61 protein-coding genes, 2 tRNA genes and 3 rRNA genes (2 of these 66 only partly in view) are annotated in these 57,671 nt (G+C 31.2%); 47 read left to right on the forward strand and 19 right to left on the reverse strand.

What is annotated here, in order from left to right:
* The 21 genes from MOV42_RS02670 to MOV42_RS02770 form a co-directional block, all read left to right on the forward strand.
* Positions 1–693: the 3' portion of a metal ABC transporter solute-binding protein, Zn/Mn family gene (locus MOV42_RS02670; protein ID WP_324172275.1), read on the forward strand. Its footprint begins 168 nt before the window's first position; only the last 693 of its 861 coding nucleotides appear in the window; its start codon lies beyond the left edge, outside the window; its stop codon occupies positions 691–693.
* Between the two features lie 4 nt (positions 694–697).
* Positions 698–1,432, forward strand: coding sequence for an ABC transporter ATP-binding protein (locus MOV42_RS02675; RefSeq protein ID WP_324173047.1), 735 nt, complete (start codon positions 698–700; stop codon positions 1,430–1,432).
* A complete protein-coding gene (locus MOV42_RS02680) occupies positions 1,426–2,226 on the forward strand; it encodes a metal ABC transporter permease (RefSeq protein WP_324172276.1) in 801 nt (266 codons plus the stop codon). The genes MOV42_RS02675 and MOV42_RS02680 overlap by 7 nt, the downstream gene beginning before the upstream one ends.
* Entirely contained in the window at positions 2,223–3,644 is a 1,422-nt protein-coding gene (locus tag MOV42_RS02685; RefSeq protein ID WP_324172277.1) for a DUF1007 family protein, read from the forward strand. The genes MOV42_RS02680 and MOV42_RS02685 overlap by 4 nt, the downstream gene beginning before the upstream one ends.
* A gap of 153 nt (positions 3,645–3,797) precedes the next feature.
* Positions 3,798–4,112, forward strand: a complete 315-nt coding sequence (locus MOV42_RS02690) for a F0F1 ATP synthase subunit C (RefSeq protein ID WP_321779149.1) — start codon at positions 3,798–3,800, stop codon at positions 4,110–4,112.
* Between the two features lie 215 nt (positions 4,113–4,327).
* Positions 4,328–4,411: transfer RNA gene (locus tag MOV42_RS02695), tRNA-Leu, on the forward strand.
* A 187-nt stretch (positions 4,412–4,598) separates the two neighbouring features.
* Positions 4,599–5,240, forward strand: a complete 642-nt coding sequence (locus tag MOV42_RS02700) for a hypothetical protein (RefSeq protein WP_324172278.1) — start codon at positions 4,599–4,601, stop codon at positions 5,238–5,240.
* A gap of 193 nt (positions 5,241–5,433) precedes the next feature.
* Positions 5,434–5,808: a hypothetical protein gene (locus MOV42_RS02705; RefSeq protein ID WP_324172279.1), complete on the forward strand. Its 375-nt coding sequence runs from the start codon at positions 5,434–5,436 to the stop codon at positions 5,806–5,808.
* Position 5,809: 1 nt separating this feature from the next.
* Positions 5,810–6,430 (forward strand): hypothetical protein, encoded by a 621-nt coding sequence (locus MOV42_RS02710; RefSeq protein ID WP_324172280.1) that lies wholly within the window; start codon positions 5,810–5,812, stop codon positions 6,428–6,430.
* The gene (locus MOV42_RS02715; RefSeq protein WP_324172281.1) at positions 6,430–7,077 is read left to right on the forward strand and encodes a hypothetical protein; all 648 of its coding nucleotides are present in this window, start codon (positions 6,430–6,432) and stop codon (positions 7,075–7,077) included. The genes MOV42_RS02710 and MOV42_RS02715 overlap by 1 nt, the downstream gene beginning before the upstream one ends.
* 36 nt (positions 7,078–7,113) lie before the next feature.
* Positions 7,114–7,401: a hypothetical protein gene (locus tag MOV42_RS02720; protein ID WP_324172282.1), complete on the forward strand. Its 288-nt coding sequence runs from the start codon at positions 7,114–7,116 to the stop codon at positions 7,399–7,401.
* Positions 7,402–7,456: 55 nt separating this feature from the next.
* Positions 7,457–7,840: a hypothetical protein gene (locus MOV42_RS02725; RefSeq protein ID WP_324172283.1), complete on the forward strand. Its 384-nt coding sequence runs from the start codon at positions 7,457–7,459 to the stop codon at positions 7,838–7,840.
* Positions 7,840–8,232 carry a hypothetical protein gene (locus MOV42_RS02730; RefSeq protein WP_324172284.1) on the forward strand — a complete coding sequence of 131 codons (393 nt, stop codon included), beginning with the start codon at positions 7,840–7,842 and terminating at the stop codon, positions 8,230–8,232. Before MOV42_RS02725 ends, MOV42_RS02730 begins: the two co-directional genes overlap by 1 nt.
* 76 nt (positions 8,233–8,308) lie before the next feature.
* On the forward strand, positions 8,309–8,590 hold the full coding sequence (locus MOV42_RS02735) for a hypothetical protein (RefSeq protein WP_324172285.1): 282 nt from the start codon (positions 8,309–8,311) through the stop codon (positions 8,588–8,590).
* 154 nt (positions 8,591–8,744) lie between these two features.
* A complete protein-coding gene (locus MOV42_RS02740) occupies positions 8,745–9,335 on the forward strand; it encodes a site-specific integrase (protein ID WP_324172286.1) in 591 nt (196 codons plus the stop codon).
* A 372-nt stretch (positions 9,336–9,707) separates the two neighbouring features.
* Positions 9,708–10,172 (forward strand): hypothetical protein, encoded by a 465-nt coding sequence (locus MOV42_RS02745; protein WP_324172287.1) that lies wholly within the window; start codon positions 9,708–9,710, stop codon positions 10,170–10,172.
* 142 nt (positions 10,173–10,314) lie between these two features.
* A complete protein-coding gene (locus MOV42_RS02750) occupies positions 10,315–10,887 on the forward strand; it encodes a hypothetical protein (protein WP_324172288.1) in 573 nt (190 codons plus the stop codon).
* Between the two features lie 106 nt (positions 10,888–10,993).
* Positions 10,994–11,329: a hypothetical protein gene (locus MOV42_RS02755; protein ID WP_324172289.1), complete on the forward strand. Its 336-nt coding sequence runs from the start codon at positions 10,994–10,996 to the stop codon at positions 11,327–11,329.
* 186 nt (positions 11,330–11,515) lie between these two features.
* Positions 11,516–12,274 carry a hypothetical protein gene (locus tag MOV42_RS02760; RefSeq protein ID WP_324172290.1) on the forward strand — a complete coding sequence of 253 codons (759 nt, stop codon included), beginning with the start codon at positions 11,516–11,518 and terminating at the stop codon, positions 12,272–12,274.
* Between the two features lie 68 nt (positions 12,275–12,342).
* Positions 12,343–13,323: an IS5 family transposase gene (locus MOV42_RS02765; protein WP_324170753.1), complete on the forward strand. Its 981-nt coding sequence runs from the start codon at positions 12,343–12,345 to the stop codon at positions 13,321–13,323.
* A gap of 465 nt (positions 13,324–13,788) precedes the next feature.
* Positions 13,789–14,433, forward strand: a complete 645-nt coding sequence (locus MOV42_RS02770) for a hypothetical protein (RefSeq protein WP_324172291.1) — start codon at positions 13,789–13,791, stop codon at positions 14,431–14,433.
* Positions 14,434–14,756: 323 nt separating this feature from the next.
* Here the strand turns inward: MOV42_RS02770 and MOV42_RS02775 are convergent, their stop codons facing one another.
* From MOV42_RS02775 to MOV42_RS02835, 13 genes are all read right to left on the reverse strand, one after another.
* Complete coding sequence (locus tag MOV42_RS02775; RefSeq protein ID WP_324172292.1) at positions 14,757–15,890, reverse strand: hypothetical protein; 1,134 nt, start codon at positions 15,888–15,890, stop codon at positions 14,757–14,759.
* Between the two features lie 330 nt (positions 15,891–16,220).
* Positions 16,221–17,576, reverse strand: coding sequence for a signal recognition particle protein (gene ffh, locus MOV42_RS02780; protein ID WP_324172293.1), 1,356 nt, complete (start codon positions 17,574–17,576; stop codon positions 16,221–16,223).
* A gap of 51 nt (positions 17,577–17,627) precedes the next feature.
* Positions 17,628–18,362 carry an RNA pseudouridine synthase gene (locus tag MOV42_RS02785; RefSeq protein WP_324172294.1) on the reverse strand — a complete coding sequence of 245 codons (735 nt, stop codon included), beginning with the start codon at positions 18,360–18,362 and terminating at the stop codon, positions 17,628–17,630.
* Between the two features lies 1 nt (position 18,363).
* On the reverse strand, positions 18,364–19,530 hold the full coding sequence (gene waaA, locus MOV42_RS02790; RefSeq protein WP_324172295.1) for a lipid IV(A) 3-deoxy-D-manno-octulosonic acid transferase: 1,167 nt from the start codon (positions 19,528–19,530) through the stop codon (positions 18,364–18,366).
* A gap of 3 nt (positions 19,531–19,533) precedes the next feature.
* Entirely contained in the window at positions 19,534–20,247 is a 714-nt protein-coding gene (locus MOV42_RS02795; RefSeq protein ID WP_324172296.1) for a zinc ribbon domain-containing protein, read from the reverse strand.
* Positions 20,248–20,271: 24 nt separating this feature from the next.
* On the reverse strand, positions 20,272–21,003 hold the full coding sequence (locus MOV42_RS02800; protein ID WP_324172297.1) for a Nif3-like dinuclear metal center hexameric protein: 732 nt from the start codon (positions 21,001–21,003) through the stop codon (positions 20,272–20,274).
* Complete coding sequence (locus MOV42_RS02805; protein ID WP_324172298.1) at positions 21,000–21,590, reverse strand: tetratricopeptide repeat protein; 591 nt, start codon at positions 21,588–21,590, stop codon at positions 21,000–21,002. Before MOV42_RS02805 ends, MOV42_RS02800 begins: the two co-directional genes overlap by 4 nt.
* Before the next feature lie 14 nt (positions 21,591–21,604).
* Complete coding sequence (locus tag MOV42_RS02810; protein ID WP_324172299.1) at positions 21,605–22,459, reverse strand: M23 family metallopeptidase; 855 nt, start codon at positions 22,457–22,459, stop codon at positions 21,605–21,607.
* Positions 22,459–22,911, reverse strand: a complete 453-nt coding sequence (gene smpB / locus MOV42_RS02815; protein WP_324172300.1) for an SsrA-binding protein SmpB — start codon at positions 22,909–22,911, stop codon at positions 22,459–22,461. Before smpB ends, MOV42_RS02810 begins: the two co-directional genes overlap by 1 nt.
* Positions 22,912–22,959: 48 nt before the next feature.
* Entirely contained in the window at positions 22,960–23,730 is a 771-nt protein-coding gene (locus MOV42_RS02820) for a 4-(cytidine 5'-diphospho)-2-C-methyl-D-erythritol kinase (protein ID WP_324172301.1), read from the reverse strand.
* Positions 23,731–23,738: 8 nt separating this feature from the next.
* Positions 23,739–23,969, reverse strand: coding sequence for a carbon storage regulator CsrA (gene csrA / locus MOV42_RS02825; protein WP_324172302.1), 231 nt, complete (start codon positions 23,967–23,969; stop codon positions 23,739–23,741).
* Positions 23,963–24,787 (reverse strand): tRNA pseudouridine(55) synthase TruB, encoded by an 825-nt coding sequence (gene truB / locus MOV42_RS02830; RefSeq protein ID WP_324172303.1) that lies wholly within the window; start codon positions 24,785–24,787, stop codon positions 23,963–23,965. Before truB ends, csrA begins: the two co-directional genes overlap by 7 nt.
* Positions 24,784–26,832 (reverse strand): ATP-dependent helicase, encoded by a 2,049-nt coding sequence (locus MOV42_RS02835; RefSeq protein WP_324172304.1) that lies wholly within the window; start codon positions 26,830–26,832, stop codon positions 24,784–24,786. The genes truB and MOV42_RS02835 overlap by 4 nt, the downstream gene beginning before the upstream one ends.
* Positions 26,833–26,961: 129 nt before the next feature.
* On the opposite strand from MOV42_RS02835, the gene MOV42_RS02840 reads away from it, so the two are divergent.
* Entirely contained in the window at positions 26,962–27,864 is a 903-nt protein-coding gene (locus MOV42_RS02840) for a LysR family transcriptional regulator (RefSeq protein WP_324172305.1), read from the forward strand.
* A 5-nt stretch (positions 27,865–27,869) separates the two neighbouring features.
* On the opposite strand, the gene MOV42_RS02845 is transcribed toward MOV42_RS02840, so the two are convergent.
* Both MOV42_RS02845 and MOV42_RS02850 read right to left on the reverse strand, forming a co-directional pair.
* Positions 27,870–28,328 (reverse strand): hypothetical protein, encoded by a 459-nt coding sequence (locus MOV42_RS02845; RefSeq protein ID WP_324172306.1) that lies wholly within the window; start codon positions 28,326–28,328, stop codon positions 27,870–27,872.
* A complete protein-coding gene (locus MOV42_RS02850) occupies positions 28,322–28,864 on the reverse strand; it encodes an aminotransferase class IV (protein WP_324172307.1) in 543 nt (180 codons plus the stop codon). Before MOV42_RS02850 ends, MOV42_RS02845 begins: the two co-directional genes overlap by 7 nt.
* Before the next feature lie 115 nt (positions 28,865–28,979).
* Between MOV42_RS02850 and MOV42_RS02855 the strand changes: the two genes are divergently transcribed.
* From MOV42_RS02855 to rrf, 13 genes are all read left to right on the forward strand, one after another.
* Complete coding sequence (locus MOV42_RS02855; protein ID WP_324172308.1) at positions 28,980–29,237, forward strand: hypothetical protein; 258 nt, start codon at positions 28,980–28,982, stop codon at positions 29,235–29,237.
* 176 nt (positions 29,238–29,413) lie between these two features.
* On the forward strand, positions 29,414–29,635 hold the full coding sequence (gene rpsP, locus MOV42_RS02860) for a 30S ribosomal protein S16 (RefSeq protein WP_324172309.1): 222 nt from the start codon (positions 29,414–29,416) through the stop codon (positions 29,633–29,635).
* Positions 29,636–29,637: 2 nt separating this feature from the next.
* Positions 29,638–29,874 (forward strand): KH domain-containing protein, encoded by a 237-nt coding sequence (locus MOV42_RS02865; protein WP_324173048.1) that lies wholly within the window; start codon positions 29,638–29,640, stop codon positions 29,872–29,874.
* Entirely contained in the window at positions 29,858–30,400 is a 543-nt protein-coding gene (gene rimM, locus MOV42_RS02870; RefSeq protein ID WP_324172310.1) for a ribosome maturation factor RimM, read from the forward strand. Before MOV42_RS02865 ends, rimM begins: the two co-directional genes overlap by 17 nt.
* The gene (trmD, locus tag MOV42_RS02875) at positions 30,400–31,095 is read left to right on the forward strand and encodes a tRNA (guanosine(37)-N1)-methyltransferase TrmD (RefSeq protein ID WP_324172311.1); all 696 of its coding nucleotides are present in this window, start codon (positions 30,400–30,402) and stop codon (positions 31,093–31,095) included. Before rimM ends, trmD begins: the two co-directional genes overlap by 1 nt.
* A 38-nt stretch (positions 31,096–31,133) precedes the next feature.
* A complete protein-coding gene (rplS, locus tag MOV42_RS02880) occupies positions 31,134–31,493 on the forward strand; it encodes a 50S ribosomal protein L19 (protein WP_324172312.1) in 360 nt (119 codons plus the stop codon).
* An 80-nt stretch (positions 31,494–31,573) separates the two neighbouring features.
* Positions 31,574–32,692 carry a M20 family metallopeptidase gene (locus tag MOV42_RS02885; protein ID WP_324172313.1) on the forward strand — a complete coding sequence of 373 codons (1,119 nt, stop codon included), beginning with the start codon at positions 31,574–31,576 and terminating at the stop codon, positions 32,690–32,692.
* Positions 32,693–32,705: 13 nt separating this feature from the next.
* A complete protein-coding gene (locus MOV42_RS02890; RefSeq protein ID WP_324172314.1) occupies positions 32,706–33,611 on the forward strand; it encodes an ATP-grasp domain-containing protein in 906 nt (301 codons plus the stop codon).
* A 19-nt stretch (positions 33,612–33,630) separates the two neighbouring features.
* A complete protein-coding gene (locus tag MOV42_RS02895) occupies positions 33,631–36,228 on the forward strand; it encodes a M14 family zinc carboxypeptidase (protein WP_324172315.1) in 2,598 nt (865 codons plus the stop codon).
* A gap of 557 nt (positions 36,229–36,785) precedes the next feature.
* A 16S ribosomal RNA gene (locus tag MOV42_RS02900) occupies positions 36,786–38,307 on the forward strand.
* 129 nt (positions 38,308–38,436) lie between these two features.
* Positions 38,437–38,512 (forward strand) — tRNA-Ala (locus MOV42_RS02905).
* Between the two features lie 270 nt (positions 38,513–38,782).
* Positions 38,783–41,688, forward strand: a 23S ribosomal RNA gene (locus MOV42_RS02910).
* A gap of 218 nt (positions 41,689–41,906) precedes the next feature.
* Positions 41,907–42,022: ribosomal RNA gene (gene rrf / locus MOV42_RS02915) — 5S ribosomal RNA — on the forward strand.
* The 16S, 23S and 5S rRNA genes sit together here with 1 tRNA gene alongside, the layout of an rRNA operon.
* Positions 42,023–42,061: 39 nt before the next feature.
* Here the strand turns inward: rrf and aat are convergent.
* The 4 genes from aat to MOV42_RS02935 are packed head-to-tail and all read right to left on the reverse strand — an operon-like array spanning position 42,062 to position 46,465.
* On the reverse strand, positions 42,062–42,748 hold the full coding sequence (gene aat / locus MOV42_RS02920) for a leucyl/phenylalanyl-tRNA--protein transferase (protein ID WP_324172316.1): 687 nt from the start codon (positions 42,746–42,748) through the stop codon (positions 42,062–42,064).
* Positions 42,729–44,921, reverse strand: a complete 2,193-nt coding sequence (locus MOV42_RS02925; RefSeq protein WP_324172317.1) for an AAA family ATPase — start codon at positions 44,919–44,921, stop codon at positions 42,729–42,731. The genes aat and MOV42_RS02925 overlap by 20 nt, the downstream gene beginning before the upstream one ends.
* Entirely contained in the window at positions 44,918–45,217 is a 300-nt protein-coding gene (locus tag MOV42_RS02930; RefSeq protein ID WP_324172318.1) for an ATP-dependent Clp protease adaptor ClpS, read from the reverse strand. The genes MOV42_RS02925 and MOV42_RS02930 overlap by 4 nt, the downstream gene beginning before the upstream one ends.
* 12 nt (positions 45,218–45,229) lie before the next feature.
* On the reverse strand, positions 45,230–46,465 hold the full coding sequence (locus tag MOV42_RS02935; RefSeq protein WP_324172319.1) for an aminotransferase class I/II-fold pyridoxal phosphate-dependent enzyme: 1,236 nt from the start codon (positions 46,463–46,465) through the stop codon (positions 45,230–45,232).
* A gap of 76 nt (positions 46,466–46,541) precedes the next feature.
* Here MOV42_RS02935 and bioD point away from each other — a divergent pair, with 76 nt between their 5' ends.
* The 12 genes from bioD to pheA form a co-directional block, all read left to right on the forward strand.
* The gene (gene bioD, locus MOV42_RS02940) at positions 46,542–47,189 is read left to right on the forward strand and encodes a dethiobiotin synthase (protein WP_324172320.1); all 648 of its coding nucleotides are present in this window, start codon (positions 46,542–46,544) and stop codon (positions 47,187–47,189) included.
* 14 nt (positions 47,190–47,203) lie between these two features.
* On the forward strand, positions 47,204–48,079 hold the full coding sequence (locus MOV42_RS02945) for an aspartate carbamoyltransferase catalytic subunit (protein WP_324172321.1): 876 nt from the start codon (positions 47,204–47,206) through the stop codon (positions 48,077–48,079).
* The gene (locus tag MOV42_RS02950; protein ID WP_324172322.1) at positions 48,069–49,007 is read left to right on the forward strand and encodes an aminodeoxychorismate synthase component I; all 939 of its coding nucleotides are present in this window, start codon (positions 48,069–48,071) and stop codon (positions 49,005–49,007) included. Before MOV42_RS02945 ends, MOV42_RS02950 begins: the two co-directional genes overlap by 11 nt.
* Positions 49,008–49,023: 16 nt before the next feature.
* Positions 49,024–50,361 (forward strand): HAMP domain-containing sensor histidine kinase, encoded by a 1,338-nt coding sequence (locus MOV42_RS02955; protein ID WP_324172323.1) that lies wholly within the window; start codon positions 49,024–49,026, stop codon positions 50,359–50,361.
* 394 nt (positions 50,362–50,755) lie between these two features.
* Complete coding sequence (locus MOV42_RS02960; protein ID WP_324172324.1) at positions 50,756–51,736, forward strand: transaldolase; 981 nt, start codon at positions 50,756–50,758, stop codon at positions 51,734–51,736.
* Positions 51,733–52,920 carry a PilT/PilU family type 4a pilus ATPase gene (locus MOV42_RS02965; protein WP_324172325.1) on the forward strand — a complete coding sequence of 396 codons (1,188 nt, stop codon included), beginning with the start codon at positions 51,733–51,735 and terminating at the stop codon, positions 52,918–52,920. The genes MOV42_RS02960 and MOV42_RS02965 overlap by 4 nt, the downstream gene beginning before the upstream one ends.
* Positions 52,921–52,973: 53 nt before the next feature.
* A complete protein-coding gene (locus MOV42_RS02970) occupies positions 52,974–53,510 on the forward strand; it encodes a 50S ribosomal protein L25/general stress protein Ctc (RefSeq protein ID WP_324172326.1) in 537 nt (178 codons plus the stop codon).
* Between the two features lie 2 nt (positions 53,511–53,512).
* The gene (gene pth, locus MOV42_RS02975; protein ID WP_324172327.1) at positions 53,513–54,070 is read left to right on the forward strand and encodes an aminoacyl-tRNA hydrolase; all 558 of its coding nucleotides are present in this window, start codon (positions 53,513–53,515) and stop codon (positions 54,068–54,070) included.
* A gap of 26 nt (positions 54,071–54,096) precedes the next feature.
* The gene (locus MOV42_RS02980; protein ID WP_324172328.1) at positions 54,097–55,167 is read left to right on the forward strand and encodes an LptF/LptG family permease; all 1,071 of its coding nucleotides are present in this window, start codon (positions 54,097–54,099) and stop codon (positions 55,165–55,167) included.
* Between the two features lie 114 nt (positions 55,168–55,281).
* Positions 55,282–56,490: a diaminopimelate decarboxylase gene (lysA, locus tag MOV42_RS02985; RefSeq protein WP_324172329.1), complete on the forward strand. Its 1,209-nt coding sequence runs from the start codon at positions 55,282–55,284 to the stop codon at positions 56,488–56,490.
* Between the two features lie 4 nt (positions 56,491–56,494).
* Entirely contained in the window at positions 56,495–57,286 is a 792-nt protein-coding gene (locus MOV42_RS02990) for an HAD-IIA family hydrolase (protein WP_324172330.1), read from the forward strand.
* Positions 57,283–57,671, forward strand: the 5' end (the start) of a protein-coding gene (pheA, locus tag MOV42_RS02995) for a prephenate dehydratase (RefSeq protein ID WP_324172331.1). Its footprint extends 703 nt past the window's final position; 389 of the gene's 1,092 nt are visible here — the first part of the coding sequence; the start codon lies at positions 57,283–57,285; its stop codon lies beyond the right edge, outside the window. The genes MOV42_RS02990 and pheA overlap by 4 nt, the downstream gene beginning before the upstream one ends.

Here is a 57,671-nt window from a genome sequence, read left to right on the forward strand (position 1 = left end):
GAACCAAAAGCATCACAAATGATAGCGATATCAAAAGCTGATATATACTTTAGCATAGGTGTTGAGTTTGAGGAGACTTGGCTAGATAGGTTTAAATCACAAAATGCTAATCTAAAATTTGTAAATATTAGCTCTGATGTTCCTAAAATACAAATGAGTGAACATAATCATGAGGGCGAACATCATCACGAAGAAGAAAAATATCATGATGAAACTGATCCCCATACTTGGACTTCACCCAAAAATGTATCTATTATGGCACATACTATTTATAGATCTTTAGTAGAAATAGACCCAAAAAATAAAGAATCTTACAAATCAAATTTGGATGATTTTATTAAAGAGATTGAAGATACAGATAAACAGATAAAACATGCACTAAGAGACATGAAACCGAAGAGTAAGTTTATGGTTTTTCATCCATCATGGGGATATTTTGCAAATGATTATAATCTTGTACAGATAGCTGTTGAAGTAGATGGCAAAAAAACAAAAGCAAAAGAGATGATTATGATTATAAAAGAGGCTAAAGAGGAGAATATAAAAGTTATTTTTACTCAGCCTGAATTTTCTGATAAAAGTGCTCAAATAATTGCAAAAGAGGCTAAGGTAAGTGTAAGAAAAACCTCTCCATTAGATGCTAATTGGTCTCAAAATTTAATTAATATTGCAAAAATAATTGCAAAAAAATGAAAATTTGCTAGTCATAGAGATAAATAATCTCTCTTTCGCCTATGATAAAGAGTTGGTATTAGAAGATATAAATCTTAGTGTTTATGATAAAGATTTTTTAGTTCTCATTGGTCCCAATGGTGGAGGGAAAAGTACTCTAATGAAACTTATCTTAGGTATAAATAATATCCAAAATGGTTCTATAATTTTTTTAAATAAGCCTTCTAATAATATGACTAATATTGGTTATGTCCCGCAAAACACTAATATAAATGTGAACTTCCCAATTAAAGTGATAGAAGTTGTTATGATGGGAGGTGACTCTCGAAAATCTTCTATTTTTGGTTACAGGGAAGAGGAAGTAAATCATGCAATAGCGATACTCAAACAAGTCGGAATGCAAGATTATGCTAATAAAAAAATAGCCTCACTCTCAGGTGGTCAGCGTCAACGAGTAATGATTGCTAGGGCACTTTATTCTAATCCAAAAATTCTTTTACTTGATGAACCAACTTCAAGCATAGATGCCCAAGGTCAAAAGCAAATTTATGAGTTATTAAATGAGTTAAGTAAAAGAGTTGCCGTTATAGTTATTAGTCATGATTTATCAGTTATTTTAGACTATGCCACTAAAGTTGCACATGTAAATAAAAAACTTTCTTATCATGATTTAAGTTCTTTGAAAAAAGAGTTTAAAACAAGTAATAATCATATCTGCGAAGTGGAACTTTTACAGATGCTTGGGAGATGTAAATGTTAGAAGCTTTATCTTACGAGTTTATACAAAATGCTTTAATTGCTGGAGTTCTAGTTAGTTTTGCCGCTGGAATAATTGGCTCACTTATCGTAGTAAACAGAATGGTATTTTTAGCTGGTGGAATTGCACATGCCGCTTATGGGGGAATTGGAATAGCTGTTTATACTGGTATTCCAATATTTTTAGGAACATCTATTTTTGCTATTATCGCAGCACTCTTTATGGCTTTTGTAACTATCAATCAAAGAGAAAAAATAGATATATTTATAGGACTTATCTGGGCTGTTGGAATGGCAATAGGGATAATCTTTGTAGATTTGACACCGGGATATAATGTCGACTTGATGAGTTATCTTTTTGGTTCTATTTTAGCAGTAAATAGTGATGATTTATATTTTATGAGCTTCTTGCTTGTCATAATACTTTTTGTTGTTACATTTAAGTATCGTGATATTTTAGCTGTATCTTATGATAGTGAATATGCTGCACTAAGTGGTATAAATGTAAAGTTTTATTATACACTTATACTTATTTTGTCTGCATTGACTATTGTAGTTACCATAAAAATTGTCGGACTTATTTTGGTTATTGCTTTACTTACTATTCCTATATATATAGCTCAAAATTTATCTTCTTCACTTTATTCTATGATGTTGATTTCAGGGTTTATTGCTACCTTCTTTACAATGGTTGGTCTTTGGTTATCATATAGTTATAATTTAACATCTGGTGCATCTATAATTTTGGTGTCGGCATTCTCACTTATTATTTTCATGCTTGGATCGAAATTAAAATGAAAAAATTTATATTAAGTTATTTTCTTATTTTTCAAACGCTTCTTTTTGGTTGTGCCACATGTCAGCTAATGATTCCTTCTGCTGAAGTAGATATAGATTTAATTGTAGAAAATAAAAAACTTACAAATATTCATGTGGAATGGAAATTTTCTGATATTTATTCAAATGAAATTGTAAAGCAATATGACAAAAATAAGAATGCTAAACTTGATAAAGATGAGTTAAATAGTATATTAAAAGCTAAACTTGACTACCTAGTCCCTAAACAGATGCTAACAAAAATCCAGTATGCAAACTATGAAGATAACTATAGCTCAGTTATAAGAGCAGAGTATAAGAATTTTGATATAAAAATGATAGATAATATTCTTTTGTTTTCTTATGAAGCATATTTAGACTTAGAGATAAAAGAGAAGATGATGTTATCGTTTTTATTTGAAGATGATGAATCGTTTTTTAACTTTATGACTTCATCTATTGATGTTAATGGAAGTGAACTTTATTATGAAAAGAACTTATATCTTTTTACTGCTTCTATATTTTTTAGCTATTCTTCATTAGAAAAAATACAAAAAGAGGTAAAAATAGTAAAGGAGAAGCATAAAGCAAAAATTACGGAACCTTTAAAACAAGAAAATAGCAAAATAGAAACTATTCAAGAAAATTTACTCAAAAGTAGTATAAGTGAGATTAAGTCTTTATTTGAATCTATTAAAGATGAAAAAAATCCTTTTACATATATGCTTTTGCTGTTTTTTGCTTATATTTATGGAGCTATTCATGCTTTAGGACCAGGTCATGGTAAAACACTTGTTGGAAGCTATTTTTTATCAAATGATCGTTCATATTCTAAAGCTTTGTTTATATCATTAGCTATAGGGATTGTTCATACATTTTCAGCTTTCTTACTTACTCTAGTAATTTATTACATTGTAGACACATTTTTGGCTAAGTTTATAGATAAAAGCTTATATTACACAACAAAAATATCAGCACTGGTTATTATTAGTATAGCTCTTTATCTCATATATAATAAATACAGAGCTTATAAAAAAAGCAAAATTGTACTCGAGTATAGTTTCAGTGAAAACCCTCATGTCCCAACCTGTTCTTGTAATTCGTGTAAAGTGGATAATAATTCAACAGATATGGCGCTTATAATATCTGCTGGAATAATTCCATGTCCTGGAACTGTAACAATTTTTATATTTTCTCTTTCTCTTGGACTTTATTATGCGGGTTTTTTATCTGCATTTGTAATGAGTTTAGGAATGAGCACAATCATATTTTTGTCTGCTCTAATAAGTGTTGCAATTCGTAAGAAAACATCAAACTATAATGATAATTTAAAAAAATATTTAGAATACGCAAGTTTAGGCATAATTCTTTTACTAGGATTATTTTTATTAATCGCATAATATCTTGTTTAAACTCATCTTTATTACTTTTTTAGTATAATTCGCCATCAATCTCTAGTAGGGAAATCGTTGCATTTATGTATCGGTTGCTTCATGATTAAAAATGAGGTTACGCTATCCGAAAGTTATTGTAATAATTTATTGGAGATTTATATGAAAAAAATTCTTTTTCTTTTAGTAGCACTTTCTGTTGCTGCATTCGCATCTGATGGTGATGTTGCTAACCAAACACTTAAAGCTTATTCTATGATAGCTGCTGGTCTTGGTCTTGGTCTTGCTGCTCTTGGTGGAGCTATCGGTATGGGTCATACTGCTGCTGCTACTATCGCTGGTACTGCTCGTAACCCAGGTCTTGGTGCTAAACTTATGACTACAATGTTTATTGCTCTTGCAATGATTGAAGCACAAGTTATTTATGCACTAGTAATTGCGCTAATCGCACTTTACGCTAACCCATATTTAGGCTAGTCTTAGACTAAACTAAATATACCCTCAAGCTTAACTCGTTTTTCGGGTTAAGCTTTTTTTTTACTTATTTTTTGCGACCGTGGTGGAATGGTAGATGTTTTACTTGATGGTATGCTCTCAATTAGTAAGGAAGAAACAAATTATTGTTAAATGCATCTGTGGCGGAATGGTAGACGCGCGGGCTTGAGGGTCTAGTAAAAGAAAAAATTATAAATGCGGTTGTGGTGGAATGGTAGACACGTAGGCTTGAGGGGCTTATGTCGCAAGACGTGGGGGTTCAAGTCCCCCCAACCGCACCATTCATATTAAAAAAACTTATATAACTAACTAGCTTAAGAATTAAAGTTAGTAAAAAGTTGTGTAGTTCTAATGTCGATACCTCTTAAATCTTCTTAAAATCCTTTATTCAAATCCAATATGATATAATCTTCAACAAATAAAAATAATTATTAAAAAAGTTAGTAAATAAAGTTGGTAAAAATCAGTATGAAAAAAGATATAAAAAACGAGTTAGAAAATAATTTAAAAAATTTACACAATCTTTCAAACGAGCAATACACTTTCACAGAATCAGAAGTTAAAGAGCTAGAAGAAGTCCTTAAAGAAGCTAAGAAAAAAGGCGAAGATTTAAGCATTATCGCAGATGAGGTTAAAGAAAAATCTCAAGTATCTTTTATATTTCATAAAATGTTACAAAACTTAGTTTTAGAAAATAAAGACTATAAGAAAAGTCCTATATATGAACTATGCAATATAATAGATAAAGAGCTAAGTAAAGCTATTACAGAGCCAGTAACTAGTCTAATAGAGTATCATATTAATAACGATAAAGAAGATAAGACTATAGCACTAATGACTGCTTTTAAATGCTTAGATTTAGAAGATGAAAATAAAAGACTTACTTTAACAGATGAACAGTATAAGACTTGGCTAGAAATAGACTTAATTCATATTAATACTAGACAGTTTGAGATACTTTACGGAGTTACACCTAAGCAACAAACAGCTTGGAGAAGTACATTAAAAGACTTCTTACCTTCTATTGAAGTTAATAAGAGACACTTCTATAATAAAAAAGAGGTAGAAGATTGGCTAGTGAACTACAAAAGGATAAAACCTTTTAGATAATAATAACTCTTTAACTGCAAGAATTACACGAACTTCAACAACTACAATAAAACTTCCTAAGACACTATATATATATTTCTAACATAAACCTATATCCCCAAAGCTACACTATTATTCATACTTTAAAAATCTAACTTCAATTCTAACTACAACATGAAAATATAAATAAATATAAAAGAAAGAGGTTAAATACATGGGATTTGAAAAAGGTAACACTTACGGAAAAGGAAGAGCTAAAGGCTCACAGAATAAAAAGACAATCGCTAAAGAAAGTTTAAATAGATTAACACAGATAGGAATTAATCCATTATCTACTAGTAAAGCTTTAATAGATAATCTAGTAGCTAATACAGAGTTAAAGAATAGTGAGCAATTACAACTATTAAATACTATGACTAGTTTATTCAAATATGAGCTTTTAACAAGAGAGAGTGAAATTAAATTAGATGAACTTCAACAAGAAAATGAAGAACTATCTAAAGAGAATAAAGAACTAAAAGAAAACTTTGTTGGTACACCATTAGAACTACTTAAAGAACTAAAAAAAGATAAAGAAGAGGAACTATAAAATGATGACAAAAGAAGAAAAAATAATTAATGAGATTAAGACTGAATACCAAGCTAACAAACTAATAATTGTTGATGAGATTAAAGATATTAAAGATATAAACTCTAAAGAAGAAACTAAAGAGGTAATGCTTAAAGTCCTAAATAGAATTGATAACGATAAAGGTAACTTAGAAGCTGTAGAAAGCTTTTATAACTTTATAGACAATATTAAGGATAAGACTTATCAAGGAAGTTATAAAGATGAAGTACTAGATACTCTTATCGAGTTTATTGAAGCTAGAAAAAGTAGTGCATTAGCTGAACTAGAAAGAGAATATAATAATAAATTTAACTCTAATATTGATTACTTAGAAGATGTAGTTACATACATGGATGATAAAGAAGATACTAAAGAAGTTATAGAAGCTTTTAGTAACTTTCTAATGAATGTAGGTGTAGAGATAACAGAAGAAGAAGCTAGAGAAAGTATTGAGATAGGATTAAATAAAGATGCTTCTAATAGTGGTTTTTCTGATTTAATAGATGCTTTTTCTAAAGCTGATAAGGTGGCTTTTATGCTTGACTCTTGGTTACTTAGTAATAAAGAGGACTATAAATTTCTTCTATATGGAGCTGAGTAATGAGGGTATTAGATTTAGATAAAGAAACAAAGATAAAACTATGCGAAGCTTACGGAGATACTTTAATTCGCATAGGTAAAGACGAGGTTAGTTCTGACGAGCTAGATAATATTTTAAGAATAATGTTTAACTTCTTTTCAGAGGTTGGAGGATTAGATTATAAACTAGAGAAAGATATAAATGAGAATAAAAAACTATTACAAGAGGATAAAAAGATTATGGAATTAAGAAAAAAACTAGGTACAACACTTGACAGATACAATGAAGCTAACGAGAGCTATAAAGAGATAGAGAGTAATGAGAGATTAAAATCGCACTTTAGTGATGATGTTCTAATATCAGAAAGTACTAAAAAGGTAAATGTAGTCGAAAGCTCTAGTTTAGAGTTGGATATTAAAACTCCTATTCAAGGTTCTAAAATTACTGTTGAGCAAACTAAAGCTTTTTTAACTTTCCGTACCAGTTTAAAAGCAGACCAATATGAAATTAATAATATGAGAGCTTCTTTAGAGAAAGGGTACTCTTTGAGTGAATCTATAAAATTAGTGATAAAAGATACTAAGAGAATTCAAGAACTAGCGAAGCTTATCGAACTACAAAACAAAAGAAGTCAAATGAATGAAGATACAAGAAACTTTTTAATCTAAGGATTAAAGAAGCTAAACTAATACGGAGATAATAATATGAAAACTGATATAAAGGATACAAAAGATACTGAAAAACTATTTAAAGAAATAAACGAGATACTAGAAAACACAAGGTTAGCACAAGCTCAAACTAGAAAAAGACTAAACTCTATAAGAAATAGAACTAAGAAAAATAATGGATATATTGATTGGGGTAAAATAGAATTTGAGCTTACAGATAAACTTTATTTAAAAGCTAAAGAAGATTTAAAAATATTTGATAAGTTTGGCAATGAAATGCTATTGAGAATGTTTGAAAGAAGTAATAGAGCTAGATTGAAATAGCTCTTTAACTAGATATATGATAATATAATTTAAAATATATCTAGGAGTTTTGAAAGTGTCTAAAAGAAAAGTAGTTAAAACTCATTATGAAGACGGAAGTCTTAATACTGAAACAGAAATGAGAAATGGTAAAAAACACGGATTAGAAAAAGAGTACTATAAAGATAAGTTAAGAAGTAGTACTACTTACTTTGATGATGTAAAACACGGATTTTATAAAGAGTATAAAGACGGAGTTATAAACTTTGAATGTTACTATGTAAATGGCTCTATGTTAATGGAATACTTTTATGATAATAAAGGAAATCTTGAACAGATAGAATATATGATAGATAAGGTAAGCGATAATGATTTAAGACTAATGAAGCTTATAACTGAAAATACTAAAATTACAGAGTGCGTTATAGGAAAAGATAGTAAAAGAAAAGCACACTTATAATGAAAAATATTGACTTATACGGAGTAAACTTTATAAAAGCTGGTACTGCTATTAATACAGATACAAGAGTAAACGGAGCTGACTTTAAAATAGATAAAGAATATAAGAAAGCTAAAGGTGTAGTTTACTTATTTGTAAAAGATGAAGAAGTTTTATATATTGGAGTAACTGAAAGAGAGATACAACAAAGAATGAATATGTACTCTTCAAATACAACAGGCTCAACTAACTGTAAGATGAGAGCTAACCTAATAGAAGATATTAAATATAATATTTACATACATATAGCTGAAGAAGTAAATATAGGAACTTTAAAAGCTACTAACGAGCTTACTATAGAAAAATGCTTGATACAACAAATGACACCTAAATACAATAAAAAAGTAATGTAAACTATAAAATACATTTTTAATTGTATATTGTTTAATGATAATTTATGTATGATAACTAAAATATAAAAGGATTAAAATGGGAACATTATATGACCAAGAACCGAGAGATTATAAGAGAGTTGAGATAAGCAGAGTTAATTACTTCTTAGATGAAGTATCAGAATTGGCAACTAAATATAAAATGGAAAGAAAAGATATTATAGAAGCTTTTAAGGCTGTAGAACTAGCTAGACAAAATGATTTATATGTTGCTAATGGAGATATCCATGATGAACAAATGGCAGGTATAGGTCAAGCAGTTCAAGAAATCGGAGAGAGATTACATCAAATTGCAGATGCAATAGAAAGTAAAGAATAAACTATAGATTAATCAACTAAGGCTAAACCTTATAAACTACTACTAGATTATAAGGTTTTAGCTATTTAAGTACTACAAACCGCCTATTTTAGGCTTCCTAAAGAATATACCTTATATTATAACCTTATAAGTAACTTAATATAAGGTTTAGAAGATGAAAACAGCTACTAAGAGAATCAAAGAAAATATAACAGAAACAGAGTATAAAAGATTAATGAGTTATACAAGAGGTAACGAAACTAAAAGAGCTAATACTAAAAGTAATCTTTTAAGAGCTTTTACTATTCTATACTACACGGGTCTAAGAGTTAATGAACTTCAAGAGCTAAGAGTTAAGAATATTAAAGAACTACTGCAAAACAACACTACAAAAATAATACTGCCTAAAACAAATTCAGAAAGAAAGCTTTATATAACTAAAGACTTCAAAAGAGAATTAGAGAAATTATTTGATTTAACTATAGAAGATGAAGAAAATAGAGTTATTGCTAAAGGTAGTAACAAAAGCAAAAGAACTGGTATTAATGATATTACTTTTATATCTATGATAAACGAAAACTTAAAAGAGATACTAGGAAACGGTTATACTTCTCATAGTTTTAGACAAGGTATTATTACTGAGATGGGTTCACGAGGTATTAATACTAAGATAATAGCTAAGTTTGTAGGTCATTCAGATATAAAAACGACTATGAGATATATTAATCCGACTGATGAAGATATAGTAAACTGCTTAATAAGATAAGGTAAGTCTATAGGTAGTCTAATCCTCTATAGACTGTCTAAGCTTACTTAGATAACTTAGTAGGCGAAAAGTTTCAGGAAACATCATTTATTAGTTTAGAAGTAAGTTATTAAATAAACATACATACACATAAGATATAAAGTACATAAGATAGATATAACTATAGAATACATAGATACAAGATAGATATAGAATTCCATATATAATATATTTCTTATTCTATTTTCTTTCTTCTCTATAGTACTGTTATTTTTTACTCTCAAAATCCGTTTTCACTACTCTTTCTAGTCAAAATCAGAAAAAAAAACTGTCCAAAATTATCCACTTTTTTTATTTTTGAATAAATATCTCTAAAAGATTAGAGGTGTAAATATGGATTTTGAAAATAATGGAATAGATGAACTATACGAAGTTAAAGAGCTTAAGAGAGATAAGAGCAAGGCAAAGAGATACATAAAAGATTATAAACTTATAGTAAGACAAATCAAATATAATAGGTTTGGACTGCATAAGCAATACGCTACTAAAGGATATACGACTTTAATCTTAAATAATGTAGTGCTGACTATCGCCAATAAGATATATGATGAAGTCTTTAATAGCTATAGTTCTGACGAGCTTATTGCTTACTATGGTACTACTGACTTAATAACTCTTTTAAATAATAATGATGAGAGTGATATTATCAAAGGAAAAATAAAAGTAGATACTAGTTCAGCAGAAGAAAACTTTAGAAAAATACTATTTAATAAAGCTTATAAGACTCTAAAAGTCAAAAACCATCATTTCAAATCTTTAAAAAATAAAGAAAATTACTTTCTCAATATTAAATTTTAAAATTCTTTTTAAAGCTCTAAAGTCCTTAAATACAGGCTTTGAAGCCTATTCGCAGTTTATTATTTTTGAAAAATATTAGAAATCTTCCGTTATTAAGTAGCTGACCTATAAACTGCAAATAATTCAACAAAAGGAAAAACGATTGAAAAACACAAGAGAGATAGTAGAAATAGAATTAACTATTAAAGAGATAGATAGACTTAACTATATACTTATTAATAATAACTATAATTTTACTAAAAAAATAAAGATACTTATTTCTTTACTAAAAGAAGATAAAGCTTATAATAATATTAAGATAATAGAAAATATACTTAATAATATAGATAGAACTAGTCTAGCTATTATAGTAGCTTCTAATACTTGGCAAACTATTAAAGTACTTAGAAATATTCTAAAGATAAAAGAAGCTAAGAAGAAAATAGTTATAACTAATAGACTATTAGAAGCTATAAAAGATATAGACTATATTAAGTTAGAGAAAGATATTAAAACTATAATTAATACTAATACTATAGAAGCTAATTTAGTAACTAAAGAAGTAAAGTTAAAAGAAGATAGATTAAATAATCAAATTTATACTAGCTTAAATATTAAAATAGATAATAAAAAAAAGATAGAGAGAGCTAAAAAGATAGAAATAGCTAAAAAACTAGCTATAACTAGAAGTAGAGAAAGATATAAAAGACTAGAGCTAGAAAATAAAGTAAAGTAAAGTAAAATAATAAAGAGTTTAGAAATATTAAGAGTACTCTTAAAGATACCTTAATATTTCTTAAGATAGAATACATAAGAATATAAAAAAACACAAGGAAAAACACATGGCAATTACAAAAAGAGATACAGATATTAGTAAAATAGAGAATACAACAAGAAGAAGTATTAACTCAGATATTAAAGAGATATTAATTATAGAAAAAGATTTTATTATATCTTCAAGAGAAGCAGGAAAGTCAGACGCTAAAATAGCAGAATACTTACAAAAAACATATTCAGCAGATATAAAAGATATTACTAAAGAAGATAATATTACTTACCCTGACAACACATGGACAAAAGATAAAGAGACAGGAAAAAGTAAAGTAACTAAGACAGTTATAAAGCAGTTTATAGGAAAACCTACAATTACAGCTTCTCATATATCTAAAGTTAAATAGCTCTATACCAGACTAGAACATCAGTTCTAGTCTAACACAATCAAAGATACCCCTTAACTCCAACAATCCCCATAAACTCTCATAAAAACACAACTTTAAAATAAAATTAGTATAATTCTAACTCAACCCTAAGAGTGGTGTATATATAAATATATTTAACTATAAAGTTATTTTGGAGGTAGCCTTATGTCATTACCTAATGTTACTAAAGATTTAGACTTAGATTATATCTATAATGACTACGATATAAGCCCTACAAGAGCTAAACACTTCACATACTTCATAAACCTACTACTTAGCAATAATAAGACTAAGAGAGTCTGCCAAGCTTCTATGGAAAAGATATTTGAATATAAAGCTTTTCATAAGATTGCTAAAGAGAAATTATCAAAATATAACAAAGATAGTATGGACTACGACAAGACAACTCATAATGAAACTCTATTATTTCATAGATTATTTAAAAGACTTGAAAAAGGAAATAATACTACTACAAATCTATGTAACTTATACACTTTAACCTTAGAAGATAAAGAACTAATACAAATAGAAGAAGATTATAATAGATTGCCTTTTATTGAATATATAGAAAGAGTTACTAAAAACAAAAAGAAAATTCAAGACTTCACAACAGATAGTAAGGAAATAGCTAAGACAAATAAGCTTAAATTCAATAAGAAACATATAAAAAAGTACATAATAGATAATAACTCAAAGTATGGATATTACTCAACTTATACAGATACTAGTATTACTGAAAATCAATACAATACAAGAAAGATAGACTTTCAAAAGCTTATACAATTAACAGATATTAAAACTAAAGATAATACTATAGATTTATACTATGATATTAAGGCTAGTGGTCGAATGTATACAGATATTCAAGGTATAACTAAAGAGATAAGAAAAGAATTGAACCCTCTGAACAATCAAGCAATTTAACTTAACCTCCCTCAAACCAATAATTAGCTAAAATAAATATACTAAGAAGCCAAGTTTGAGGGATAAATATGCAACTAAGTTTTTTTGACCATGCCATGAAATACCAAGGTGGTAAGAAGAGTATGAAGTTTTTAAATGAGATGAAAGAGATTATTCCATTTGAAGCTATTGAGAAGATACTTATAGAGAAAAATGTATACAAACCCAACAAAGGTAAGACAGGAAGACCATCTATTCCATCAAAGATATTAGTAGGCTCACTTTTTTTACAAAACTGGTATGGATTGTCAGACCCAATGACCGAAGAGCTTATACATGACCGTATAAGCTTCAGAAAGTTTCTTGATATAAGAGATGAAGATACTATTCCAGATGAAACAACTATTTGTAAATTTAGAAACAAGCTTATCAAAGAAGAGATACTTGGTGATATATTTGAAGAAGTAAAAAAGATGATGGAATCTAAAAGACTTATACTCAATGAGGGAACTCTTATAGACGCTACTCTCATCCACTCAAGCGAACCAAAGAGAAAAAAAGATGACAAGGGTAAAGTTATTTCAAATAAAGCCCATGATTCTGATGCAACCTATACTTCAAAAAGAGGTCGTAAACATCATGGATTAAAGATGCATATAGCAACTGATACAAACGGTATCATCAAAAAAGTAATAGCTACAACTGCATCAACACACGATAGTACACAGTTTGATAAGCTGACAGAAGATGAAAATAAAGCAATATTCGCAGATAGCGGCTATATGCAAAAGGCAAGAAAAGTGGCACTAAGAGCAAAAGGTATTTTTGCTGGTATAGTTGAAAGACGAGTAAGAGGTCAATCGAAACTAAGACCTAAACAATCAAGAAATAATACAAGATTCTCAAAGATAAGATGTCTCGTGGAATTACCATTCGCATTTATAAAACAACATATGAACTTCAGAAAAACCAGATATCGGGGAATAGAGAAAAATCAACAACACTTTTTTATGTTGGCTGCTTGTTATAATCTGAGACGGACACCTGCACTGGTAAGGGCTAGGAACTGATACAAAAGGAACAAAATAAGGTTCTAACATGCTAATAAATAGTAGAAATATAGAAAAACAAGACAGAAACTCACTTCAAAATTGAAAGAGAATTTTTAAAATGATAGAATATTAGTATAAAGAAGAATCATCTGGCTTGTTCAGAGGGTTCAATTACTTTACGGATATACTGAAAATGATATTAGTGCTTCAGCTCCTAACTTCTTTATTAGTGTTTTTAATCTAATAGCATACGAAGATAAGAGTATTTTATTAGATAACTATATAAAGAAATGCACTAAGAAGAAAGACTATGAAAAACTAGAGATACTTAATAATATTAAATTAGGTAAGTTTGACTTATTAGAAGATTATATAACTAATGGTAAAAAGAATATAAGACAGTTAATAGCTAATGTTATTAAAGGTAATAAGCCTCAATACAATGATGATTATTATCTATCTAAAAGTAAAGAAATACTTACAATGATATTCTTTGGTGCTAAGACTAATAAGCCTACTATTTATACTGACTTAGAATTAGATATTATTGATAATATAATACATAGTGAAGAAGAAATAGAGCGAGTGATACATACAGCTATAAGTGGAGTATTAACTAAAGAAGAAATAGAAAGATTTTATAACGATAGTTTAGTTAAAGAGTTCTTACAGCATAGTAAAATACTAATGGATATTATAAGTCAATATTTAAGGGATAATCACTTTAAAGATAAAGTATTAACTGTAAATAATCAAGTATTAGATTTTAATGAAGATACAGAGTACTATTATAAAATTGATAATAAGAAACGAATAATAAGCTCTAATGACTATTCTAAAATAATAGATAATAAGATACTAATTAAAAACATACAATATGATGTTAAAGAAACTATAAAAAGATACTCTAAAAGTAAGGCTCTAGCTTTTTTCTATCAGTCATGGGAAAGTAATACTTTACTAGAGATAGAAGAAGTATATCTACAGCACTGTACGAAAGAAGCTGATAAAAGATACTTATTAATTCACGATGGAATTTATACAAAGGTAAAGATTAATAAAGAGTTCTTAGAAAATCTAAGGAGTTCTAAGAACACTTTTAATGTAAGTTATAAAATCGAACAATAATTGGAAGTATGAATGAAATTTTAGGACTAGCTTATCTAGTCTTTGGAGGACTAGAGTAAACTAGATTTATGAAAACTGCTTTAGTGAAACAGTAGGCTATTAAGTTAAAGAGCTTAATAACTTATTATTATTTATAGTCCTATTTTTAGGGCTGTAATTGGTGTTAGATTTTATTTCTTATATGCTGTCTGAACTGATTTTAAAGTGGGTAGAAGCTCTTAAAATGGTTTCTGAGTATCTTTTATTAGATGATAGATTGAAATGCTTTCTAGGGCTGTTTTGAAATTTGAGATTTAAAAAATTGAGAGGGTTGAAAAAGCTTCTTAAAGCTCTTTCGGTTTACTTCTGAGTAGTCTCCAGTAGTACTTAAATAGTTCTTCTACTCTCTTATACTCTGTGCTTAAGTAAACATCATTCATATTACTAACGCTATTATGCGATAAAGCTAAAGAACCTACATTATCCTTACCGAACTTTTCCGAACATAAGCTCATTATAAAGTGTCTATTATCATGTCCTCTTATAGGAAACTTCTTACCTAGTTCTTTTACTTCTAAGTTACATTCATTTTCTATCATCTTCTTGTATTCATCAAGACAGCTTCTTACTTGATGATTAAATACTTTTCCTTTACCTTTTCCTATTATTTTTAATACTTCTTTTGGTAACGGATATCTTTCTACTACTCTTTCGCCTTTTATTTTATAAGTCTTAGTTGTACTACCTCTTACATGAACTACACCGTCTATTATATCTTCATAAGTAATCTCTAGTATCTCTCCTAATCTTCTAGCACACATCATACTAATTAAAAAGATAGATTTAAACTCTTCATCATTTTGAAATTCTTTTAGTACAAGTATTTTATTAAATATATTTTGTGCATTATCTTTAATAGTTCCATGTAGTCTTTCTTCTAATCTTGGCTTAGTTTCATGTCCTCCCATTGGTACTTCTAATAAAACATTTACTTTAATAATTCCTTTATTATGAGCCTTTTTAAATATAGGACTTAGTATCGTTCTAATCTTCTTAATTGTACTTAAAGCAAGTCCTTGTTTTTCCATATTTGTTCTAATCTTTATTAAATCTTTCTCTGTAACTCTTTCTATATATTTATGTCCTATAATAGGCTTTATATGTTTATTATAGGTATGAGTACTATTCTTTTTAAAACCTATATTCTTATCTTCTAAGTTGTTTAATACTAGTTCGCCTATCTTATTAGTTGTAGTTGTTAGAGGGTCTTCGCCTTTGTCTATCTGGTCTTTAACTATCGGAATTCTCTCGTGAGCTTGTTTAGCAGTCTTACAGTTAAAGAGCTTCGTAAAGTTCTTCTCGTTAATCCTAAAGCCCTTATACGAGAAGCTAACTATAAACTCCTTACCTCCGTGAAGATTTACTATCTCTTTAACACCTCTAAATTTAGTTGCAATCAGTTTATTTTTTCTAGCCATTTTATTAATATCCTATATATAATGTAAGCTCAAAACCCTTTAAAACCTCTCTTGAAAATAGCTATAAAAAAAGTTAGTAAAAAGTTGTGTAGTTCTAATAGTAATATATAAAATATTAAGGATAGCTATATTATGGGATAAAGCCCTATTTTATGGTAGATATAATAATTTTTAGCTTCTTAAGAGTTGTACTGTAAAGTATTAAACACTAGCTTGAGGGGCTTGTGCCTAACGGTGTGAGAGTTCAAATCTCTCCGGTCGCACCATTTTTATCTAATAATTCTTTAATCTTAGGTTGTAGGTAGTAATAGAGAAAGTCCTTTTTAAGTATTACCTAGGAATAGCTCCCATACCTCCAGAACCGCCCATTTGTCCCATCATCGCTTGTAAGTCTTGCATACCTTTTTTACCTGAAAACTTTTTCGCCATTTTCCCAGCATTTTTAAACTGTTTTATCATACGGTTTATTTCTGCCTGAGTTAAACCACAACCTGTTGCGATTCTAAGTTTACGAGAGTTATTTAGTAGGTCAGGATTTTCTCTCTCTTTCATTGTCATAGAAGATACCATTGACTTTATATTTTTAAGTTCACTTGAGTTATCCATGTCAAAATCTTTAAGAGCTTTTGACATATTTCCCATACCTGGCATCATTCCTATGATAGATTTCATACTACCCATTTTTTTCATACTTTCCATCTGTTCTAAAAAGTCATTGAAATTGAATTTACCTTTTTTGATTTTTGCAGTTAATTTTTTTGCTTGTTTTTCATCTATAATATTTGCAGTTTTTTCAGCTAAACCTTCAATATCACCAAACCCCATCAGACGATTAACGATGCGTTCAGGTATAAACACTTCTAAATCTTCCATTTTTTCACCGTTACCGATAAATCTTAGAGGAACTTTTACTTGAGAAGAAAGACCAAGAGCTACACCACCTTTAGCATCTCCATCGTACTTTGAAAGTATAACACCGTCTATACCTATCTTTTCTTTAAAGCTTGTAGCCGTTCTTACTGCATCTTGACCAGTCATAGAGTCAGCTACATAAAATATTTCACTAGGATTTGCTGCTTTTTTAACAGCTTCTAGCTCATTCATTAGTTCATTATCTATCGCTAAACGACCTGCTGTATCGATAAGTACAACATCATAGATGCCATCTTTTGCTTTTTTAAGAGCGGCTTTTACAACATCAACAGGATTTTTAAGTGATTCATCTTCAAAAAGTTCTACTTCTATTTGAGTAGTTATTTGACGAAGTTGCTCAACTGCAGCAAGACGCTGTAAATCGGCAGCAACTATAAGAACTTTTTTTTGTCTATTTTTTAAATAAGTTGCAAGTTTACCAGTTGTTGTTGTTTTACCAGAACCTTGCAGTCCTGTCATAAGTATAACAGTTGGCGGATTTGGAGCGAACATAAAGCCTTTGTTTCCTCCAACTTCTAAAAGTTCATAAAGTGTAGCTCTAAGTGCATCTAAAAACTGGTCTTTGCCGATACCATTTTGTTTTGTTTGTGCTTGAACATTGGTTATTAGCTGTTTAACAACTTTATGATTAACATCTGCTTTTAAGAGTGATTTTTTAAGTTCATTTAGTGCTTTTATTAGTGCTTTATCATCATCAAAAGTACGAATCTTCTTGATAGCTGCTGTAAATGAATTTGTTAGTGAGTCAAACATTAAAATACCTTCTTAAATTAGTGTAATTTTTTTTTTTGGATTATAGCAAAACTATTGAAAATCAACAAATATTTTAGGCTCAGGTGCAATAAACTCCATACCTAATAATCTGACTTTGTGGGCATGAAGCATAACTCTCTTAGCGCGTCTTCCGCCGTATTGCTCGTCTCCTACTATAGAATGGTCTATGTAGCGTAGATGCGTTCTAATTTGATGTGTTCTACCATTATGAATGATACATTTAATTTTAGTTTTGTTTGCACTTACTAAGTCAGGAAAAAACTCTGTTCTTGCAGGCTTACCTTTTCCAGACACATTTGAGTACGCTTTGTTATTCTTTCTTTGAGTTAGTATAGGTTTATCAACTTCTATTGGCTCACTGATGATTCCCTCAACCCATGCGATGTACTCTTTGTAAACAGTATCTTTTTTAAACTCTTTTATCGCTTTTTGCCTAAAGTCTTCATCTTTTACAAGCATCAAAACGCCACTAGTTTCACGGTCAAGTCTATGCAGTAAAACAGCAGGTTTAAGTTGTCTTTCTATCTCATCAGAGTTTACATAAGCAGGTTTATCTACAACTATAATATCATCATTTTCAAAAATAGGTTTCATTTTTTCTATTTTCTGAACTCTAAAAATTGTTTTAGCATCTAGCTCTCCACGAGCAATCATGACTTTTTTATTTCCAACATAAACCAAACCTCTATCTATCATAGATTTTGCTTGTCCATTTGAAATACCTTCTTGCAAGGCTAAAATTTTGTATGCTTTTTCATTTGCCATTTTATTTTCCTAATATTTTATTTATTATTGGTTCTAAGTTTATTTTTTCTTCCACTATTGATGGAGGTAATTCTCTAGATGCCAGAAGTGCTTTGTATATTTCATTTGCCTCAACATACTGAACATGATGGACATATTTAAAAAGCTCTTTTTGGTCATGAAAGTATTTACCTGTAATTATTTTACAAGAAAAAAAAGCTGGTTCAAGTGGATTGTGACCACCCACATCACTTCTAAAAGCACCACCAAGTATTGCCACATCACTGATGGCATAAATATTGTTTAACTCACCCATGGCATCTGCTAAAACTAAGTCTGATTCAAAGTTGTTTGTTCTTGAAAGTCTTGATAAACTAAGTGAGTTACTATCAGCATAATTTTTCATCATTTCATAGACAGCTTCAAATCTCTCAGGATGTCTTGGAACAACTATAAGTTTCGCATCTACTTCTTTTTTATACTTTACAAATGATTTTAAAATTGACTCTTCTTCACCTTCATGTGTACTACCAGCTACTATACACTCCATAGGTGGTTTTGCATATTCTTTTGTTTTTATAACTTTTGAGGCTAACTTAATATTTCCAATAACTTCAATATGTTTAGCCCCTAAAGCAATAAAACGATTTTTATCTACTTCGCTTTGAGCATAAATCATATCAACATTTGCTAAAAGTTTTTTATAAAACCAAGCAAATTGAAGATATTTTTTTACACTTTTATCTGAAATACGAGCATTTAAGAGAATAACTTTAGTTCCTTTAGATGAAACTACTGCAAATAACATATACCAAAACTCAGCTTCTAAAACTACAAGTAACTTCTGTTTTTTTATCCAAAAAGGAATAAACATTTCATATGGTAGGTACCTAACATCAGCTTTATACTTTTTCGCTTCTGCTTGTCCTGTATGAGTTACAGTTGTTATATTTATCTCTACATCATCGATAAGCTCAAGTATAGGCTTTAATGCTTTTGCTTCACCAAGTGAGCAAACATGAAACCAGACTCCATTGTTGGAGTTAAAAGACGGATTATTAAAAAGAAAAAAACGAGAAGGAATCGATTCTTTGTATTTTTGTCTAAAAGAGAGATATATCAAAAGTGGAAGTGCTACAAAAAATAGCACAACACTTAAGAGATAATAGAGAACTGTAAATGGCTTCAAGCCTTACTCGTTAGATTCTTCCACATGAAGAATACGACCACAGTGTGGGCATGTTGTAATATCTTCAGCTCTTATAACATCTGAAAAGATTTTATCGTTAATTATCATATAACAACCCATACAAGCTTGTTCTTCTACTGCTACAACTGTCGTATTTCTTGCCCAACGACGAATTTTTTGATAAAAAGTAAGTCCCTTTTGGTTTATAGAACCTAATAGTTTTTCTTTTTGCACAAATACTTTTTGTCTATCTTTGTTAATAACTTCTAATTTTTTATCAACTTCAGATTTTACTGTTTCAAGATTTTCATCTACTTCACCAAGAGAAACTTTTGCAACTTCTACTTGTTCTTGTTTAGATTCAATTATTTTTTCAAGTCTTGCAATCTCTTCATTTGCGAAAGTTACTTGCTCTTTTGCAATCTCTTCTTCAAGCTGTAGAGATTTCATCTCTCTCTCAGTTTTAACTTCAGCACTTTTCTTAGAGTTGTCCTCTAGTTTTTTTGAAAGTTCTGCTAAATGAATCTCATTTTTATGTTTTTTTATTTGCTCATCTTTGATTTCATTTGTAAGATTTTCAATATCAGTATCGATACTTTGTTTTTTTGCTAATGCAGCTTCATATTTAGAGTTTGCTTCTTCGATTTGTGGTTCAAATGCATCTATCTCTTTGTCTACTTTAGATAGCTCTATTAGTTGTTTAAGATGTGGATTCAATCAATCTCCTTTAGGATTTATACTTTAAATGTATGTGAATGGGTTCTTTGATGATGCAATTATAGCTTCTAAACCTAAATTTTTCAAATAAGGATGCAAAATTTGTGAAAAAAATCGCTCACTTTCAAAATGTCCTATATCAATTAATGATAAATTTATGCTCTTAGCCTCCATGGCATCGTGGTATTTAATGTCTCCTGTTAAAAAACAATCAGCTTTTATATTTTTCAATAAAGAGCATCCAGAACCTGTTGTTAAAGCGACTCTTTTTAAACTTTTTTTACTTTTTAAACTTTTTACACATTTCGCATGAGGAAGACCGAAAGCTAAAGATATTTTTTTTGCAAACTCATCAAACTCAATATCAACATCAAAATAAGTTATAAACCCATCTTTATTTGCAATTTTGTATCCTAAAACTTCTTTAACTACAAAATCATTTAAGTGAGTTATATCAAAATTTGTATGCATAGCAATATTAGAAATATTTTTTTGAATCATTTTTTGAATAAGGTTTGCTGGATATTTATTAAATTCTAGTTGTTTTAATCCACCAAAGATAACAGGATGATGAGTTATTAAAAGTGTATCACTATCCATAGAATCAAGAAGCTCTTCATCAACATCTATGCTTAAAACTATCTTTTTTACTTCTTGATTGAAGTCACCAAGCAATAAGCCTGAATTATCCCATGATTCTTGAATGTCAAATGGCGATATCTCATTTAAAAAAGAGTATATTTGTGAAATTTTCATGATATTTTTTTCAGTTCCTCTTCTGCTTCTACTAATTCAGGGTTTATTTCTAGAGCTTTTTTATACATCTCTTTGGCTTCTTCTATATGTTTCATCTCTACACAAAGATTTCCAAAATTATAGTAAGTAATTGGGTTCTCATCATCTAACTCTAAAGAAGTCTTTAGATGCATTTTTGCTGAAGTAAATTCGCCATTTTCTTTATAGATGCTAGCCATAGAATTATGGATAAATTCATTGTTTCCATCTTCTTGGAGAGCTTTTTTATAGTAGTTTATTGCTTCCTCATTGTCATTTGTTTGCTGAAGAATATAACCAATTTTAAATAAAATTTCTGAATTATGAGGTTCTTTTGCATCTGCTTCATTGAGAAGTGCCAACGCTTTTTGAAAATCTTTTTCTTCGAATGCACCATCGGCTTTTTGTACTAAAGCTTCAGGAGAAAATGGGGAAAAAGCATCTGCACTTTTTGTTTCATTTTCAGAAGAGTCGTCTTCTTGTGGCTCTTGTAGTGTTTGTATATGTTCATAAATTTTAAATGCAAAAAAAGCTGAAGCTCCAAGCATTAGAAGTTGAAATACTGACATTGTTATATCCTTGTCTAAAATAAATTTTTATTGATTAACTCTATAAGTTGAAGTGGGTCAACTTGTTCTCCCCCAACCCTTGCACTAAAATGCAAGTGAGGACCTGTAACTCTACCGCTAACACCTGAAAGACCTATTACTTGCCCTTTCTTTACGAAAGTACTTTTTTTAACGTTAAACTTACTCATATGGTAGTAGCAAGTATAGATGCCATGCCCATGGTCAATTATAATGCTTCCACCAGAATAAAATCTATCTTTTACTAAAACAATTTTTCCAGAATTACTAGCAGTTATAGGAGTTCCTATCTTCGCTCTATAATCTGTTCCACTATGATAGCCATTTAAAGTGTCATTATAGATTCTAGTTTTTCCAAATGAGCTTGTTATTTTACTTTGCATCGGAGTTGTAAATTTTGAAGTGATGTAATTTTTATTTGTTGAGTGATTATAAATGTCCATAGCTTCTTTGTACTCCATTGCAACCTTTTTTTTATCTTTTTTATTTAAGATAACTTTAGATTTTTGGACTTTGATTTTTTCTTTTTTGTATTTCCCATCGATGACTTTAAAAAAAACAGTTTTAGTCTTTTTTTCCCCGCTCTCTTCATAAAAAATCTTAGCTTTTATATTTTTAGGTTTTTTATAATAATTAATAGGAATTAAAGCATAAAATAGTTTCTCTTTAGACGGATGCTTATAGATGCGATACTTTTTTTTATCCAATTCAATTTTTATATATTTTGTATTTTTTTCTTTTTTAAACTTAACTATCGTGGTTTTTCCATTAGCTATCGTAGAATCATATATATCAATATTAAATGAAAAAAGTGTAGATGCTAGGAATAAAAAAAGAAAAAAAAACTTCATTAATAATCCTTCATTGCCCTAGCTATATCTCGTTTCATATCTTTAGCTTTTAAGTCTTGTCTTTTATCATGAAGTTGCTTACCTTTTGCAATGGCAATTTGAAGTTTTACAAGATTTCTAGAATTAAAATATAGTCCAAGAGGAACTATTGTATAGCCATCTTTTTCAACTGCACTTTTCATCTTTTGTAACTGTTTTTTATGTAAGAGTAGTTTTCTACTGCCTCTTTCTTCGTGTGTGTAGTAGTGATGAGTTGTCTCAAGCCTTCCAATATGAGCATTAAACAAAAATGCTTCACCTTGAACAAAACGAATAAAACTATCTTTAAGATTTACTCTATTAGCACGAATGCCTTTTACTTCACTACCTTGTAAAACAAGACCTGCTTCAAATTTTTCTTCTAAAAAGTAGTCAAAGTAGGCTTTTTTATTTTTTGCTACTGTTTCACCCATTTATTTTCACTTTGTTTTTGATTTTTATCTTTTATTGTAGCGTAATTTTTATCTGAGTAACTTAAAAAAGCTACTTCCACTTCCACTAAAAAAGCATCCATTCTTATAGTGATTTTTCAACTCTTTATATTCCTGTAATGCTGGTTTAAAAAGGTCATTTGCTTCATCAGGTTTCATGTTGTTTAAAACATACAATGAACTCATCTCTTTTAAATTCTGAATTTCTTTAGCATCTATGGGATTAAAAAAATGTTCTCTGTAACTAATGTATACCTTTGGTGTACTTATCTCAATATTTGGCGTAAAAATTTCAAAATCAAGTATCTCTTCTTTATACTCTTGAACAATTTCACCAATGCCGCTCACATTAGCACTATCGTAGCCATATATGAAAAATGCAACATCTGCACCAACTTTTGAACCAATAGATGCTAACTCATTGAGACTCAATCCAAGGTGAAGAACTTCGTTGCACATATGAAGGAAAGTTGCAGCATCGCTACTTCCTCCACCTAAACCAGCAAAAGCAGGAATTTTTTTATCGATCTTAATCGCATAGGTTTGCATTAAGTTTTCTAAGGAGTCAGATTTTATATTATTCTTAAGCGCTTCATAGGCTTTATAGATGGTGTTTTGCTTAGTTGAACAAGAAAAATCTCCAATTATTTCAAAACCATTAGTAGTCTTTTTTGTAAAAGAAAGTTCATCATAAAGAGAGTTTACTCTCATAAAGCGAGAGATTATTTCATGAAAATTATCTCTTTTGCCAGTTATTTTTAAAAAAATATTTACTTTTGCATAGGCCTTATAAATTTTCATACTGGATTTTATTTTTTAATAATTTTGCTAAGTAGATTTAAATCATCTTGACTATGCTCTTTTGAAGCTGCTATATTTGAATCTTTAACATCTTCTAAAAGTTCATTTCGTACTATTGAAATATCTCTTGGAGCATCTATACCAAGTTTCACTACACCCTTGTCAATAGATATGATTTTTATTGATATATTATCACCGACTGTAATAGATTCATCTAACTTTCTAGCTAATACTAACATATACTTACCTTATTGAGTTCATATTTTACTATGTCTTTTTGTATGTTTATTATTGAAATATTATTGCCATTATCTAACCAATAATATCCATCTTTTTTGATATCTAAGTCATCTAAAGCAAGAACTCTTCCATATTTTATATTATCATTATCGCCAATGTAAAAATTCTCATCAATATTAAGAGATTTTTTAATATCTAGTGCTTTTTCTTCTTCATAATTAAATTGTCCTTCATTAAGTCTTTCCAAGGCACTTAAACTTCCATTTTTAATACCTAGTCTTTTAGCAATCATTAATCCAAGTGAGCGAATGTAAGTGCCTTCTGACACAGTTGCCTCAAAAGTTATAAAAGGGTGGCAATAATTTACAAGCTTCATTTCATAGATGTTAGAGTTGATTTTGTTAAGTGTAAATTCTTTACCAGCTCTAGCTAAGTCGTAAGCTCTTTTGCCATCTATTCGTTTCGCACTAAAAATTGGAGGTTCGTACTCTAACTTTCCTTCTAATGATTTTAGAGCTTGTTGGACATCTTCGTAGTTAAGTTCTTTTAAAATATCAACATTTTCTATCATTTCAGTATCTAGTGAGTCGCTTTTTGCTCCTAGCCATAGCGTAGCTCTATATTTTTTTGGTGCTTTATTTAAAAATCTAAAAAGTTTTGTATGTGAGCCAAATCCAACAATTAAAACTCCTTTTGCAAAAGGGTCAAGTGTGCCTGTAAATCCTGCTTTTTTTATTTTGTATTTTCTTTTTAAATGAGATAAAAAAAAATTAGAACTTATCCATGTTGGTTTATAAGCAACAAAGAGTCGATTCATAGTCGCTCAACAAAAGAGGCTAATATATCTCGTTTTGTACCTGCAAAGTTTATGTTTAGTTTAAACTCTCTTCCGCTTTTACTAATACCAACAACTCTCCCTGTACCAAAAATTTTATGACGAATTAAATCACCTTTTTTAAAGGCTGTATTTTTTTCAACTTTTAAAGAACCTTCACAAAGACCAGCTTCATTAAAAAATCTACTTTTTTCTAAGTTACTTCTTCTGCCTTTGTAAAATCTACTAGATGCATGAGAAAGAGTTAGAGTAGTTTTTGCTCTAGTAAAAGAAACATAACCCAAGCGTCTCTCTTCTTCTAAGTCGCTACCATCTCCTACAAGAGGCAAAAAACCTTCCTCAAGTCCTATAATAAAAATATGCTCAAACTCTAAACCTTTTGAAGCATGAATACTCATCATATAAATACTCTCTCCTTCAACTTGGTCTTGTTCACTTTGAAGTGTTAACTCATTTAAAAATTCATCAAGACCAGATGCTGGAGATTTTTTTACAAAATCACGAAATAGACCATAAAACTCATCCATATTTAAAATTCTATCTGCTTCATCAGCCATTCCTGCATAGATGTCTTTTAGATGAAATGTTTCTTCTAAAGTATCTATAAAACTGTAAGTTGACTCTACTGCAACCTTTGAAACTTTTTGAATATTTCTGATGAATGTTTTTAGTGTCTTTGCATTTTTCTTTCTTACAAGAGTTTCTAAATCAGCAACAGAAGTTTTTTTAATATATTCATATATAGAACTACCATTTGCATGTGCCGCCAATTCTATTTTTTCTATACTTGCTTTTCCTAAGCCTCTTTTTGGTTTATTTACAATTCTTTTAAATGAAAAATCATCATGAAAGTTGGTTATAACTCTTATGTAACTGATAAGGTCTTTAATCTCTGCTCTATCATAAAATCTTAGCCCTCCAACAAGTTTATAAGAGATTCCAGAACGATTTAAACCATCTTCAATAGAACGACTTAAAACATTTACTCTGTATAAGATTGCTATATCATTCGCTCCAATCCCAGAATCAAGAAGTTTTTTAATTTTAGCTGCAATTTTTCTAGATTCTTCGTTTTCATCATGAGAGTTTAAAACAGTTATATCCTCTCCAGAACCACAAGTAGGAATAAGTTTCTTTCCTAAACGAGAGCGATTATGTTCTATGAGAGAATTTGCAACTTTTAAGATAGGTTCGCGAGAACGATAATTTTTTTCTAGTTTAAAAATAGTTGTTCCAGGAAAATCTTGGTCAAATTCCATAATATTTCGTATATGTGCACCGCGCCAACCGTAGATGCTTTGGTCATCATCTCCAACAACACAAAGATTATTATGAGAACAGCATAGTTTTTGTAAAAGTTTTAATTGTAACTCATTTGTATCTTGATACTCGTCTATCATTATGTAACGATATTTTTGAGATGTAGCTTTTGCTAAGTCAGGATTTTCATTTAAAAGCCTGTATGTAAGTGCAATTAAGTCATCAAAATCTACTAAATTATTTTCTAGTAAATACTCTTCATATTTTTCGTAAATTTTTGCTATTTGTTGGTAATTGTAAAGTTCTGCTTGTTTATAAGCATCATCTGGCGTTAAAAGAGAATTTTTGTATCTTGAAATTTCACTTGCAATAAGTGGAGTTGGCATCTCAGAGTTTATTTTTTTTATAATACGCTTTTTATCATCAGTATCAATAACAACAAAGTTATTTTCTCTTTTTAAAAGATGAATGTTAAACTTTAAAAATAGAAGTCCAAACTTATGGAAGGTACAAAGAAGAGGAGGGTAAGAAACATTACTAATCATAGATAAAGATCTATCTCGCATCTCTTTGGCAGCTTTATTTGTAAAGGTAAGAGTTAGTGTATTAGATGCAGGAATGCCAAGTATTTCAATAAGATAAGCCAAACGAGAAACAATGGTTGTGGTTTTCCCACTACCAGCTCCAGCTAAGATTAAAACAGGACCCTCAGAGTGTTTTACGGCATTAGTCTGAGATTCGTTAAGTTTATTAAATATTTTTTCCATTTATTTGCCAACTATTGTATTATTTATTTACTCATTATAGCTAAATTGTTATCAATTATTACAATACTATTGCATTAATTATAATTTTGAGTTATAATTTTTATATTATATTAACTTATAGGAATTATTATGTTAAAAGATTTTGCAAAATTACAAACCTTTTTAATGGTTATTAAAGAGAAAAGTTTTTCAAAAGCATCTGCAAAGTTAGGTATTTCTCAGCCAGCAGTTACTCAGCAAATAAAATTTATAGAAGATTATCTTGATACAAAAATTGTTGAAAGAAAAAAGAATGGTATCTTGCTTACTAAAGAAGGTGAAGATTTATATAGAATTGCTGTAAAACTTGAAAAAGCAATATCAGGTAGTGAAAAAGAGCTTTTAAAGATAATAAATAAAGAATTTACTTTTATTATGGGAAGCTCAAATGCTATAGGAAACTATATCCTTCCAAGCTATTTAAGTGAGATTAAAAAACGAATAGACAATGAGGTTTATATTCAAATAGGTTTATCAGAAGATGTTATAGAACAGCTAATAGATAAAAAAATTGATGTAGCTTTGATAGAATCTCCCGTTTTTAAAGATGGTATCATTTTTAGAGAATGGGTTGAAGATGAGTTAGTTATTTTCTCAAATCAACCACTAAAAAAACAGCTAGTAGCTGATGATTTACTTAATTTTGATTGGATTTGTCGTAATGAAGAATCACATACAAGAAAATTAACAGCTGAAGTTTTTGAAGAGATAGGTGTTCAATGTGCAAACTTTAGTGTTCTTGCAGTTTTAGCTTCTCCTACTGCTATTAAAGAATCTATTTTACATGCAGATAAGAACTCAAAAAGACCTTTAGTTTCTGTAATGTCACGCCATGTTATTCAGAGTGAGTTAAACGATGGTAAATTGTATGAAGCTAGAATTAAAAACTTTAAATTACAAAGACATTTTTATATAGCATATCTTAAAGAGAGAAAACATGATGCATTTGTTGATAATGTAGTGAATTATATGCTCTCTCTAAGTAAGGTTTAAAATCTTTATTCTTTAATAAATTTTGAATTTTCTGGGTTTGATAAAAAAGAAGTCATAGAATTCTCAACACCTTTAGGACTAGAGTCTGCTTTAGGCTCAGTTTGAAGCTTATGAGTAGCTAGATTTATTAGTAAAGGTGTTTCATCAACGATAATTTGTAAAACGCTTAAAAGAGGAACGCTGACAACACTTCCAAAATTATCTGTTCCGAAACCAGCTTCAAATACTAAATGACTATCTTGAATATGAGCGCTTTCAAAAGTATATCCTGCTAAAAAAAACAGAGTTAAAGGTCTAAACTCATTTGCTATATCTTGAGGTAGTTTTGGTTCAAAATAAATATCTTCTATATTACAAAGAATTCCAAAATTTTGCTCTTTTTGAAAAAAATGAATTACTAGTTCTTGTATATGCTTTTGCATTAATTTTGAAAAATCAATATCGTCTATGGCATTGTCTAACAAATAATATCCTTTAAATTATATTTTTGTATTATATCAAAATCTATCATAGCATTTAGCAACGCTATTTTGCTATATTGTTTTAAATCATCAACTCTTATATTTGTTTCTTTAAGTTTGCCTTCATCTAAAAGTCGTTGTCTAGTTGTTCCATTTAAAAGAGGTTTTGATGGTGTGAACCATAAGCCATCTTTTAAAAAAGCAACATTTGCAATTGTTGTATCGCTGATTAGTTTGTTCTTTACAATTAGTATATCATCAGAATTTTGTCTTAAATTAAAAAGATAATTGAGCTTTTCTCTAGATGCTGATTTTTGAAAATATTCTATATTATCATAATATACTAATTTTAAAGATTTTATCTCTCTTTTTTTGTAAAGTAAATAAGAAACCTCAAGAATATTTTCATTATAAACAACGCGACATTTATATATACCACTTAATGGAGGCTTTAAGTAACAATCTAGATTATGAAAGACATAGATGCCAAATGATTTTAAAACACTTTCATATCTTTTTTGATGATAGTCTAGATGCAATAATCTTCCATCAACTGATTTTATAGTTTCAAAAAAAGTGTTTTTAATGGGATTTTCCTTGTTTAAAGTTATACTTTATATTTTTTATTGTATCGTATTTTTTCAAAGGAAAATTATGTCAGTATATATAAGTGATGGGAAAAAACTCATAGATATTGAGTATGATGATATACCAACAATAAATGATATGGTTGATGGCATGAGAGTTCTATCCACTGATAAAAGAGCCGAAGATGAAAATGCTTTATTTATGCTCGAATCAAATGGAAATATTTGCTGCTATATTTTAGATGAAATTTTTATAATCGGAAAAGTAGATGGCTTTGAAAATTTAGTAGATGCTATCAAAGCTTGGAATAATAACGAGATATAGCTTTACATTTAAAAAATACTTAGTTATAATTCCACCATCGTTTTGGCTCTCAAAATAATCCCTCTGTGATTGTGAGCTGTATATAACGCCAATAGGCGGTAAGAGGCACAATAAAACTACTTTATATTTTATTCTGCAAACATACCCCAAAAATTTATTGAAACCAAGGAAAACAAATGACAGTAATTAGACTTACTCGTATGGGAAGAAAAAAACAACCATTTTATCGTATCGCGGTAACAGATAGCCGTAAGCGTAGAGATGGTGGTTGGATTGAACTTATTGGACATTATAATCCCATGACAAAAGTAATAGTTGTAGACAATGAAAGAGTTGACTACTGGTTAAGCGTTGGTGCTCAAATGAGTAGCAGAGTTAAAAAGATAACTGGTCGTTAATGATGATTAGTGAATTTATCGCACAGTTTGCAAAACTTATAGCAACTTATCCAGATGATATAAAAGTGCAAATAAAACAAAGCGATGAAGTAACTGAAATAATCCTTTATGCTAATCAAGCCGATGTTGGTAAACTGATTGGCAAAGAGGGCAAAATGATTGGTGCGATTAAAACTGTCATATCTGGTTGTAAAGCTAAAGATGGCGTAAGTTATAGAATAAATGTCGAGCCAAACTAAAGAACCAAAACTTCATATTGCAACTATCGGCAAAACTGTCGGTATAAAAGGCGATATGAAGTTTCATATTAAATGTGATTTCCCCGAACAATTTCAAAATAATTCCACTTTTTCAACAAACAAAAATAACACAATCACTTTAAGTGAGGTAAATCATGACAAAGGTCATGTTAAAATTGCAGGCGTATGTAATGTTGAAGATGCTAAAAAGTTTGTAAATCTAAAACTTTACACAACAAGAGAAGAAACAAGAAAAAACTGCCACTTAGATGAAGGAGAATTTTTCTGGTTTGATATTGAAGATTGTGAAATATATGAAGATGGTCAGCTTTTGGGAAAGGTTGATGATGTTGATCGTATCTCTATAACAAATTATTTGAATATTTTGACAGATAAAAATTTTGTTAAATTAGGATTACCAAAGAAATTTTTAATTCCTTTTCACAAGCCATTTGTAGTAGATACAGATATAGCCAAAAAAATTATAACAACCCAAGGTGCATTGGACATTTTAGAAGCTTCATAATGAAATTTACTTTTGTTACTTTGTTTAAAAATCTTGTAGATGGATATTTTTCAGATTCCATATTAAGTAGAGCAATAGAGAAAGATATCTTAACAATCGAGTATATAAATCCACGAGATTATAGCAATAATAAGCACTGCAAAGTTGATGATACAGCAGTTGGTGGTGGGGCAGGTATGGTTATGAATCCACAACCTCTTTATGATTGTTTGGATGACTTGAAGAAACAAGACGAAAATGTTCATATAATATTTTTAACGCCAGTAGCGAAATCTTTTACTCAAAATGATGCAAAAAGATTAGCAAAAAAATCCCATATAGCTTTTGTGAGTGGAAGGTATGAAGGGATCGATGAAAGGGTTGTTGAAGAATATAGTGATGAGGTGTTTTCTATAGGAGATTACATCTTAACAGGAGGAGAACTTCCTTCTTTAGTTATGTGTGATGCAATATCTAGAAATGTAAATGAAGTTTTAGGAAATAGTGATTCTTTAAGCATTGAAAGTTTTGAAAGTGAGCTATTAGAGGCACCATCTTTCTCTAAACCACAAAAATATAGAAATAATAGTGTTCCTAAAGAATATTTAAAGGGAAATCATAGTAAAATCCGCTCACTAAAATTAGCTCTGTCTGAGTGTAAGACAAAATTTTTCAGACCAGACCAGCTAATAAAGCATAAAAATCAGTCGTACTAGTACGATTTGTTAGCGTAAATGAATTAAGGAATTAGCTTATGAGAAATAAGTACATAGAAAATTTTGAAAAAGCACAGGTAGCTGAAAAAACACTTCCAGACTTTCGTGCTGGTGATACTGTAAGATTAGCAGTAACAATTAAAGAGGGTGATAAAACTCGTGTACAAAGTTACGAAGGTGTTTGTATTGCAAAAAGAGGTCAAGGAACTGGAAAAACTATAACAGTTCGTAAAATTGGTGCTAACGGTGTTGGTATTGAAAGAATATTTCCAATTTTCTCTGACTCAATCAATGAGATAAAGGTTATTCGTCGCGGTCGTGTTCGTCGTGCGAAACTATTTTATCTTCGTGAACTTGCAGGTAAAAAAGCTCGTATTAAAGAACTTAGAAGAAAGTAATCTTCTAAGTCTCTTCTTCTATTTTAAACAACCTCCCACTCTTTATAAACTTTAAATAAACATATAGTACAATCATCTACATGGAATATTTTAATGATTTAAAAAAAATAATAAATATAAATTCTTATACAAAAAATAAAGATGGTGTAGATAAAGTTGGTGAGATTTTTGATATTTGGTTTATAGAGTTAGGTTTTAAAGCAAATATACACGATAGAGGCTCTATTGGTAATCACAGACATTATACTTCTCCACATGATGAAGACTCAAAAAAACTACTGCTTTTAGGGCATCTTGATACAGTATTTCCTCCAAATAAATTTGAAGATTTCAGTGAGGATGAAAAGTGGATTTATGGGCCTGGTGTTTGTGATATGAAAGGTGGTAATATTGTAGCTCTTCAGGCTTTACGTAATTTAAAAGATAAAAGTATAGATATAAAAAATATAGATATTTTGCTTGTAAGTGATGAAGAAACTGGAAGTGATGATTCTAAATATCTAACTACTAAATTATCTAAAGATTACGACTATTGTTTTGTTTATGAGGCAGCAGGTAAAGAGATGGAAGTTGTAACTGCTAGAAAAGGTGTAGGAACATTTTTTATAGAGATACAGGGCAAAGCTGCTCATGCTGGAAATCACTACTTGGATGGAAATGATGCAAATCTAGAAGCCTCGCATAAACTGCAAAATTTAGTAAAATTGACTAATCTAAATAAAGGTACAACAGTTAATGTTGGTAAAATAGATGGAGGGATAGGTGCAAACACTATATCTCCTCATTCTACATTAGTTTTTGAATTAAGGTATAAATTTTTAGATGAAAAACAAAGAGTTTTAAAAGAGATAGATAAAATAGTTCATACATCGTATGTTAAAGGAACTATTTCTGCTATAAGTGGTGGAATTCAAAGAGATGTAATGCAGACATCAAAAGAATCATTAGTATTAATTGAAAATATACAAGATATTACTAATTCTACGCTAAAGTATGAAGAGCGTGGCGGAGTTAGTGACGCGAATATTGTTAGTTCATGTGGTGTAACTACTCTTGATGGTTTTGGTCCTTTTGGTGATGGTGATCATACAATACTTGAAAGAGCAAATAAAAATAGTTTTGAATTGAGAATAGATTTAAGTGAAAAACTTTTTACTTACTTTATTAAAAAATTAGATTTTAAAGAGAGAGTTGTTTAATTAAGGAGAAAAGATGTCAAATAGAAAAATTGGAATGTGGCTTTACAATAATGGTGGTGGTGATAAAATTGCTAAAAAAATTATTAAAAAGCTAAAAGATAGAGATATTGATACAAAAAATGATATAAACTTACGACATGCAATTGCTAAAAATGGGCATATTTTATATGATGATATGAAACTTGATAAACTTGATCTCTTTTTCTCTTATAATGCAGGTGAACAAACCCAGTATCAGATGTACCTATATCAAGCTTTAAATCGTGTAATACCTACCATAAATACATATGAATCTTTTGCTTTAACAGAAGATAAGTTTCATACTTCATTTATTTTAAGACACGCGGGAATACAAACTGCAGATTACAAGTTATGTCATAGAGATGATGGTCATCATCTTAAAAAGATTATTAAAAAGTGGGATAAAATGGTTTACAAACCTACAGATGGTTGGGGTGGAGTTGGTTTAACTAAAATTGAAAATGAAGCAAACTTAGACATGCTGATGCCTTTTTTAAATCAGATGGATTTAAGATATTTTTATGTAGAAAGATTTATAAAGTATGATAATACTGACTTTAGAGTTGATATTGTTGATGGTAAATTTGTTAGTTGTTATGGAAGGAAAGCTAATGGAACTGATTGGCGAACAAATGTTACTAGTGGCGGTAGTGTTTTTATGCGAGAAGCAAATGATGATATTATAAAGGTAGCAATTAAAGCATGTAAAGCAACGGGTGTAGATATTGGTGGAGTTGATATAATTTATGATATAGAAAAAGAGGAATATATAGTCTTGGAGGTTAATGGTATTCCAGCATTTGCAACGCCAAAACAAGAAAAAATGGGTCTAGATTTTAATAATAAAAAAATTGATTTAATAGTAGACCTTATTGATAGAAAAACAAAAACAAAATAAAATAATTTAGGGAAATAATTTGAGAGAACAGTATAGCTCATATGATGAGTGCGTAGAATTTTTTAAAGAGGCGCAAAAAAATAATCCAAACCTTTTTAAAGTCCAAACAATTGGAAAAACATGGGAAAATAGAGAAATAATAGCAGTAAGTGTTACAAAAAATGTTGACAGCCATTTAGAAAATCCAGCACTCTTTTTTACAGGAACTATTCATGCAAGAGAGTGGATAGGAATAGAATTAAGCATTAGTTTTGCAAAGTATATTATGGAGCATATCGATTATGATCCACAATTAAATGAAATTCTTGACAGAGTAACATTATATATGGTTCCTTGCGCAAACCCAGATGGTTTTGAGTATTCTAGAAATCATTTCTCTTTTTGGAGAAAAAATAGAAGAAAAAATGCTGATGGCAGTTTTGGAGTTGATTTAAATAGAAATTTTTCTGTAGGTTTCACACCCAATAAAGATACGAGTTCAAATGTTTACTCTGGACCGTCTGCTTTTAGTGAACCTGAAACATCAGCACTGAGAGATTTTGTAATAGAACATAAGAATATTACTATAGCTCTAGATTATCACTCTCAAGGAAATGTATTCTTTCCCGCACATAACTTTATACATGAAGATGCTGTGGATGCTATTGATTTAAATTTATTAGCTGGAAACATGGCAGAAGAAATTAGGAAGAGATCTGGTCGTGAATATGGTATTCATATGGGAAAACCTCCTGTACACCTTATCTCTGGAAGTGGTAGAGAATTTTACTATTCACAAGGTGCTCTTTCCATTGTTGTTGAAGTAGGAACTAGAAATATTAGTGATTATAAAGAACATATGAGTGAAAATATTGATGAAAATCTTCCTGCTCTAATGTTCGCTTTATCTGAAGCAAAAAATTATAAAAAAGAGAATTTTCTTCCTAGGGTTGAAAATTTTACAACAGGTGAAATTACTTTTAAAGAAATTGAATTAAGTTGGGATTATACTGATGATGAAACTGTTTATTTTGAAATATATCGTTCAAAAAAACAAAAAGGTTTTTCTCAAATATCAAATAGAATAGGAACTACGAAGTTAAAAGCATTTACAGATAAAAATTTAAAATCTTCAACAAATTATTATTATTATGTCAGAGCAGTTTGTAAAGCAAAATTTGTTAAATCTCCTTATGCTCAAATTTTAGGTGTAAGAACAAAACCAGCAGAAAATATGTTTTCAAAAATCTTATATCCGTTAGCAGATAAAGTAGGCTATGTTGGAGAAAAAACTAAAAAGAATTCTGAACACTATGGCAATAACTCTATGTTTGTTGGTGTTTCAGAAGGTAGAGGCGAATGCTTCGGAGTATGTGGATTTTCTCTTTCAACTATACCAAAAAATTCAATTATAACTAATGCCTCAATCTCTTTTTATCCAATGAATAGAGTCTCGGTACAGGTTGAGAGTTTTGGTGAATGGAGAATTGGTCAAATTGATGAAAGAACAATTGATAATACAAGTAGTTTTGACGAGATAAAAAATGCTAAATCAATAAGTTATATAGATAGGCCTACTGGTTCTGCTCAATTATCACAAGGTGTTTGGAGAACTTATACTTTTGCATCACAAGAATTACAAGTTTTACAAAAATCTCTCTTGCGTTCAGAAGCTCTTTTTAGATTTGATGGACCATCTAGTCTTCCCATAGATCGTGCTTCTCAATTAATGCAGTGGGATATTGGATATGGAAAGTTCAGTGGAGGATTAAATTATAGACCAAAATTAGATATATCATATACTGTAGATGAAGCTAAAATTGAATTAAAATCATCAAGAGAATTTACAGCAGCATGTAGTAAAGTTGTAGAAAATAAATTATTAGCAGGCTTTGATAAAGATGGTTCTAAAGAGTATGCTTGTTTAGAATTTGATTTATCTCAATGGCCAGAAATGGATAATACTATAATATCAAATGCATATTTAGAACTAGAAGCAATTAAAATAGATGCTAAAAATAGTCTTCGCTTTCATCTAGAGATGATTCATCCTAGTGATGGAGAAGTGACATATGAAAAAATCCAAAAAAGAGAGATAATTGAAAGAATAGGTTATGATGTTAGTGTGTCAGATATTAAAAGTGAGTCTATTCAGCGCTTTGTCTTTGATACATATGCAATAAATGAAATGGTTGAAAATGTTTCTAAAAATACAAAAGCATATTTCGTTATCTCTGCTTCAACAACTCAAGCATTTATTAAAAATCAAGATGTTAAATTTATGGATACAAAAAGAGTTAAAAGACCTTCATTAGTGATTAACTATATTAAAAAAAGAAGAAATGCTCCTCAACAGGTAGAAAATTTAAATTACTCAATTGAAAGTAATATTATAAAGTTAAAATGGGATTTACCAAATGATGATGGATATAAAGGTGCAATTGTGGTGAAAAATCCTTTTAAAGTTCCTTGTAGTGCATATGATGGACAGAAATTATATGGTGGAATGGATGATTATACATATGATAATTTTGGAGATAAAGATGTTCATAAATATTATGCAGTTTTCTCTTATGATGATGTGCCAAACTTCTCTGAGCCTATTTTTATAGAGATAAATCCAAAAGCAAAAAGTTAATAAAAAATAACTTTTTGCAAATTTTCCAACAAACCTCCAAACATTAAGAACCACCTAAGCAACACTTGTCTATAATTCCCATCCACAAACACAGAGACCTAATGTTTAGGCTTACGGGAGACTTCGATAGGAGTTAACCAAAAGATGTTTGAGATCATTGAAAACTAAGCAAGTAATAGACTTAATAATAACTATTAAGTTGGAAATATTACTTAGAAATAACTAATATAACAACAACCGTCTATTCTATTAGTTACCAGATATAACTTAGGTTATGTTTGGTTCCCAAATAGTAATAGATACTATTATTCTATGCTCGAAATGGCATAGAACATACAACAAAAAGTCGTAACTAATACTTTAAGCAGTAGTTAGTTTAGACTATAAAACAATAAGCCAATGAATTTTAATTCTTGGGCAAAAGATCAGTAATATGTAGCAATACATACTTTACATGATTTGGAATCTACTTAAACTAAATCTGAAACTACTTGTTAGTTTCTAGCTTCAGTGAGAGGAATTGAGAAGGGACTTGTTCCTTTTCAAGGAGACCAATAATTATGGAGAGTTTGATCCTGGCTCAGAGTGAACGCTGGCGGCGTGCTTAACACATGCAAGTCGAACGGTAACAGAGAAGAGCTTGCTTTTCTGCTGACGAGTGGCGCACGGGTGAGTAATATATAGTTAATCTGCCTCGAAGATTGGGATAGCCATTGGAAACGATGATTAATACCAAATAATCCTTCTCTACATAAGTAGAGTTGGTAAACGTTTTTTCGCTTCGAGATGAGACTATATCCCATCAGTTAGTTGGTAGTGTAAGAGACTACCAAGGCAATGACGGGTAGCGGGTTTGAGAGGATGATCCGCCACACTGGTACTGAGACACGGACCAGACTCCTACGGGAGGCAGCAGTGAGGAATATTGCACAATGGGGGAAACCCTGATGCAGCAACGCCGCGTGGAGGATGACGCATTTCGGTGTGTAAACTCCTTTTATATGTCAAGAAAATGACGGTAGCATATGAATAAGCACCGGCTAACTCCGTGCCAGCAGCCGCGGTAATACGGAGGGTGCAAGCGTTACTCGGAATCACTGGGCGTAAAGGACGCGTAGGCGGGTTGGTAAGTCAGATGTGAAATCCTACAGCTTAACTGTAGAACTGCATTTGAAACTACTAACCTAGAGTATGGGAGGGGGAGATGGAATTAGTGGTGTAGGGGTAAAATCCGTAGATATCACTAGGAATACCGAAAGCGAAGGCGATCTCCTGGAACATTACTGACGCTAAGGCGTGAAAGCGTGGGGAGCAAACGGGATTAGATACCCCGGTAGTCCACGCCCTAAACGATGAACACTAGTCGTCGGGATGCTTGTCATCTCGGTGATGCACTTAACAGATTAAGTGTTCCGCCTGGGGAGTACGGTCGCAAGATTAAAACTCAAAGGAATAGACGGGGACCCGCACAAGTGGTGGAGCATGTGGTTTAATTCGAAGATACGCGAAGAACCTTACCTAGCCTTGACATTGATTGAACTCAGTAGAGATACAGAGGTGCCCTTCGGGGAGCATGAAAACAGGTGCTGCACGGCTGTCGTCAGCTCGTGTCGTGAGATGTTGGGTTAAGTCCCGCAACGAGCGCAACCCTCGTCCTTAGTTGCCAGCAGGTTAAGCTGGGCACTCTAAGGAGACTGCCTTCGCAAGAAGGAGGAAGGTGAGGACGACGTCAAGTCATCATGGCCCTTACGGCTAGGGCTACACACGTGCTACAATGGGGCGTACAGAGAGTTGCGATACCGCGAGGTGGAGCTAATCTCTTAAAGCGTCTCTCAGTTCGGATTGGAGTCTGCAACTCGACTCCATGAAGCTGGAATCACTAGTAATCGTAGATCAGCAATGCTACGGTGAATACGTTCCCGGGTCTTGTACTCACCGCCCGTCACACCATGGGAGTTGATTTCACCCGAAATTGGGAAGCTAACCTTCGGGAGGCTACCACTTACGGTGGAATTAGCGACTGGGGTGAAGTCGTAACAAGGTAACCGTAGGAGAACCTGCGGTTGGATCACCTCCTTTCTAGAGTAAAGAGAGAACATTCGTTTGTTCATCTTACAAAGAAAATCTCACGAGAGATATTAGTTATTATTAGTCTTTACTTGCTTAGTTTTCAGTGATTTATGGAATTTACCATTATTACATAAAAGTGGGGGATTAGCTCAGCTGGGAGAGCGTCTGCCTTGCACGTAGAAGGTCAACAGTTCGATCCTGTTATTCTCCACCATTTTTGAAAAACCATACTAAAAGAAATTTAATTTAAGTTCTACTATTTAGAATTTAAATTAGACTTCTATTTATATTAGTCTTGTTCATTAAATTATAATTGTTAAAGTCAACATATAATAATAAGAGACGAGTATTGTTAATTCAATATAAGTAAATTATTAATTATAAACTAAATAACTACAATAAACAAATTACTAACTTGATTAGTTAAAATATCAGTAATGGTATTAGTACATTAACCAAGGTAGTGAACGCAAATTAGAATAATAAAAAAGATATTAAGGGCCATAGGTGGATGCCTTGGCTAGTAGAGGCGATGAAAGACGTATTAGGCTGCGAAAAGCCTCGGGGAGCTGCCAAAGAGCTTTGATCCGGGGATTTCTGAATGGGGCGACCCAGCATGGAGCGATTCATGTTATCATATTTATATGAGGCGAACTCAGGGAAGTGAAACATCTCAGTACCTGAAGGAATAGAAATCAAACGAGATTCCCAAAGTAGCGGCGAGCGAAATGGGAATAGGGCACTTAGTGATAATATAGATGTTAGCAGAACACTTTGGAAAGAGTGAGCATAGAGGGTGATACTCCCGTAAGCGAAAGCATTTATATGGTACTAGACTAAGGAACGAGTAGGTCGGGACACGTGTTATCTTGACTGAATATGGGGGGACCACCCTCCAACCCTAAATACTACTACTAGACCGATAGCGAACAAGTACCGTGAGGGAAAGGTGAAAAGGACCGCGGTGAGCGGAGTGAAATAGAACCTGAAACCTATGGCTTACAATCATTCGGAGCACTATTGTATTACTTTTGTAATACAAGTGTGACGGACTGCCTTTTGCATAATGAGCCTGCGAGTTGTGGTATCTAGCAAGGTTAATCGAACGAGGAGCCGTAGCGAAAGCGAGTCTTAATAGGGCGACATAGTTAGATGCTGCAGACCCGAAACTAAGTGATCTATCCATGAGCAGGTTGAAGCTGGTGTAAGAGCCAGTGGAGGACCGAACCCGTAGAAGTTGAAAATTCTTGGGATGACTTGTGGATAGGGGTGAAAGGCCAATCAAACTTAGTGATAGCTGGTTCTCTCCGAAATATATTTAGGTATAGCCTCGAGCATTAGCATACAGGGGTAGAGCACTGACAGGGCTAGGGCTGCTTACCGCGGTACCAAACCCTATCAAACTCCGAATACTGTATGTGTAACCTCGGGAGTCAGGCGTAGGGTGATAAAATCCTATGTCGAGAGGGGAACAACCCAGACTAACAGCTAAGGTCCCAAAGTTTTATCTAAGTGGAAAAGGATGTAGAGTTGCTGTGACAACCAGGAGGTTGGCTTAGAAGCAGCCACCCTTTAAAGAAAGCGTAACAGCTCACTGGTCTAGCGATTCTGCGCCGAAAATATAACGGGGCTAAGATAAACACCGAAGCTTTAGATTTGGTATAACTACCAAGTGGTAGGAGAGCGTTCCATTCAGCGCTGAAGGTACACCGGTAAGGAGTGCTGGAGCGGATGGAAGTGAGCATGCAGGCATGAGTAGCGAGAAAAGGGATGAGAATTCCCTTCGCCGTAAACCCAAGGTTTCCTACGCGATGCTCGTCATCGTAGGGTTAGTCGGGACCTAAGTCGAGTCCGAAAGGGGTAGACGATGGCAAATAGGTTAATATTCCTATACCGACATTACATCATTTGAGTGATGGGGGGACGCATAGAGTTAAACGAGGTCACCGATGGAAGTGTGGCTCGAAGGAAGTAAGTTGAAGAGTAGGCAAATCCGCTCTTCATGCAACCGAGATCTTACAGGCAGTTCAATCTCTTCGGAGAGCGAACTGAATCGTTGATACTGTCGTGCCGAGAAAAGCCTCTAAACGAGATGTAATGTTGCCCGTACCGTAAACCAACACAGGTGGGTGAGATGAGTATTCTAAGGCGCGTGGAAGAACCATTGTTAAGGAACTCTGCAAACTAGCACCGTATCTTCGGTATAAGGTGTGCCAGAGAGGTTATGGGATTTACTCCCAAAAGCTTCTCATGGTCGCAGCAAAGTGTCCCTCCCGACTGTTTACCAAAAACACAGCACTCTGCTAACTCGTAAGAGGATGTATAGGGTGTGACGCCTGCCCGGTGCTTGAATGTTAAAAGGATTGCTTAGCTTTGCGAAGGCATGAATTGAAGCACAAGTAAACGGCGGCCGTAACTATAACGGTCCTAAGGTAGCGAAATTCCTTGTCGGTTAAATACCGACCTGCATGAATGGCGTAACGAGATGGGAGCTGTCTCAACAATGGATCCAGTGAAATTGTAGTGGAGGTGAAAATTCCTCCTACCCGCGGAAAGACGGAAAGACCCCGTGCACCTTTACTATAGCTTGACACTGCTATTGGGATATTCATGTGCAGGATAGGTGGGAGCCATTGATTCTAGGACGCCAGTTTTAGATGAGGCAATCTTGAGATACCACCCTTGAATATTCTGATAGCTAACTCGGTACGATTATCTCGTGCGAGGACAATGTCTGGTGGGTAGTTTGACTGGGGCGGTCGCCTCCTAAAGAGTAACGGAGGCTTACAAAGGTTAGCTCAGAGGGGTTGGAAATCCCTCGTAGAGTATAATGGCATAAGCTAGCCTGACTGTAAGACATACAAGTCGAGCAGAGTCGAAAGACGGTCATAGTGATCCGGTGGTTCTGTGTGGAAGGGCCATCGCTCAAAGGATAAAAGGTACGCCGGGGATAACAGGCTGATCTCCCCCAAGAGCTCACATCGACGGGGAGGTTTGGCACCTCGATGTCGGCTCATCGCATCCTGGGGCTGGAGCAGGTCCCAAGGGTATGGCTGTTCGCCATTTAAAGCGGTACGCGAGCTGGGTTCAGAACGTCGTGAGACAGTTCGGTCCCTATCTTCCGTGGGCGTAGGAGAGTTGAAGAGAGCTGACCCTAGTACGAGAGGACCGGGTTGGACGTACCACTGGTGCACCAGTTGTTCTGCCAAGAGCATCGCTGGGTAGCTACGTACGGATGAGATAACCGCTGAAAGCATCTAAGCGGGAAGCCAACTCTAAGATGAACTCTCCCTGAAGATCGCAGTAAGACTAACTGCTTGATAGGCTGGATGTGTACGCAGAGTAATCTGTTTAGCTGACCAGTACTAATAGATCGTTTGTCTTTTTTTTACATACTCTTTAATTAGAGTGCAATTCGTTCACTACCTTGTTTAGTGTATTAAGCTCCAAAAGCGTAATACAAATAGTTATTTAGTTCGTTGACTTTATATTCTATGCTTAGAAATGGCATAGAACACACGACAATTAATATTTAATGAGTACTCACTCATAATAATGACTCGTACAGTCACATATAAATATACTTAGGTATCTTTATATGTGATTGTCTAGGTGGCTATAGAGAGAGGGAAACGCCTGGTCCCATTCCGAACCCAGAAGCTAAGCCTCTCATCGCTGATAATACTGCAGATTGCATCTGTGGAAATGTAGGTCGCTGCCTAGTTGATCATTTCTTAACTCTTTTTTTTACTTTACTATCATCTTATATAAAATCTTTATTTATTTCCCAGATATTATTCACTTTATCCATATTCACACTTTTTAATCTTTCTATGAAATATGCTCTGTTTACTTCTTTTGCACCGAGGCTTTTAAGATGATTTGTTGGAACTTGACAATCTATGAAATCATATCCCCACTCTTTTAGATGTTTAATTAAAATTGCGTATGCTGATTTTGAAGCATCATTAGTATTTGCAAACATTGATTCACCACAAAATACTTTACCAACTACAACGCCATAAGCCCCTCCAACTAGTTCTCCATCTAAATAACTCTCAACCGAGTGTGCTATTCCCATATCAAAAAGTGTTGAATATGCTTCAATAATATCATCACTTATCCAAGTTCCGTTTTGATCATTTCTTGGAACTTCTTTACACTTTTTCATTACTTGTGTAAAGTTTGAGTCAAATTTATACTCAAACTTCTTCATACTTTTTTTAAGAGATTTACTTAATTTGAAATCATCTAATTCCATAATAAGTCTAGGATTTGGTGACCACCATAGTATTGGATCATTTTGTGCATACCATGGAAATATTCCACTTTGGTATGCACGCAAAAGTCTTGATGGATTTAAATCACCACCCCAAACTAAAATACCATCTTCATTTGCCTCACTGGCATCTGGAAATGTTAAGTCATATTTATTTAGTTGAGGAATCATCTTGTGCTTTAAATTTAAGGATTAATTTTTTATTGAAACTTACTTGCACTTTACCACCGTTTTTCAATTTACCAAATAATATTTGATCACTTAGTTTATTTGTAATATTATCTTGAATATATCTTTTTAAAGGTCTTGCCCCCATCTCTTTTGAATATCCCTCTTTAGCAATAAAATCTATTGCGTTTGTTGAAATAGTAATTGATATCTTTTTTTTGGAAAGTTCAAGATTTAATTCATTAATAAATTTTTGTGCAATGCTTTTAATGGTTGTGATATCTAGTTGAGAAAATTCTACTATTGCATCTAGTCTATTTCTAAATTCAGGAGTAAAAAAAGAGTTTAAATCTTCATCTTTTGACAAAGATATGTCTTTGTTAAATCCCATTACTGCTCTTGAGCTTGAGCCTATATTTGAAGTCATTATAAGTATAACATTTTGAAAATTAGCCTTGTACCCATTGTTATCTGTAAGTGTTGCATTATCCATAATTTGAAGTAAAATATTAACCAAATCAGCATGTGCTTTTTCTATTTCATCTAGTAATAAAACTGAATATGGATGTTTTTTTATTGCTTCTGTTAGTAAACCTCCTTGTTCAAAACCAACATAACCAGGGGGAGCTCCCACTAATCTACTAAGTGCATGTTTTTCCATATATTCACTCATATCAAAGCGTTCAAAATTTATGCCCAATGTATTGCTAAGTGATATAGCAAGTTCTGTTTTCCCAACACCTGTGGGACCAGAAAAAAGAAAAGAAGCTATTGGTTTATTTGAAGGAGTTAAACCTGCTTTTGATATTTTTATAGATTTACTAACTTCAGTTACTGCATTGTCTTGTCCAATGACTAATGCCATCAAATCTTTTTCTAAATTAACTAAAGAAGTACTTTCATCTTTTGTGATTTTTGAGTTTGAAATACCAATAATAGAAGAAATTGTTTTTTCAATATCATAACCTGTAACTTTTTTGCGTTTATTCTTTTTTAAATGAAAACTAGCTGCAGTTTCATCAATAAGATCTATCGCAATATCTGGTAAAAATCTATCAGTAATATATCTTTTTGATAATTCTACTGCATTTCGTAATGCTTTTGTTGTGTATATAACATTATGATGTTTTTCATATTTACTTTTTAAGCCTTTGAGTATTTTAATAGAAGCTTTAATAGATGGCTCATTGATATCTACTTTGGAAAATCTTCTACTAAGAGCTTTATCTTTTTCAAACCCATTTCTGTATTCAGCAAAGGTTGTAGCACCCATGCATCTAAGCTCTCCAGATGCTAAAGCAGGTTTTAGCTGATTTGCTGCATCCATAGTCCCACTTGTAGCTCCTGCACCTATAAGAGTATGTATTTCATCTATAAATAAAATAGCATTGGGATGTGATTTTAATTCATCCATAACACCTTTAAGCCTTTTTTCAAAATCACCTCTATATTTAGTGCCAGCTAAAAGAGCACTCAAATCAAGTGCAAAAAGTTCAGCTTTTTTTATAATGTCAGGAACCTTACCGCTAGATATATTAAGTGCTAAGCCTTCTGCAATTGCAGTTTTTCCAACTCCAGCTTCTCCTACTAAAATAGGATTATTCTTTTTTCTTCTGCATAAAATCTGTATAACTCTTTGAATTTCATTATTTCTACTAATTACTGGATCAATTTTTCCACTTTTTGCTTTATTTAAAAGGTTGATAGTGTATTTATCTAAAAAAGATTCACTCTCTTCTTTTTCAGAATTTTCTTGGGAGTGTGAAATAAGTTCTAATATATCTAATCTTGATATTTGATATTCATCTAAAAGCATATAGCTAAAAGTATTTTTTTCTTCATAAAGCGCAGCAAGTAAATCACCAACATCAGCACTATCTTGATTTGCACTTTGTATATGTCTAATCATGTTATCAACAAGTCTTGAAAGAGCAATACTCTCGTAAGGGTCTTGAGTAATATTTTCAGGAAGAGTGTCAATATTTGTAGTAATATAATCATCTAAAGCTTCCTTCATCTTATTTATATCCCCACCACATGTTTGAATAATTGTAGAACCATCTTTTGAACTAAGAAGTAAATAAAAAACATGTTCTATTGTCAAATATTCATGTCTTAAGCCTTTCGCATATAGGATTGATTTTTGAAAAATATCATTTAATCTTGTACTAATCATTCTTGCTCCATTACAGCTTTTAATGGAAATCCATTATCTTTAGCTTTTTTATCTACTTGTACAATCTTTGTTTCTGCTATTTCATGGGTGTAAACACCACATAAACCTTTTTCTTTTTTATGAATATCTAACATTATATTTTGGGCTTGTTCGTAACTTTTATGAAACACTGTCATTAAAATATCTATTACAAATTCCATAGAAGTATAATCATCATTTAACAAAAAGACTTTATACCTTTTTGGATGTTTTATTTTTACTTCATGTAAAAGTTCTATCTCTGTATTTGTTGGCATTGTATTAATCCCTTATTGTGCTGCTTGAATAAAATCATCAATAATATCTTGAGGATTTTCTAATCCTATTGAGACACGAATTAAACCATTACTAATTCCTAGGAATTTTTTTGTTGGTTCATCAAAATCAGTGTAAATTGTAGATGCCATATGAAGTGCTAAAGTTCTACTATCACCAATATTCGCAGTAAGTGTAGCAAGTTTAGTTTTGTTTAAAAATGAAAATGCTTTTTCTTTTGATAACATATTTATAGTAAAGAGTGTTCCACAGCCATTTTTAAAATCTTTTAAATATCTTTGATTATGTGGGTGTTCTTTTAGAGAGGGATGATTTATTTTTAATCCTGCTTCATGAAGTGCCAAGACTATTATTTCAACACTTTTTGAAACTCTTGATAAGCGTAATGGTAATGTTTCAAGTCCAAGCATAGTTTGATATGATGCATTTGCATTTGCACTCATTCCAAAATCTCTTAAGGCTCTTTTTTTGGCATTTGCAATTAGTGCCATCTCTCCAACACCTTTTATAAATTTTGCCATGAAAGGATATCTTGAACTTTTCAGTTTCTCATCTTCTTTTTTCACAGCACGAAAAACTGCACATCCACCAAGAGCAGATGAATTACCTGAGATAATTTTTGTAGTTGAGTAGATGCTGATATCTGCTCCAAGTTTTATGGGTGAAACACATAAAGGAGTAATAGTATTATCAACTATAAAAATAACACCTGCTTCATTTGCCATTTGTGCAATTTGTTTGATGTCTGGTAAGCGCATATTCGGATTTCCAACACTCTCTAAAAATATAATTTTTGTTTTTTCATTTATTGCTTTTTTTATTTCTTCTATCTCATCAACATCAAAGAAGTTTGTTTTAATTCCAAAACGAGGAAGAGTTTCACTAAATAGTGCATAAGTTCCACCAAAAAGACCACCAATAGAGATGATTTCATCGTTCATGGATACAATAGACATAGTTGTTAATGTTATCGCTCCCATACCTGAACTTGTTGCAACTGCTCCAACTCCTCCATCCATCTCGGCTAAGATTGTTTCAAGTCTTGCTGATGTTGGATTGCCCATGCGAGAGTATAGTGGTTTCTTTACGTTTCCATCAAATATACCTTCTGCTATTTGTGCAGTTCCATAAGAAAAAGAAGCGGATGATGTTACAGTAGGACTTACAGCACCTTCTTTATTACCAATTTTTTGTACAAATTTTGTACAAAATACTTCATAATTATTCATTTTATATATACCTTTTTATAAAGCACGATTATAGCGAAGAAGGGATAATTAATAGTTAAAGTTATATAATCCAAAGATGAAAAAACAAATTTTTGTAACAGCAACAAATACTGATATAGGTAAAACATATACTACGAAACTACTTTTAAAAGAGTATGCATCTAGAGGTTTGAGAGTTGGTGTAATGAAGCCAATAGAAACGGGTGTTGTAGATGGTTTTTGTCCTGATGGAGAAGAACTTTTGTCTTTAGTTAAAGAGTTGAATATTGAGTTTAAAGATATATATGTAAAAGATATTGTACCAATTCAGTATGAGTTACCAGCTGCACCCTTTGTGGCATCTAAAAACACTCCATTAGATATTAAAAAAATCGACAATGCCATACAAAAATTAGGAAAACTATGTGATATCTTGATAATAGAAGGCGCTGGTGGACTTTATGTTCCAATAGATGAAAAAATAATGATGATAGATTTGATAGCATACCTAGATGCATCTACGCTTCTTGTCACCCACTGCTCTTTAGGGTGTATAAATGATACTTTATTAAGTAAACAAGCTCTTGAAAATAAAAATATAAAATATGTTGTTGCTTTTAATAATCGTGATAGCAATGATAGTTTTTCAGCAGTCTCTCAGCCATATTTTAAAGAAATTGGATTTAATGTTATGAAAGTTAGTAAAAATATTGACACTATTTGTGATGTCTTGTATAATCTCTAAATTAAAGGACTTAAATGCAACATTTGATTCGTACAGATGATTTTAGTATCAAAGAAATAGAAGAACTTTTTGTAGATGCGAAAAAATTTAGTGATGGTAATTTTTATAGAATTTTACAGGATAAGATTATTATTACACTATTCTTTGAAAATTCAACTAGAACAAAAAGTTCTTTTGAAATAGCTGCAAAAAGATTAGGAGCAGAGATGGTTCATTTGGATTTAACAAAAAGTTCAACAAAAAAAGGTGAAACTCTTGTTGATACAGCTATGAATTTGGATGTAATGAATCCTCATGCTATTATTGTACGACATCAAAACTCTGGTGTTCCTAAAATTTTATCAAAACATACTAAGGCTTCTATAATAAATGCAGGAGATGGCGCTCATTCTCATCCGACACAAGCACTCTTAGATTTGTTTACTTTAATGGAGCATTTTGGTGAAGTAAAGGGTAAAAAAATAGCAATAGTTGGAGATATTAAAAACTCAAGAGTTGCAAATTCAAATATCGAACTTCTTTCTAGGTTTGGTATGGAAGTTATTTTAGTAGCCCCTCCTCATTTTTTACCAAAAACTACTCTTAGAACAACTCATTTTTTAAATAAAATCGTAGATGAAGTAGATGTGATTATGAGTTTAAGAACACAAACGGAACGACATTCTTCTCAAAGTTATGCTTCTTTAAAAGATTATGCAAGTGATTTTTGTATAACTACTGAATTGGTTGGAGATAGAGATATTGTACTTCTGCATCCTGGGCCAGTTCATAGGAATATAGATATATGCGATGCTCTTTTGGCGGATGGTAGATGCAAAGTGTTGCAGCAAGTTACTAATGGTGTATCAATTCGAATGGCGGTACTAAAAAAACTTATACATGACCTTTGATAAGTTAAATAAACTAGCTAAAAAGAGAAAGCCTTTTCTTTTTATAAGTGACTTTTTAGCAAAAGAAATAGAAGTTATTCCTTTAAATGAACTCTCTTTACATGACATTGAATTTTGTATTGATGAAAATTATATCTATAAAAAACATAGTGAGTTATTTGAAAAAAATGCTCAGAAGTTTAAAAATTATAAAGAAAAGTTTGATGATACTATCGAAGAAATAAAATCTGGAAATACTTATCTTTTAAACCTAACTGCTCCTACTAAAATAAAATCTGACTTAACACTTAAGGAGATTTATCGCTTTGCTAATGCTCACTATAAACTTAGATATAAAGATGACTTTGTATGCTTTTCTCCTGAAAAATTCATACAAATTAAAGATAATAAAATAAATACTTACCCTATGAAAGGGACGATTGATGCTTCTTTAGTAGATGCTAAAAAAAAGATACTTAAAAATAAAAAAGAAATGGCAGAACATACAATGGTTGTAGATTTGTTAAGAAATGATTTATCAATAGTAGCAAAGAATGTAAAAGTAGAAAAGTTTAGATATGTTCAAAAAATAGACTCAGGAGAGAAAGAACTTCTGCAAGTTAGTTCTCACATAAGTGGGGATATAGGAAGTGATTGGCATAGTAAACTTGGTGATATACTAAACTCCTTACTTCCAGCAGGAAGTATTAGTGGAACACCAAAAAAAAGTACTTTAGAAATTATTGAAAAAATCGAAAATTACGATAGAGGTTTTTTTAGTGGTATATTTGGTATTTACGATGGAGAAAGTTTTGACAGTGGAGTAATGATTCGTTTTATTCAAAAAACAAAAAATGGATATATATATAAAAGTGGTGGTGGCATCACTTTAGATAGTAAAGCATCTGCGGAATATAATGAATTATTAGATAAAATATATCTGCCATAGATACTAGGAGAAAGAAATGAAAAAATTGAATTATGATGATTTTTTTAAAAGTGGATGGAGTTTCAATAATACTCAAAAGGACTTACAATCTAGATATCAAATGCTAAACATAGGATTAGTTCTTTCTTCTGTTGCCCTTGTTTATGGAATTATAGGCAATGTAATTAGAGATATATCAGGATTGATTTTTTTAGAATTATTTTTAATATTTATGAATTTAATGCTATTTTTAATATTAAGGAAATATAGAGGTTTATTTGAACAAGTAGCTTTTGTTTTAACAGCACAGTTCTCTTTTTTATTTCTTTTTCTTATATATATATATGAACCAAGTTCTTTAAAACATATTTGGCTTTTTACCTATCCTATAATTCTCCTTTATTTTCAAAATAAAAAAAATAGTCTTTATTGGTTGTCTGTAGTAACTATAATATTAATAATTGCACCTTTACAAAATTTTATAGAAGTTAAATATTCTCTTTATCAGGTTACATATATTGCATTTGTCTTGATTATTTTAAGTATTATTATTTACTTTTATAAGATTAATATGGATAAAGCAAAAAAATTAATTTTAAAACAACAAGATATGTTACAAAAATTCAATATAGAACTTGCTGGGAAATTAGAAGAATTAAAAGCAAAAGACAAACTTCTTACAGCACAATCAAAACAAGCGGTAATGGGTGAGATGATAAGTATGATAGCTCATCAGTGGAGACAACCATTGTCTACAATAACTCTTCAAATTTCGAACTATCAAATCAAACAATTAATGAGTGAAAACCAACAAAAGAGAGAGATAGACAAGACATTAATTGAGATTAGTAATACGATTATGTATCTTTCAGAAACTGTTGATGATTTTCAAACATATTTTCGACCAAATAAAGAAATTTTACATATTGATGTAGGTAAGTTAATTCAAAAAGCAATTAATTTTTCAACTCCCAGAGCCAGAGAAGTTGGAGTTAATATAGTCTTGCACAATACAGGTAATATTAGTATTGATACACATATAAATGAGGTTGTACAAGTTATATTAAGTATATTAAATAATGCCATAGATGCTCTTATAGAAGCAAAAGTAAAAAACCCGAAAATAGGTATAGTTTATAAAAATGAAGAAAATAGCATAAAAATCAGTATAGAAGATAATGCAAATGGAATAGATATAAAGTATATAGATAAACTTTTTGAGCCTTATTTTAGTACAAAAGGTAAAAACGGAACAGGTCTTGGTCTATATATGAGTCAGATGATTATGCAAAAACAGTTTGATAATGAAATAGAAGTTAAATCATCTAGCATGGGTTCCATATTTAGTTTTCAACTTCCAAAATCTATAAGCTAGATGCCAGTATTAAAAAATATCATTTTTTTTGTAATAGCTCTAATATTTCATTTTACATTGTTGTATCTATTTTTTTTAGGTCTATATGTTGTTTACTTTTTAAGTTTAGTCATTTTTGCATATTTACTCCATAAAAAATATCAATATTTTTCTCTTTTATTAGTTTCATTATTTAGTATTTTAGTTATAGTTTTGATAAATTTAGAGTTTTATAAAATCTTTGTTTTTGAGTTTTTTTTGTATTATGATTTAATAAAAGAAAATATATATATAAATAGTGAGGTAATGTATGTTTTATTATTACTTCATTACCTCTTTTTAGTAAATTTAAAAAAGTTTGAAAACTTTTGGGATATAATAGATTCAAGATTATTATATAAAGGTTGGAATTAGTATGTATATTCAAGATTTGAAGTTTTCGTTGTGGGCAGATTTTATTGAAAGAGATTATTTAGACAATGAGTTTAAAGATTTAATACAAAGAGGTATCATAAATGGTGCCACTTCAAATCCAGCAATATTTAAAAATGCTATTTTAAATTCACCAGCATATAAAGAACAATTAAAATCACTTGAAGGTTTAAGTGCAAAAGAGAAATATGAAGCTCTTGCAATACATGATATTAAAAAAGCTGCAAGTATCTTGCAAGTGCTTTTTAATGATGGTAATGATGGTTATGTAAGTATAGAAGTAGACCCTTTTCTTTGTGATGACGCAGATGCCACAATTGAAGAGGGTAAAAGACTTTTTGCTGAAATAGATTATAAGAATGTAATGATTAAAGTGCCAGCTACAACTGCCGGATATATCGCAATGGAGAAACTAACAAGCGAAGGAATCCCCGTTAATGCCACTCTTATTTTTAAAAAAGAACAAGCAATCTCTTGTGCTAGAGCTTTTGAGCGTGGTAGTAAAAAACATGGTTCAAAAGTTGATACTGTTATTAGTATTTTTGTAAGTAGAATTGATAGAGCTATTGACGAGATACTTCGTAAAAAAGGCTTAGATGAAGCACTAGGTGGGATTTATAATAGTGCAAATATTTACACAACAATACAAGATATGAATATTGATGGTTGTAGAGCACTTTTTGCAAGCACTGGTGTAAAAGGTGACTCATTGCCTCCATACTATTATGTCGAGAAACTTTTGGCATATAATAGTGTAAATACAGCTCCAATAGATACAATCTTAGTGTATGATAGAGATGGAGGTAAAGAGAAAGCATTACCTATTTCAAATGAAGTAATTAAAGAGTATTTTGATTCTCTTATAAACGCTGGAATTGATTTTGAAGCAGTTCTTGATAAGCAAATTGAAGATGGACTAGATTCATTTAAAGATTCGTTTAATGATATTTTGGAAGCTTTATGAGTGCTGATATAGATGTAAGTAATTTAACCTTTGCACAATTAAATAAAGTTAGAGCCTATTTAAAAAAGATGATTGAGCTTGGAGGAAGTGACCTTCATATAAAAGCAAATTCTGTAATTCGTGCAAGAATAAATGGTAATATTGTTCAGTTCGCTGGTGATATTTTTTCAAAGGATGACGCGCTTACTTTTGCAAAAGAACTACTAAAAGGAAGATTTAGTGAGTTTATAGAAAAAAAAGATATAGATCTAGTTTATCCTTTTGATGAAAGAAATCGTTTTCGTGTAAATGTATTTTTTCAGATGGATGGAGTATCTGCCGTTTTTCGTGTTATTCCTATAAAGATACCTTCGATGGAAGAGTTACACTTTCCTGATATTTTAAAGAGTTTTATAAAAAAAGAGAGAGGACTTATTCTTGTTACGGGAGTAACAGGGAGTGGTAAGTCAACAACCTTAGCCTCTCTTATAAATGAGATAAACTTTACAAAAAGAAAGCATATTATTACCATAGAAGACCCAATAGAGTTTGTTCATAAAGATAAAGGTTGTATTATAAATCAGCGTTCTGTGGGTCAAGATACTCTCTCTTTTAGTACAGCTTTAAGAGCATCTCTCCGTGAAGACCCTGATATTATTTTAGTTGGAGAAATGCGTGATAGAGAAACAATTAATCTTGCACTTCATGCAGCAGATACTGGGCATTTAGTTTTTTCAACTCTTCATACGGTAGATGCTAAAGAGACAATAAATCGTATTATTGCAACTTTTCCAACAGAAGAGCAAAACCGCGTAAGAATGTCACTTTCAGGTGTAATACAAGGCATAATTTCTCAAAGATTAATTCCTACAGTAGAAGGTGGAAGACGAGCTGCTATGGAGGTTTTAGTTCGTACACCAACTATTGAAAAGCTTATTATGGAAAATAGAGATTACGAGATTAGAGATGCCATTGAAAAAGGGAGTGCACACTATAAATCACAAAGTTTTGATCAACATATTTTAAAATTATACGAAGAAGGTATTATCACAAAAGAAAAAGCCAAAGATTATGCAACAAGTGCCTCTGATTTAGAGCTGAGAATGAGTGGATTAACTTCTGCTAAAACGACTAATAACACATCTTCAGATGAAAAAGGAAATATAGAAATTGATAAAAATGATGATATTTTTGATTTAAAGTAGATTTTAAAATAAAAGCAAGTATAATTCCGAATATTTTTTATTAAGGATTTAATATGTTAGAAGGCATAATTAGAGAGAGTATTGGCAAGAAGGGCACAAAAGCACTTCGTCGTGATGGATATCTAATTGCAAACATATACGGAAAAGGGCTTGAAAATATCAATGCTGCATTCAAAATGAATGAATATGTCCGTGCTGTTCGCAACAAAGATACTTTAGCGTTTGCTATCAAGGTAGATGGCAAAGAGTTGAGCGTTGTAGTTCAATCATATGAGTCACAAGCAGTAACTGGAAAGCTTTTGCATGTTGATTTAATGGTAGCCCAACCTGGTGTCTTGACAACCTACAATATTCCTATTGTAACAGTTGGTGAAGCGATAGGGACTAAAAATAAAGGTCTTGTACATATGGCAAAGTCTCGCGTAACTGTAAAAGCAGCTGTTGAAAATATTCCAAATAGTATAGAAATTGATATTTCTACAATGGATACGGGTCATTCTAGACTTGTTCGTGATTTAGAAGCTATTGATAATGTTACTTTCTTAGATTCTGATCGCGTAGCATTAATAAGTATTATTAAAGCTAAATAGTCATGCTTATAGTCGGTCTAGGTAATCCTGGAGCGACTTATGCGAATAATCGTCATAATATAGGCTTTATGGTTATAGATGAGCTTATTTTAAGACAAAATGCTCAAAAATTATCTTCATCATCATTTAATGGTGAACTTTTCAAGTTTAAAAATCATTTTTTATTAAAACCACTTACTTTTATGAATCTATCTGGAAACTCAATTTTGACAGTTAAAAAGTTTTATAAAATCGAAGAAGTTGTTGTAATACATGATGATTTAGACTTACCATTTGGGACATTGCGCTTTAAGTTGGGTGGTGGACATGGTGGACATAACGGCTTGAAATCTACAGATGAAAAAATATCAAGAGAGTACAAAAGAGTAAGATTAGGAATAGGGAAACCAGAGCATAAAGGAGAGGTTTCTTCTTATGTTTTAGGGGATTTCAGCATTAAAGAAAAAGAGCATTTACGCGATTTAATTTCTATTACATGCGAAGCAGTTGAGAGTCTTTTAGAGTATTCTTTAGAAGATGTAAGTTCTAAATATACAATTAAAAAATTTCAGCTAAAATAAGATAATTATTTAAGAAAAGGAATGATTTGCTAGCATTTAAATATATATCTTTTCATTATCTTAAATATTTTTTAATTATATTGATTGCACTAGTAATGTTTTTGGTTGGTTTTGACTATATGGAAAATGCTGACAAACTATCATCATCAGCTAACTTAGTTCTCATATATTTAGTATATAAAATATTTTTTGCTATTGATATGCTTCTTCCTCTTTCTTTGATTTTTGCCATGATAACAACTAAAATTTTTCTTATCCGCTCGAATGCACTTGTTTCATTTTATTCATTAGGTTATACACGGGTTGATGTTTTAAGACCTTTTGTTGTTGTAGCTACTTCAGTAATAGTTATATTTATATCACTTCATGCCATACCTAGTTTTTCTCGTGCAGATGAATTTTCAAATAATATTCGCAAAAATGCGGCATATCTAAGTCCAACAAGAGATCTTTTTTTTACTTATGAAGACAAATATATTTATTTTTCTAAAATGTTACCACTGCAAGAAAAAGCAGAAGGTATAAGAGTTTTTAGTATAAAAGATAATATACTAAAAGAAGTTATAGTAGCTTCTAGTGCCATGTATAGAGATGGCTATTGGTTTATAAAAGATGCAGATGTAATCACAAAACCTGATGATATGAGTTTTGATTCTAAAGGTATGGGAATAAAACATCAGCAAGGACTTAATATTTTAAAGGGATTTAGACCTAAAATACTAGATCAAGTTTACGAAGGAAAAGTAAACTTTACAATTACAAATGCAATAGATGCCCTTCTTTTACTAAAAGACCAAGGTGTTAATACAGATAGTATTAAGGGGGCGCTTTATAAAATATTTATATATCCATTATTTGTACCTTGTTTGGTAGTTATAATATTTTTCTTTGTTCCCATCAGTGTAAGATTTTTAAATGTCTCTCTCTTTAGTTTTGGAGCAATTTTAGCAACACTTTTTGTTTGGGGGATTTTATTTATGCTTATAGAGCTATCAAATAATAAAACAATTTCAAGTGAAACAGGGGTTGTTACCCCAGTAATATTGCTCTTTTTTATCGCTATTAGACAGTGGAGAAAATATCGCTTAGCCACCTAATTAGCGCATTTAAAAGATTTATTTAAGATGAGATAAATCAAGCAAATTTTTTTATAACAAAAATATAAGCACTTTTTAGATAAAATGACTTAAAAAAGATTTGGAAATTACTAAATGAATTTTAAAGAACTGGCATCTACATATAAAACACCACTTTATATATATGATTTTGATTATATGGGTGAACAATATCAAGAGTTAAAAGACGCATTTAAAGCAAGAAAATCTATCTTGGCTTACGCAGTAAAAGCAAACTCAAATTTGAGTGTTGTACAGCACTTCGCTAAAATGGGAAGTGGGGCTGATTGTGTTTCTATTGGAGAAGTGCGTCGTGCTTTTTTAGCGGGTATACCAGCATATAAGATTATTTTTTCTGGTGTTGGAAAGAGTGATGATGAGATTCGTGAAGCTATCCAAAAAGAGATACTATACATAAATGTTGAAAGTGAAGCAGAATTAAAACGAGTAGAAGTTATTGCAAAAGAACTAGATAAAATTTCTCGTATAAGCATTAGAGTAAATCCAAACATAGACCCAAAAACACACCCTTATATCTCAACAGGACTTCATGACAATAAATTTGGGGTTGATATAGATACAGCAAAGAGAATGTATATAATCGCAAATAATTCAGAATATTTAGATCCTATTGGAGTACATTTTCATATTGGTTCACAGCTTACGCATCTAGAGCCAATATACGAGTCAGCTGTTATTGTAGCGGATATGGTTCGTTCATTAGAGTCAATCGAGATTAAACTAAAGTTTTTTGATGTTGGTGGTGGACTTGGTATAAAATATAAGGATGAAGTTACTATATCACCTTATGAATATGCACAAGCAATATTGGGAACTCTTAAAGGTTTAGATTTAACTGTTATCTGTGAACCAGGAAGATTCTTAACTGCAAATGCAGGATACTTTTTAACAAAAGTTTTATATGAAAAACATAATGGTAATAAAAAATTTGTAGTGGTAGATGGAGCGATGAATGATCTTCTTCGTCCAGCACTATATAACGCTTATCATAAAATAGAAGCTATAACAGATTCTACATCTGATTTAAGAGCAATTGATATAGTTGGTCCAGTTTGTGAGAGTGGAGATTTTTTCGCAAAAGATTATCCATTACCTAAGTTAGAGCATAATGACTTGTTAGTAGTGCATAGTACAGGAGCTTATGGCTTTAGTATGGGAAGTAACTATAATACCCGTGGACGAAGTGCTGAGATTGCAGTTATCGATGGAGAGTCAAAACTTATACGAAAAAGAGAAAGTTTTGATGATTTGATAGCTTTAGAAAAAGAGTTTATAGAAGAGTAATGATTTGTATTTCATAGATGTTCAAGGTACTCTCATAAGTGATGCAGACAAGACTCCAATCGTTGGAAGTTTAGAATTTATTAGAAGTTTAAATAAACAAAATACACCATATATGATAGTTACAAATAATACAAAAAAGTCTTCTTATGATTTTTATGAATACTTAAAATCTCTTGGTTTTGAGTTTGAATTTTCTTCATACATAGACCCTTTGATGATTTTAGAGTCTTGTGTACCTAAAGAGAGTGTCGCTGCTTATGGCTCAGAAGCATTTATGCAAACAATTCAAAAAATGGGATATATTTTAAACTATGAAAACCCTAAGACTGTTCTAGTTGCCATAAAAGAAGATTTTCATGCAGATGAATATGCTCAAATGATAGATTTTTTACTAAGTGGTGCCAAATTAATTGGTATGAATGAAACTTCTATTTATGCTCAAAATGCCAAAAGATACCCTGGTGTTGGTGGTATATTGAAAATGCTTGAATTTTCAACATCAAGTTCATATAAAGTTGTTGGAAAACCAAGTATATCTTTTTATGAAGAGGCACTTAAAAAGTTAAATATACAAGATATAAGCGCAAAGTTTAATAAAATAACAATGATTAGTGATGATGTTAAAGGTGATTTAGGTGGAGCAAAAGAGCTAGGAATGAAAACTATTTTTGTAACAAGCGGAAAGTATAAAACAGCTCAAGAAATTATTCCATCTTTAAAAGAAGAGTTAAGACCAGATGAAATATTTGCAAATATTCAAGAGATTTTGGAGCAAAATAAGAGGGAGAGTAAATGAAAACTTTAGATGATTGTAGAGATTCTATAGACACGATTGATAACGAAATATTAGAGCTTCTCAATAACAGAATGAAAGTTGTTAGAAGAGTTGGTGATATTAAGAGTGAGTCAGGTGGTGCTATATACAGACCAGAAAGAGAAAAAGCAATTATTGAGAGACTAGATATTTATAGTAAAGATAGTGATGGCATTTTAAACAAAAGTGCTATTGAAGCAATATTTTTAGAGATATTTGCAGTTTCAAGAAACTTAGAACTTCCAGAAAAAATAGCTTATCTTGGTCCAGAAGGAACTTTTACACATCAAGCAGCTGAGAGTCGTTTTGGAGCTATGAGTGATTATATATCACTAGGTTCAATATACTCAGTATTTAAAACATTAGA

It is taken from the genome of Sulfurimonas sp. (assembly GCF_029027405.1).
Taxonomy (GTDB): domain Bacteria; phylum Campylobacterota; class Campylobacteria; order Campylobacterales; family Sulfurimonadaceae; genus Sulfurimonas.

Bases quoted from the DNA above. Each gene is read 5' to 3' on its own strand.
- MOV42_RS02885 (WP_324172313.1), top strand. From the start codon at position 31,574: ATGGAATATTTTAATGATTTAAAAAAAATAATAAATATAAATTCTTAT.
- lysA (WP_324172329.1), top strand. From the start codon at position 55,282: ATGAATTTTAAAGAACTGGCATCTACATATAAAACACCACTTTATATA.
- MOV42_RS02960 (WP_324172324.1), top strand. From the start codon at position 50,756: ATGTATATTCAAGATTTGAAGTTTTCGTTGTGGGCAGATTTTATTGAA.
- MOV42_RS02805 (WP_324172298.1), bottom strand. From the start codon at position 21,590: ATGTCAGTATTTCAACTTCTAATGCTTGGAGCTTCAGCTTTTTTTGCA.
- MOV42_RS02715 (WP_324172281.1), top strand. From the start codon at position 6,430: ATGAGGGTATTAGATTTAGATAAAGAAACAAAGATAAAACTATGCGAA.
- MOV42_RS02745 (WP_324172287.1), top strand. From the start codon at position 9,708: ATGGATTTTGAAAATAATGGAATAGATGAACTATACGAAGTTAAAGAG.
- smpB (WP_324172300.1), bottom strand. From the start codon at position 22,911: ATGGGTGAAACAGTAGCAAAAAATAAAAAAGCCTACTTTGACTACTTT.
- MOV42_RS02810 (WP_324172299.1), bottom strand. From the start codon at position 22,459: ATGAAGTTTTTTTTTCTTTTTTTATTCCTAGCATCTACACTTTTTTCA.
- MOV42_RS02740 (WP_324172286.1), top strand. From the start codon at position 8,745: ATGAAAACAGCTACTAAGAGAATCAAAGAAAATATAACAGAAACAGAG.
- MOV42_RS02835 (WP_324172304.1), bottom strand. From the start codon at position 26,832: ATGGAAAAAATATTTAATAAACTTAACGAATCTCAGACTAATGCCGTA.
- ffh (WP_324172293.1), bottom strand. From the start codon at position 17,576: ATGTTTGACTCACTAACAAATTCATTTACAGCAGCTATCAAGAAGATT.
- MOV42_RS02970 (WP_324172326.1), top strand. From the start codon at position 52,974: ATGTTAGAAGGCATAATTAGAGAGAGTATTGGCAAGAAGGGCACAAAA.
- MOV42_RS02890 (WP_324172314.1), top strand. From the start codon at position 32,706: ATGTCAAATAGAAAAATTGGAATGTGGCTTTACAATAATGGTGGTGGT.
- MOV42_RS02705 (WP_324172279.1), top strand. From the start codon at position 5,434: ATGGGATTTGAAAAAGGTAACACTTACGGAAAAGGAAGAGCTAAAGGC.
- pth (WP_324172327.1), top strand. From the start codon at position 53,513: ATGCTTATAGTCGGTCTAGGTAATCCTGGAGCGACTTATGCGAATAAT.
- MOV42_RS02865 (WP_324173048.1), top strand. From the start codon at position 29,638: ATGATTAGTGAATTTATCGCACAGTTTGCAAAACTTATAGCAACTTAT.
- MOV42_RS02730 (WP_324172284.1), top strand. From the start codon at position 7,840: ATGAAAAATATTGACTTATACGGAGTAAACTTTATAAAAGCTGGTACT.
- MOV42_RS02855 (WP_324172308.1), top strand. From the start codon at position 28,980: ATGTCAGTATATATAAGTGATGGGAAAAAACTCATAGATATTGAGTAT.
- MOV42_RS02680 (WP_324172276.1), top strand. From the start codon at position 1,426: ATGTTAGAAGCTTTATCTTACGAGTTTATACAAAATGCTTTAATTGCT.
- rplS (WP_324172312.1), top strand. From the start codon at position 31,134: ATGAGAAATAAGTACATAGAAAATTTTGAAAAAGCACAGGTAGCTGAA.
- MOV42_RS02935 (WP_324172319.1), bottom strand. From the start codon at position 46,465: ATGAATAATTATGAAGTATTTTGTACAAAATTTGTACAAAAAATTGGT.
- MOV42_RS02965 (WP_324172325.1), top strand. From the start codon at position 51,733: ATGAGTGCTGATATAGATGTAAGTAATTTAACCTTTGCACAATTAAAT.
- MOV42_RS02775 (WP_324172292.1), bottom strand. From the start codon at position 15,890: ATGGCTAGAAAAAATAAACTGATTGCAACTAAATTTAGAGGTGTTAAA.
- MOV42_RS02765 (WP_324170753.1), top strand. From the start codon at position 12,343: ATGCAACTAAGTTTTTTTGACCATGCCATGAAATACCAAGGTGGTAAG.
- MOV42_RS02700 (WP_324172278.1), top strand. From the start codon at position 4,599: ATGAAAAAAGATATAAAAAACGAGTTAGAAAATAATTTAAAAAATTTA.
- MOV42_RS02840 (WP_324172305.1), top strand. From the start codon at position 26,962: ATGTTAAAAGATTTTGCAAAATTACAAACCTTTTTAATGGTTATTAAA.
- MOV42_RS02785 (WP_324172294.1), bottom strand. From the start codon at position 18,362: ATGGCAAATGAAAAAGCATACAAAATTTTAGCCTTGCAAGAAGGTATT.
- MOV42_RS02690 (WP_321779149.1), top strand. From the start codon at position 3,798: ATGAAAAAAATTCTTTTTCTTTTAGTAGCACTTTCTGTTGCTGCATTC.
- MOV42_RS02760 (WP_324172290.1), top strand. From the start codon at position 11,516: ATGTCATTACCTAATGTTACTAAAGATTTAGACTTAGATTATATCTAT.
- bioD (WP_324172320.1), top strand. From the start codon at position 46,542: ATGAAAAAACAAATTTTTGTAACAGCAACAAATACTGATATAGGTAAA.
- MOV42_RS02685 (WP_324172277.1), top strand. From the start codon at position 2,223: ATGAAAAAATTTATATTAAGTTATTTTCTTATTTTTCAAACGCTTCTT.
- MOV42_RS02950 (WP_324172322.1), top strand. From the start codon at position 48,069: ATGACCTTTGATAAGTTAAATAAACTAGCTAAAAAGAGAAAGCCTTTT.
- MOV42_RS02945 (WP_324172321.1), top strand. From the start codon at position 47,204: ATGCAACATTTGATTCGTACAGATGATTTTAGTATCAAAGAAATAGAA.
- MOV42_RS02930 (WP_324172318.1), bottom strand. From the start codon at position 45,217: ATGCCAACAAATACAGAGATAGAACTTTTACATGAAGTAAAAATAAAA.
- MOV42_RS02800 (WP_324172297.1), bottom strand. From the start codon at position 21,003: ATGAAAATTTCACAAATATACTCTTTTTTAAATGAGATATCGCCATTT.
- MOV42_RS02955 (WP_324172323.1), top strand. From the start codon at position 49,024: ATGAAAAAATTGAATTATGATGATTTTTTTAAAAGTGGATGGAGTTTC.
- trmD (WP_324172311.1), top strand. From the start codon at position 30,400: ATGAAATTTACTTTTGTTACTTTGTTTAAAAATCTTGTAGATGGATAT.
- MOV42_RS02820 (WP_324172301.1), bottom strand. From the start codon at position 23,730: ATGAAAATTTATAAGGCCTATGCAAAAGTAAATATTTTTTTAAAAATA.
- MOV42_RS02755 (WP_324172289.1), top strand. From the start codon at position 10,994: ATGGCAATTACAAAAAGAGATACAGATATTAGTAAAATAGAGAATACA.
- truB (WP_324172303.1), bottom strand. From the start codon at position 24,787: ATGAATCGACTCTTTGTTGCTTATAAACCAACATGGATAAGTTCTAAT.
- aat (WP_324172316.1), bottom strand. From the start codon at position 42,748: ATGATTCCTCAACTAAATAAATATGACTTAACATTTCCAGATGCCAGT.
- rpsP (WP_324172309.1), top strand. From the start codon at position 29,414: ATGACAGTAATTAGACTTACTCGTATGGGAAGAAAAAAACAACCATTT.
- rimM (WP_324172310.1), top strand. From the start codon at position 29,858: ATGTCGAGCCAAACTAAAGAACCAAAACTTCATATTGCAACTATCGGC.
- csrA (WP_324172302.1), bottom strand. From the start codon at position 23,969: ATGTTAGTATTAGCTAGAAAGTTAGATGAATCTATTACAGTCGGTGAT.
- MOV42_RS02735 (WP_324172285.1), top strand. From the start codon at position 8,309: ATGGGAACATTATATGACCAAGAACCGAGAGATTATAAGAGAGTTGAG.
- MOV42_RS02925 (WP_324172317.1), bottom strand. From the start codon at position 44,921: ATGATTAGTACAAGATTAAATGATATTTTTCAAAAATCAATCCTATAT.
- MOV42_RS02710 (WP_324172280.1), top strand. From the start codon at position 5,810: ATGATGACAAAAGAAGAAAAAATAATTAATGAGATTAAGACTGAATAC.
- MOV42_RS02720 (WP_324172282.1), top strand. From the start codon at position 7,114: ATGAAAACTGATATAAAGGATACAAAAGATACTGAAAAACTATTTAAA.
- MOV42_RS02770 (WP_324172291.1), top strand. From the start codon at position 13,789: ATGATATTCTTTGGTGCTAAGACTAATAAGCCTACTATTTATACTGAC.